Genomic DNA, 55,189 nt, shown 5'->3' with positions numbered 1-55,189 from the left:
CGACCCTGCCGGTCGCGCCGGCACGCCGTACGTCAGCGCCGTGCGTCCTCCGAGGCGTCCAGGAGTGGCAGGCCGGCCGCGTACCGGCGCAGGTATCCCGCGGTGGGAGTGTCCGCGCCGGCGACGGTGTCGGGGGTGCCCTGCGCAACCACTGCGCCTCCGTTGGGGCCGGCTCCCGGTCCGAGGTCGATCACCCAGTCCGCGGACGCGGCGACGGGGATGTCGTGTTCGGCCACGACGACGGTGTTGCCGGAGTCGAGCAGCATGTCGAGCGCGTCGACGACCCGCTGGATGTCGGACGGGTGCAGGCCTGAGACGGGTTCATCGAGGATGACGAGGCCGGCCTTGCGGCTCGCCGCGCCGCGCTGGATCGCGGACGCGAGTTTGAGACGCTGGGCCTCGCCGCCGGACAGCTCGGTGGCGCTCTGGCCGAGTCGGAGGTAGCCGAGCCCGACCCGGTTGAGCGCAGTGAGAATCTCCGCGAGCTGCCGGGGTTCGGTGAAGACCTCCCCGGCCTCGGCGACGGTCAGGTCCAGCACCTGGTCGACGGACAGCCCCCGGTAGGTGACCTCCAGGGCCTCGGGTCCGTAGCGCCGGCCGTCGCACGTGTCGCACACCACCCACATGTCGGGGAGGAAGTGCATGTCGACGAGCCTGCGGCCGTAGCCGGTGCAGGTCTCGCAGCGGCCACCGGTGGTGTTGAAGCTGAACCAGGAGGCGTCGACGCCGCGCGCGCGTGCCGTATCGGTGGCGGCGAACAGTTTGCGGACGATGTCGAACGCCTTGCTGTACGTGGCCGGGTTGGATCGCGGCGTGCGCCCGAGGGGTTCCTGGTCGACCACGGCGACCCAGCCGAATCCGTCGAGTCCGGTCACCTCGCGCACGGTGTCGGCGGCCGTGCCTTTGAGGGCGGCCGCCGCGCCCGCGGCGAGTGCGCCCAGGACGCTGCTCTTGCCGCTGCCGCTGACCCCGGTCAGGCAGGTGAGCCGCCCGGCAGGGAGGCGCAGCAGCTCCGCGGCCGTGTTGTGGGCGCGCAGGCCGTGCAGTTCCACCCAGTCGGCGTCATCGCGGACCGGGCGGGGGGTACGGCGCAGCCGCGGCCCGTTGCCGGCCAGGTAGCGGCCAGTGGCCGAGGTGGGGTTGGCGGCGGCCAGGGCGGGTGAGCCAGAGACCAGGACCTCGCCGCCGAGGCGGCCCGCGCCGGGGCCCATATCGACGATCCAGTCGGCGCGGGCGATCAGTTCGGGGTCGTGTTCGACGAGGAGGACGGTGTTGCCGGCTTCGCGCAACTCCAGGGCGATGCCAAGGAGGTGATTCTTGTCCGCCGGGTGCAGCCCGGCGCCGGGTTCGTCCAGGACGAAGATGACGTCGCTCAGCTCGGTGCCGAGCTGAGCGACGAGCCGGGTGCGCTGCAACTCACCGCCGGACAGTGTGGCGGCGCTGCGGGACAGCTGCAGGTGGGCCAGGCCGAGCCGGTCCAGGAGGCGGATCCGGCGTCCGAGGTCTTGCAGCAGGGGCTCGCCGACGGTGCGCTGCCGGGTGTCGAGGGAGTCGGCGACGTGCCCGGCCCAGCGGCGGACCTCGCGTACATCCACGTCCAGTAGCTCGGGGTAGGTCAGGCCGCCGAGACGTACGGACCGGGCGACTCGATCGAATCCGCTGCCGTGGCAGGTGCCGCAGGGCTGCTTGCGCATGTACGGGAGGTAGCGCTGCTTGGCGTCGGCCGTCTGGGCGTTGACGAACACCCGTTCCACCTCGGCGAGCGCGCCGCGCAGCGGTTGGCTGGAGGTGTAGGTCATACGAGCTGTCTCGTTCTTGTTCGGGATGTCGATGGTGGCCTCGACCGTCTCCTTGCCGGTGCCGTACAGGACCTGGTGTTGGAAAGCTGCGGGCAGCGACTGCCAGGGGCGGTCGAGGTCCACGCCGCGTTTGGCGGCGAGTGCGGGGACGAACATGTGCTCTCCGGACCGCCATTTGGCGTACCAGGGGGAGGCGCCTTCGAAGAGGGGGAGGTCCGGGCGGGTGATGACGAGGTCTTCCTGGGCCTGCCAGCGTCCGCCGACGCCGTGGCAGTCCGGGCAGCTGCCTTCGGGGGTGTGGCGGTCGAAGTGCGCAGTGGTCAGGGCGCCGGCGTCCGCGGCCGGGTCCGTGTCCGTGTCCGGGCCGATCCGCGGGAGGCGCGAGTAGAGCAGTCCGAGGTGCCCATCGATCCCGGTGATGGTGGCGATCGTGGAGCGGGGGTTGCGGTTCAGGCGGCGCTGGTCGACTGCGAGTGTGGCGCTGAGGCCGAGGATGCGGTCGACCTTGGGGCGGTTGCGCTGGGTGATGTACTGGCGTACGAACGGCGAAAGGCCCTCCAGATACCGCAGTTGGGCCTCGCTGTGCAGGGTGTCGATGGCGAGTGAGGTCTTGCCGCTGCCGCTGACGCCGGTGAAGGCGACGAGGCGGCCTTTGGGGATGCTGACGGACACGTCGCGCAGGTTGTTGGTGCGGGCGCCCACGACGTCGATGGTGTCGCGCGTCTTGCCGGCCCCGGCAGCGTGTGGGGCCGGCATGCGCGTGTCTGGTACGGGCGGGGTCACGCCTCGTCCGCCTTCCCGCCGAGCTTGGCGAGGTCGGGGGCGAACACGGCCATCCACTGCGGGTGCAGTCGGTAGAAGACCACGTCGTTGTCCCAGTCGAAGGCGTCGTCGCCATAGAAGTCCCGGAGGTGCGCGAGCAGGTCCGGCCAGTCGGCGGCCGGCTCGCCGTCTCGGGGGTTGAGGACCTCCGCGGTGCCGTGTGTGAACACGCCCAGGTCCTCCCCGCGCATGTGCGCGGCGCTGACGGCGGGCCGGGCGGCGAGGTGCCGTGCCTTGGCGGCGCCGCGCGCGGTGCCGAAGTGCCATTTGCCGTGCAAGAAGTGCCCGTCCACGCCGCTGACCCGCGGCTCGCCCTTTGCCGTCACGGTGGACAGCGCAAGCGTGCACATGCCAGTGAGCACACCGGTGAGCTGCTCGGCGGTGAGCGTGCGCTCGCTGCTGATGATCGACCGCAGGTGCGCCGTGGAGCGGGCGAGCGAGGCGTCGAGGAGGGCTTGGAGCCGGTGGAGATCGTCGGGTGTCTCACGCATGAGGGTCCTTGTCTGTCCGTCGTCCCGGCCCGCGCCACCACGACACCGACCGGCGCCCCCACTGTCTCCACAAAACTCGACATCTTCTGTCGTATTTCTTGCGGTGTCCTCTGCACCCTGCCATCGGGGTGTGGGCAGGCGTACGGCTGCGGACACCGCCCTGCGCCGCGCCCGCGGCTGGGCGGTGCTGGATTGTTCCCGACGGGTTGTGGGAGACCGCCAAGCTGTTGATCCCGCCGTCGAAGGTGCGGCCACAGGGCGGCGGGACGCAGGACACGCCTGATGAGACGCTGTTCGCGGCGATCATCTACGTGCTGGTCAGTGGCTGTGCCTGGCGGGGACCGTCTGGCGCCCGGACTCGCCAACTACTGAATTGCTGCCGTGATGTCGTCAGGGTGAGGCCGGTTTCGGCGAGGCATCCATCGATGAGGTTGCTGCGGTACTGGATCGCGCGGAGACCGTGCCGAAGTGCACGCATGAGGTGGTCGGGGTCGGTGAAGGCGGTGTTGGCCTGGCTACTGCGCCGCACCAGTGACCAGATGGCCTCGACGGGGTTGAGATCCGGCGCATAGGCCGGCAGGAAGTAGCAGGTGATCCAGTCGTGGGTGTCGATGAACTTCCTCAGCCGGCGGTCTCTGTGGACGTTCAGGTTGTCCCACACGAGCACGATCGGCGCGCCGAGCTGCTGGTGGGCGGTGATGAGCAGGTCGCGGTAGTCGGTCCAGGTGAAACTGCGTCTGCCGCCCCGCTTGTGGTCGGCGTGCCGTTTGGGCCGGTAGATCAGGCGGGAGCGTTCGCCCTGCTTGTAGCAGGCCAAAGCGGCGATGGAGATGCGCCGCTGGGAACGTCCGCGGACCCGGATGACGGGTGTGTGCCCGCGCCGGGACCAGGTGCGGGTGGTGGGCGGCGTCATCGAGAAGCCGGCCTCGTCTTCGAAGCAGAGCCAGGCCCCGAGCGCCGCCACGGCGTTTCCACCTGAGGCCAGGTCTCCTTCACCCAGCCGGTGACGGCTTCCTCGTTGCGCTCCACCGCGCGGCGGGCCGGGACCTGGTGACTGAAGCCATGCCGGTGCAGCATCTGCGCGATGGCCGACAGTGTCATGCTCTTGTGGAACCGGCGCCCGATCAGCGTCTTGATCCGCGCCAGCGTCCAGGTCTGGTCCGGCCAGCCGTGCGCTACCGGTCCCCTGGCCAGCTCCTGCTCGAGCACCACAAACAGGGCCTCACTCAGCTTGGGCGTGGACGCCGGCCCCTTCGACTCCAGGGCTGCCGTTCCGCCGTGCTCCCATGCCTGGTGCCACCGCTGTACCGACCGCACACTGACACGTAACCGCTTGGCGACCGCGGCATTGTCGCGTCCCAGAGCGAATAATTCGGCGGCCTGCATCCGGATGTGCTCGCGAAACGCCCGCCGCTCCGCGGTCAGCCCGCCCCCTTGTGGATACCTCATGTAACCGGCCTACCGCGACAACCACCGTTTGTCAGCCCGCGACATCACGCCAGCAAGGTCAGTAACGGCGGCGCCGGGGATTGCTGGACCCGCACACCCTCAGAAATGTGCGGGGGCCGAGCGCGCCGTCCAACTCACGCAACGCCCCGTGCTGATCGCTCCAACATGGAAGAGTGCCACTATGGCGATAGAAAGTCTCCGAGCCCTGTGCACGGCCATGGACACGGCAGCGATAGAGACCTGGGGACGCATCGAGTTCGGGCGTCTTCCCGGGCGCAGGTTCGACGAGACGGCTGTCACGGACAACCTGCTCTTTACGCTCCAGAACCAAGTCCCTGGGTTGCTGACTTACCAAAGCAACCAGGTGCAAGAGCGGAATTCGGGCGCTGACTGGGAGTGGTGGATTGGAGACGACCAGGCGGGGTGGATCTGCCTTCGCATCCAGGCCAAGCGCGTCTACGAGGACAACACCTACCGGATGCTGAAGCACCGTGGAGCAGGCGAAGACGCGTTCCAGTACGACACGTTGATCAAGGGATGTAACCCTGATCAGGCCCGCTACGCGTTTCACGTCTTTTATAACGGCTGGCCCGAGGGCACTTTCGAGGAAGGAACGTACTGGGCGCCGCCGGCCCAGTGGAACGCCTGCCCAGGGCTGAGTTCGTACAAGGACTGCAAGCACGCCGAGCCTCGCCACTACGGCTGCGCCATCATCTCTACCCTGGACGTCAAGAAGCTCAGCGACATCGCCGCACCCGCCGCTGCCAGATTCCGCGTACAGAGGTACCTGTCAGCGGCCGTCCCCTGGTCGTACGCCTTTGGGTTCCCGCCCTGGGACTCCAAGCGAGGGGAGGAGCGCTGGCACCCCAGGTTGGACCGCGGTGACTGGGTCGACCGTGTCCACGGCACGCTTGATGTGCTCACCCGGCGAGGTGGCGCCCGCGGGGCACGGGACGCCTCGGGGCACCTCGGAGAGATCCCGGTCGATCGAGACCAGCGGACCTTCGAGCTACCGCCGTACGTCGAGGCGATGCGCAGGAGCACCCCGGGTCGCTTTGAGCCGGCTTCTGAGGACGAGGCGCCTGCCGCGCCTCAGACGGTGATCATTGAGCGGAAGCCGAAGCGGGCACGGAAGCGGAAGTAAGAGCGCTGCCGCTGAAGCCACCGGAGCTCCGCTTTGCGAGGGCCGGCCAAACCCTCGGAAACGTCCCGCAGCTGACGCGTCCGGCTGCTTTCAACGACCTGGTTCGCGCTGGTGCACCTAACTGAGCGCCGTACCTGGCCAGTCTGGCCAGGTACGGCGCTCAGTCACAGTTCGGACTAACTGTCCGGGGCTTGGGCTGGCGGCGTGGGGTCTTGGGGCTCTTCGCAGCTGCGCCGATAGTAGGGGTGGTTGGTGTCGATCTGTCTTGCCAGCCGGAGGGGGGTGGGCTCGGTTTGCCGGCCGTCCCCGCTGACGCCCTGGTTGATGAGCACGACGCCCGCCTTTCCGATGAGGTCAGCATCGGCGTTCTCTGCGGTGGGGATCGTGGTGAGGCGCACGGCTGTGTGTGCGTAGCCGTTCTTCCCCTGCCGTTTGGCGGCTTCCGGAGCGAAGCGTGAGAAGTCGGAGCCGAATCGGCCGGGAGGTCCGGCGGCCCAGGGGCGGGGCACGGTGGTGAGGAGGAAGTCGGGTACGTAGCCTGCGCCGTCGTCGGACACCAGCTGGTATGGGCTTTCGGTGGTTTTGGTCCGGCACCATTGGTCATTCTTGTTCCGGACATAGGCGCCGGTTGGTCGTCCGATGCGTTCGAGGTCGGTGATGGTGCGGGAAGCCCTCGCCGGGGCGCAGGATCCGCAGGCCCGGCTCGCCGAACTCATCGCCGAGTCCGTGACCGGCGTGCCCCGCAACCTGTCCCCGGCACTCCCCGACATCAAGAAGCAACGGTCGGCCGCCTACCGCGACAGCTGCCACGTCAACTACGCCGCCACCACGTCGCCCGCCTGCGTCTACGGGGACCGCACCTCCGACAAGGTCGTCGTCCTGTACGGGGACTCCCACGCCGCGCAGTGGTCCCGGCGATGGAGCAGCTGAGCCGGCAGCAGGGGTGGAAGCTGGTGTCCCTGACGAAGGCGTCCTGCAAGACCGCCGACATCACGATCGTCAACAACCACCGGCCGTACAAGGCATGCGACACCTGGCGCGAACATGCACTGGAGCGGATCGCGCACCTGGAGCCGATGCTGGGTCGTGGTCTCCTCCTCCGAGGCGGGCGAGTCGGCGAAGGGGCTGAAGGACCCGCTGCGGGACTGGGCGGCGGGCTATGAACGCGTCTACCGGCGGCTGGTCGGTGCCGCGGACCATGTGGCCGTACTGCTCGACAACCCATGGCCGAAGGGCGACGCCGTTGAGTGCGCGTCCAGTTACCCCCTGCACCTCGAAGACTGCGAGCAGAACCAGCGCGAAGCGATCAGGGACCCCATCCGTCGGGAGGCCAACCGGCAGGGCGCCCGCGGGGCCGGTGCCGCCCTGATCGACCCGAAACCCTGGCTGTGCCCGCGGCCGGGCCGGTGCCCGGTGGTCGTCGGCGACACGTTCGTCTACCGCGACGAGAGCCATATCGCCGAGGCCTACGCCGAGGCGCTGACTCCCCTGCTGCGCCAGGAACTTCGGAGGCTCGGGATGCCCGGCAAGTAGTCCGCGGTGGCGGGCGAGGCGCGATGCGGTGCGGAGACCAGCTGCGGCAACCGCGCTCGGACGCGGCTCGGCCGTGGCCGTCGCCTGGCTGTGGTCGACGGATTGGCCTGCTGTTCCTCAGGGGACAGCCCGATGCCCATCATCGCCCGGTGCCGGTGAATCCGGGGGTCGCTCATGTTCTGTCGGCGCTGCTCCCGCGATCATGAAGCCCTCCTCCGGGGCTGGTTGTCATCCGCCCGCGGGCGGATTCACCGGTGAGTAGGCGTGGAACTCCCACCTCAGGGAGCTGGCGTGGGCGATCTGCACCACCTTGGCGATGTCGAACTCGACCATCCGTTGGGCCCGGGGATCACTATGGGTTCCGGTGGGGGGCCATACGGTCCGCGCCCACCCGGTCAGCTGCAGGGTGTGGCCGTTCTCCCAGTCCAGGAAGAGGAGACCGGCCGCCGGGTTGAGGTGCAGGTTGCCGAGGGTCATGTAGAACTGGTTGCCGGTGTAGTCCGGCCAGATGATCTTGCGTGGGTTGACGACCGTGACGAAGCCCGGCATGCCGCCGCGGTGGGAGGAGTCTGCTCCGTGCTCGGGTGAGAGGCTCGCGATGAAGAACGTGTCGGCGTCCTCGATCCACCGCCGCTGGTCTTCGCCGAGTGCCTCACCGGTTGCGACCGGTCCGGCGCCCGCTGGTGCGGTCTCCCTGATGGTGCGGGTCTGAAGGTACTTGGGGCAGTTGCCCAGCACCTGCTCGGTCCGCATGACGAGCCGTTCCCCGTCGCGCCTGGCGACTCCGTTCATCCGGATCCGGCGTCGCGTCTGCGGCTGGAGGGCGAGCACACCGATGTCCCGTTCGTTCAGTTCGGTACGGAAGGCCTCGCGCAGCGGATCACCGGACGTGGGCAACGCGTCGATGACGACGGTCCGTTCGCCCACCGGCCGGGCGAAGCCGGTCGGTCCGTCGACGATGCTCGACCAGACCGCGCCGTCGTCGTCGGCCCCGCCGAGGACGAGGAAGCGCTGGTCCCTGAGGAACGGCACGAATCCCCGGGGGATCTCCGGGCCGAACATCGGAGAGCCCCATCCGGAGCCGCCCTCACCCGCCTGCCGCTGGATCGCCTGCTCGCCCTCGTGCGTGCTGCTCTTGGCCATCATCGTTGTCCTTGTTGTCCTTCCGGGGCGACGCCCTCCGGTACGCGGGCGGGATTACTTCCAGGTGCGGTCGAGGAAGTCGGCGATCAGCGGGGCGATCTCCGGCAGGTGTGTCTCGAGGGCGAAGTGGCCGGTGTCGAAGAGGTGGAGTTCGGCGTTGGGCAGGTCGCGGAGGTAGGCGCGGGCCCCGGGTTCGGTGAAGAAGGGGTCGTTGCGTCCCCAGGTGATGAGGGTGGGCGGGGTGTGCCGGCGCAGCCATGCCTGCCAATGGTCGTAGCGCTCGACGTTGGAGTGGTAGTCGAAGATCAGTGCCTGCTGGGCCTCCTTGCGGCCGGGCAGGTCCAGGAAGTGCTGGTCGAGGGTCCAGCCGTCCGGGGCGACCAGGTCGGGGGCGGGGACACCGGTCTCGTACTGGCTGCGGGTGGCTTCGAGGGTGAGCACGGCCTGGACGGCGTCCTGCGCGCCGGGGGTGTCGGAGGTCAGGCCGAGGAGGCCGCGGGCGGTGTCGGAGAGCCCTTCGGCGTAGGCGTTGCCGTTCTGCACGACGAGCCCGGCGACCCGCTCGGGGTGGCGTTCGGCGATGCGGAAGCCGACGGGCGCGCCGAAGTCGAAGACGTACATCACGAACCGGTCGAGTCCGAGGCGCTGCACGAAGCCCTCGGTGATGTCGGCGAGCCGGTCGAACGAGTAGGTGAAGTCGTCCGGGGCCTGGGTGTGGCCGGAGCCGGGGTAGTCCGGGGCGATCAGTCGGTAGTGCGTGCCGAGGGCGTCGATGAGGCCGCGGAACTGGTGGGAGCCGGACGGAAAGCCGTGCAGGAGCAGCAGCACGGGCGCGTCGGCCCGCTCGGGGAGGGACTCCCGGTAGAAGACGCGGACACCGTCGACGTCCAGGAAGCGGTGGGTGGTACGGGCGGTCGAAGCAGGCATGACTAATCCCTGAGTTGGCATCTGATGCATTAGCCGCACAGACAGGTATACGCCGGGGATGGCTAACGCGTCAATTCGTAGACGTACCATTAGGCCTATGAGTGATCTCGTACCGTTGACCGGAGAACCCCTGGCGCTGGACCTGGTCAACACCCGGCCGACCGTCGGCGATCAGCTCGCCACGCCGGGTGACCTGCACGCCTGGTGGGTCCTGCAGGCCGACCGCCTCCCGGAGGCGGTGCCGCACGAGGTGAGTGCCGCGGATCTGGCCGCCGTGCAGGCTGTACGGGAGCACACGGCGCGCGCCCTTGATCAGGTTCGCCGAGGCGAGGAGCCCTCGGTGTCCGACCTGGAGGCGCTCAACCAGGCCCAGCGTGCCGCGTCGGCGATCAAGGAGCTGGCGTGGAGCGGGTCGGTCGTGACCGCGACTCGTCGGCGCGAGGGGTCCCCCGGGCGGCAACTGGCCGCATCCCTTGCCGAGGCCGCCGCCGAACTGCTGGCCGACCCTGAGGTCACCAGGATCCGGAAGTGCGAAGCCGATGACTGCGTAATGCTCTTCCTGCCCACTCATCCGCGCCGCCGCTGGTGCTCGGCCGCCCGCTGCGGCAACCGGATACGCGTCGCCCGCCACTACCAGCGCCACAAGGCCGGGTAGCCGCCGGGCACGACCGCGAAGTCGGGCACCGTCTCACGGTCCGTACACCGTTCCGGGCAGCCGGGAAAGCGCCGCCCGGTGCCGCCGGGCGGACCGCCGGGGGTTGCGCAGCACGTTGGCGGCGATGCCGAAGAGCCAGGCCCGCAGGCCGTCACCGGCGTCGCCGGAGACCTCCGCGTCGGGCAGCAGCCTCTCGCGCAGCCGCCACGCCTCAAGGAAGGTCAGCGAGACCACGTCTTCCGCGGTGCTGCGATCCTCGGTCAGCCGTACTGCGTGGCCGTACACGGCCTGGACATGATCCTCGAAGAGATAAGCGAAAGCCTGTGGGTCGCCGGCCCTTATTCGGGTACGAAGGGAGAGTTCCACGGCTCGACCTGTCCGCTCGACAGACGGCGTCCCTGTGCCATGGGTCACAGCCCATTGCCTCCGCGACCTCACGGGGAGGAGGAGTATCCGCTGGAAGCGACCCATTGTCGGGTGAGGTGGGTGAAAGCCCGGGCGGCAGCGCTTTGGTAGGAGCCCGGCGGGCATTCCGCCTGTGGCGCGATGACCGCCCTGGCGGACGACCACGACCTCGCCGCCCTGCTGGCCGTCGCCCACTGGCTGCGGCATGCGGAGGCCTCCCGGGTCCGTACGGCCTGTGCCGAGCCCGGCGAGGACAAGGTGAGCGTCCTGGTACGGAACAACGTGATCGCTCAGCTGGCGAACCTGGCAACGCACCCCTGCGTCGTCCGGGCACTGGCGGCGAAGACCGTCACGCTGCGCGGCTGGGTCTACGACATCCCCACCGGCGCGGTCGACCAACTCGACCCGGTCACGGGCTGCTCCGCCGCCCTCGCGGCCTGAGCTGCCCTGGCCCTTTCGTCCAGGCCGCCGTCCGGCGGCCTGATCCCCCGACCGTATGACTCCGCTGAGCTCTCTGTAGTGCGGGCCGGCATGTTGGAAAGGAACACCCTCATGGTGCACGCTCAGTTCGGCCCTGCCGCCCGGCAGCTCTGGCCGTTGTGGTTGTCGAGGCCAAGACGCGCAAGGACCTGACCTGGCAGGAGATCGCCGACGTCAGCGGCCTGTCGGTCGCATTCACCACCCCGCCGCGCTGTTGGGTCAGCATCCCCTGCCGGAGGCCGCCGCAAGGGCGGTCGCCGAACTGCTGGACCTGGAGGAGGAGGCGGCCGTACTGCTGCAGACCATCCCGGTCCGCGGCTCCATCCCCGGCGGCGTCCCGACCGACCCGACGATCTACCGCTTCTACGAGATCGTCCAGATCTACGGCACCACACTCAAGGCCCTGATCCACGGCAGTTCGGCGACGGCATCATCAGCGCGATCAACGTCAAACTCGACGTCAAGAAGGTCGCCGACCCCGAAGGCGGCGAGCGCGCGGTGATCACCCTGGACGGCAAGTACCTGCCCACCAAGCCCTTCTGACCCAGCCGTTCGCCGTGCCGGCGGCCGCTGCCGATGAGGCGCCCGGGCCGGCACGCCGATTCGCTTCGAGCGACCAGGGCCACCACTACGGGGCCCCCGCCGCTTCCCGCGCCCCCAGCACGACATGGGGTCGCGGTGAGGCGGCGGGCCTTGCGCTCACTCCGGCCACGGGATCAGGCAGGACGACGGCGGAGCGCCGAGCGTGTGCAGACTGGGCGGTGTCAGCGTGCCGTCAGCGTCTTCCGCGCCCCAATCAGGGCGTCACGCGAGCAGGCCGTGGCGCCGCGCTCGGAGCCTGGCGGCTGCCGCACAGCATCACCGGCCCCGTTCAAGCTGTCCTCGCTCTGTGTCCCAACGCCCCGAACCGAGCTGCAAAGGGCCGGGGTGCCCTTACGAACACCCGGGCTGTGAGTGAAGGCGACGGCGTGCTCAGGCAGCGGTGACCACGTCTGCGTGAGCGGCCCGCAGCAGCGTGCGGGCGGCGTCCTTGGCATGACGGGCGGCCTCTGGAGACCCGGAGATGGCCGCTGTGGTCATCGCGCCCTCGGCGAGGGGAACGAGCTGGTCGGTCAGCCACGTGGGCGCGTCCGCGGCGGCCACGAGATCAGCGAGATAGCGCCGGAAGGCATCCTTGTGGGCCTTCGCGATGTCGGCCACGGCCTGGGACGTCGCTCCCAGTTCCCCGAAGGAGTTGATGAAGCCGCAGCCGCGGTAGTCCGGCTCGCTGAACCAGCGGTACAGCCAGTCGAAGACCGCCAGAATCCGCTGCGCAGGTGAGTCGTGGGCATCCACGTACCGAGCCAGATCATGGAGCCACCTCGCGTCCCGCCGCTTCAGGTACGCCTCGACCAGGGTGTCCTTGGAAGGGAAGATCTGGTACAGGCGCTTGAGGGGCACGCCGAAGGCGGTGCGGATCGCATCCATTCCCACCGACTGAATGCCTCGGCCGTAGAACAGTTCCTCGACAGCGTCGAGGATCCGCTTACGGTACAGCGCGCCAGGTCGCAAGGCACATTCCCGGGCGCGGGCCGGACCGTCGCCGTAACGCGGCCTGCCCGGAGCGAGGCCGGGCAGGCCTGCCCCCTGCCCTCTCAAGCGAGCACAAGGCCCGCCCGGGAAGCCCCGGCCGGTGCGTGGCGACGCGCACACCGGCGCGGTCCCGTCGGCGATGCCGTTCCTCAAGCGTCTCGGTCCAGTCCGCCAGCAACTCGACGATGCCCACGCCACGGCCGTGCTCATCATGGGCACCGGTGCAGCGACGATGGGGCGAGGGCGCCGTGGCGCCGGAGTCCGCAACCTCGACACGCGCACGGCGCCGCCTTCGAACGTGAGGCTCACGATCATGTCGGCCCGTCCGTGCTGGGCCGCGTCCCCCGCAAGCTCGCCGACGATCAGCAGGACGGAGTCCTGATCCTCCGGGACGACGTCCCATCGGGCCAGCAGGGACGCGGCGAAGTGGCGGGCGGTGTGTACCCAGCGCTCCTCGGCGCGAAGGGCGATCATGCCGCGCCGGTGCATGCCCGTACGAGCATGGGCCAGCGCCGGGGTCACGGGGGCTGTCCGGGGCTGCTCACCGGACAAGGGCATCACCATCGGCGGGGGTTGCGTTGCGGTGTGCGAGAGGGTCATGGGAACGCCCATCCGAACTTTCCGAGCCCACATCAAGAGGCTCATGCTCTGCAGCTTCTTTACCCTCGGCCCTGGATTGGGTCGGCGTCAGGGCCGAGGCGGCGGTCCTGCGGCACTCGCGGCGGCCGAACCGGCAATCCGTCCGGCCAGCGGTGACAGTGTCGTGAGCCTCCAGTCGAGAACGATCGTTCTCAGCGCAAGAGGGATGCGTTGAACTGCCGAAATCTGGAGCAACGCCCCACGCTCACCGCAGGTGAGAGGGTCTTCAAGGCCTGCGAGGGAATCCTGAGCCCAAAGCCCTCCAGGTACGCGGCGGCCCCTGCCCCAGGTACAGCCTCACGCACGAACGGCCACGCCATGGATCCGGCATCGGGCCCGGATCCATGGCGCGGGGGCGGCCGGTCAGAGGCCGAGGTCGCCCAGGCCGGGGTGGTCGTCGGGGCGACGCCCGAGCGGCCAGTGGAACTTGCGCTCCGACTCTTTGATGGGGAGGTCGTTGATGCAGGCGTAGCGCAGTCGCATCAGGCCGTTGTCATCGAACTCCCAGTTCTCGTTGCCGTAGGAGCGGAACCAGTTGTGCGAGTCATCACGGCATTCGTAGGCGAAACGCACGGCGATGCGGTTGCCGTCGAAGGCCCACAACTCCTTGATGAGCCGGTACTCCAGCTCCCGGTTCCACTTGCGGGTGAGGAAGGAGATGATCTCGCCACGGCCGGTGGCGAACTCCGCGCGGTTCCTCCAGCGCGAGTCCACGGTGTACGCCAGGGCGACCTTCTCCGGGTCCCGGGTGTTCCAGCCGTCTTCCGCCAGGCGGACCTTCTCGATGGCGCTCTCCCGGGTGAACGGCGGGAACGGAGGGCGTGCTTCGTCAGCCATGTCGCTTCCTTTGGGTCTGTGCGGTATCACCGCCGGCGGGGTGTGGGTTCCGTTGGCGTGGGCGCACCGTCGCGAGAACGAACGTTCTCACCGTCAAGCACAACCGTACGAGAACGATGGTTCTCGCGCAAGACCGACACGACCACGACCTGCCAGCCCTCCCCCCTGCCGGGCCATCGCGCGCAGACACCTCGGCCGGCGGAGCAGTACCTCCGGGGCAAGCCACCGTGAACGGGCTCGCGCCGAGGGAGTCGGCCTCGTGCCTGGTTGAGACGGTGCGTTCCGGGTTGGCTGCGCGGTCGGCGTCGAGTAATTGTGGTGTTCGTCCGACTGGCCCTGCCTGCCCCGCAGACCCAGGCCGGGTCGGGCAGCACGACCTGGAGATCATCATGGCCGTGCGCCAGAGCTTCGAGGTGCGCCGCGAGCCGGTGGGCAAGCGAGTCAGGGCCGCCATCGTGCTGGCCGACGACCCCGACGGAGATCCGGCCGACCGCCTGCTGTGACACACCCTGGATCGGTTGTGCCTCCAGGCTCAGCATGTGGGGCCGTGTCGACGACCGCGCCGCCCCGCGCGCCTGGCACGATGATCCTCATGCAGCCGCTGCCGGCTCCCTGCCCCGCCGACCTCATTCCCGACGCGACGGGCATGGCGGCCTTCAAAGCGGCGTACCGGCAGCCAAGGAGCAGGACGCCGTCTTCGTCGCCATCGAGTCTCTGGGCGAGCACTGGACGGTGAAGGCCGACATGATCACCGCCCCGCAGCACGCCGTCGCCGACTCGGTGTACGACGCCGTCCGCGCCGCGGTCATCCAGCTGCTCCGCGCCGGCGAGATCCGCTCGGACTCCTCCGCGGGGCCGGTCTACTTCGTACTGCACGACGTGGCAGAGGAGGGCCGGGCCTGCGAACTCGCAGCCGCCCTGCACGCCGCCCTGTACGGAAACCTGGCGCCGCTCGCCCGCGCGATGCCTACCGCATCCTGACCAGCCGCCTTCAGGACTCCAAGATCATCTCGTGGCGGCTTTTGGGCTCACCTTGGCTGAACCCGATCCACTCCGGTCAGCAGGAAGGGCGTTCCGGCCAAGTTCACGAACCAAGGCATGTACGCCCCCACCACACCAGAGACTACTTCTTGCAATTGTCTGACTACTCAATGGTCACTGGAGGGGCGTTTTGTCGCGCAGGAACGACATCGTGGCGATCGTGATCGACGCGAAGAACGAGATGAAGAAGTCGGTCGACAACCTGGACAACCGCGTCAGCGAGCTGGACCGGGAACTGCGAACAGCGTTCGCCGACGAGATCGCCACACTGCGCGACACCAGCCTCGCCGACCTGAAGACATCACAGCAGGAGACGCAACGCAGCGCCTACAACGCGGGCAAGCGAACCAGCGAGACCGCCACCGCGGTGACTGAGCTACGGCGAGACGTCGACCAGGTGCGCCAGGACCTCGGGGAGGTGCTGGCACTGCTGCGTGCCACAGCGCCGGCCGCCACCGACGGCGCCGCGAAGACGCCTGACCTCACACAGCGGGGGTCCGGTGACGAGCTGGGCCACGTGCGGGCGATCCTGCCCGGACAGCCGCCCGCACCGGAGGAGGAACCAGCGCCGGCCACAGCCGACATTCCCGCCCCGGCCGACGCCCACACCGCCGTATCCCCCGCTGAGCCGGCCCCGGACGACGGCACACCCGCAGCCGAAACGGACACCGGGCAGCCCGCACCGGAAGCACAGGGGCAGACCGGAGGGGAGGCGATCCCCCAGGAGGAGCAAGAGGAACAGGCAGCGCTGGAGGCTGGGGCACAAATCTCGGACCAAGACCTGGCAAACGAGCCGGCCCCTATCAGCTGGAAAGGGCGGATCTGGGCGATCATGAGGGCCGGGAAGGTCTCGTCCGCGACGCTGGTCTGCCACCGCGACACCTGGGACTTCGTCGCCGCTCAGGTCGGAAATCACCCTCACTTCCGGACCCCGGCCCTGGAGGAACGCAACGAGGGCATGGTGGCCGCAGTGCTCTCCGGCCGATCTCTCGTCGCCATGCTCCTGTCGCTCTACCAAGTCGCAGAGGCCGCCCGGCAAGGGGAAGGCATGGACGAACTGGTTACTTACGCTGACTGGGCCATGGCCTCACAGGTCTACTACGAGACAGCGACGGTCCTGAGCCGAGCACACCACCCAGAAGGAGACCCGGTCGTGGTGACCATTGACAACCGGCTGCCTGCTCGCCCGTAAAGCAGCAGCGACCACCCCAGCGGCGTGCAGCGCGAAGGGCCACCCGGGATCCCTCCCGGGTGGCCCTTAGCCCGGGGCCGTTCGATGAGCGCTCTACCGCTCCACGGCCCAACGGAAGCGGCCGCTACTGGTCGGGGTGGACCGCCTGGACGCCTGTCCCTTCGTACAGGTCGGGCGTCAAGGTGAGCAGGAAGCGCCCGGCAGGGAAGTCGGCGGAGGGGCGGGCGGCATGGATGGCGTGGACGGCCGCCCAGGAGTACCCGGCATGCAGCAACCCAGCGGCGGTGAGCGCGGCCTCCGTGTCGAAGGGCGCGATCGTGATGAACCGCAGCCCGTGGATGTGGGCCAGGAGACCGGACTGCTCGCTGTCGCCGACAGTCAGGGAGAGCACCGGGGCGTAGAGCGTGCCCAGGCCCCCGGATGCCTGGACGTAGAACGCGGCCACGGCCTCGTTGTACGGATCTTTCGGGTCATGGAGAGCAGCGGCGGTCGTGTGGTCCAGGACGACCGCGATCGGCCCCACTACGCGGCTGCCGAACCATGGCCGGCGGCGAGACGCTCCAGAAGGCCACGGGCCTTCGCCTCCGCCTCCTCGCTGGGCACGCTGCCCAGGACGGAGGCAAGCTCGGCGCGGGCCTGCGCGGCGCGTTCCGCGTACTCGGCCCGGGTCGGCCGGCCCTCGGCGAGCTCCTCGACAAGCTGCCGGATCGTCGTGTTGCCCTCAGCCGCCAGAACGGCAAGCCGGTCACGCGCGGCCGAGCTCACCTTGATACTCGTTTCGTCTGCCATACCCCGACTCTACCGCGAGTAGAGGAAACATGCGGCAGCCTTCCAGTCACTTGTGACTAAGCGCTTCACCTGGCCCCGTGCGACCACACCGGCGCCGACTCGACAGCAGCAGTACGCCGTACGTCGTCGGTCCGGAGGCGGCTACTCGTCTGGATACGGGCTCGGGGTGGGGGCGGCGATGGACAGCGTTGTGGAAGGCATCTGAGGCCGAGGTGATCTGCCCGGTCCAGGATCTGGCGGGCTTTCCCGCGTCGGCTTCGGCGCCGGTACGTCGGTTCACCTGGCGGGCTCGGCAGAGGCACCGCCCCGGGTTGCAGTACCTGGTGGCTACGGGCCGGATGCATGGCTTCGAAAGCCTGGCCGAGCGCCGCCTGCTAGTGGCCTTGGATTTCACCGGCGAGGTCGATGAGGTGCTCTCCCAGCCCTTCAGGCTCCGGTTTGCCACCGTCGACGGCAGTGAGGATCACACGCCGGACTTCCCGATGCTGTTGCCGGGGACGGCGGTGCTGGTCGACGTGCGGCCCGGTCATTTGATCAAGGATGAGGATGTCGTGAAGTTCGCAGCGGCGCAGCGGGCGGCGGCCGCAGCTGGATGGCGCTATGTGGTGGTGACTGGCTGGCGCCGTCATGTCGCTGCCGGGCTGGATGCGCTGTCCGCCCGGCGTCGGCCGATGGCCGACCGCCTCGGTCTGCATACTGAGCTGCTGGATCTGGTTCGGGAGCGGCCTCGGCGGTTCGGGGAACTGGTGGATGCCACGTCGCTGCCGGCCGTTGCCCGCGCGCACGCCGTTCATCTCCTCTGGCACCGGCGGCTGGCGATGGATCTTGCCCAGCCGCTGGGGGATGCCGCGTGGATCTACCCGGCGAGGAGGCGGCGATGACCGACGGGCGCCAGCGGCCGCGGAGCGAGGATTTGCAGGCCCATGACCTGACACGGGCCGAGATCCGGCAGGCACATCTGCTCGAGGGCGCCGGCGTACGCGCACCGGTCGGAGACCGGCACCGCGGCGGCCCACCCCAGCACCCGGCCGCCGTCGAGCGCGACCAGGCGGTGGTCGGCCAGCTTGGCCTTGTCGAACGCCTCCCAGGTCGGGGCGGTGGTCTCGAAGGTGGCGTTTGCCCTCGTCGATGCCGAGCTGGTAGATCGCCAGGACCTGCTCGGCGTGCTCCGGCCGCAGGGGCGCGATGCGCGCGCCGGTGTCGGCGGCCGTCACGCTGCGGGCTCGATGCCGAGTTCGGCGAGCAGGCCGCGGATGCGCCGCTCGATCTCGTCGCGGATCGGCCGGACGGCCGCGACGCCCTGGCCGGCGGGGTCCGCCAGCTGCCAGTCCAGGTACCGCTTGCCGGGGAAGTAGGGGCAGGCCTCGCCGCAGCCCATGGTGATCACCACGTCCGAGGACTGCACCGCCTCGGTGGTGAGGACCTTGGGGGTCTCGGCCGAGATGTCGATGCCGACCTCGGCCAGGGCCTCCACGACGGCCGGGTTCACTGTGTCGGCCGGGGCGGAGCCAGCGGAGCGGACCTGGACGCGGGTACCGCCGAGGTGGGTGAGGAAGGCGGCAGCCATCTGAGAGCGGCCGGCGTTGTGCACGCAGACGAACAGCACGGACGGGGTGGCGGAGGTGCTCATCAGGCCAGAGCGCTTTCTTCGGTGGAACGGGCGGGGGCGACGGGCTGCTGCTCGGCGTGGGGGACGACGACCTCGTCCTGGTCCGCGGCGGCCGGGCGGCCGAAGCAGACGGCGACCAGGCCGAGACCGGAGGCAGCGCCGAGCAGTTGCGCGGCGAGGAACGGCAGCACGGAGGTGGGGGCGATGCCGGCGAAGGTGTCGGTGAACGCCCGGCCGACCGTGACGGCCGGGTTGGCGAAGGACGTGGAGGAGGTGAACCAGTACGCCGCGCCGATGTAGGAGGCGACCAGCAGCGGCGCCAGGTGCGCGCGGTCGGCGCGGGCCAAGCCGAAGATGAGCCAGATGAGCCCGGCGGTGGCCACGACCTCCGCGAGCCACAGGTGCCCGGCCCACCGCTCGTGCGTGGAGAAGGCGACCAGCGGCTTGCCGAACATGGCGTCGGCCAGCACCGCGCCGCCGATCGCCCCGGCGACCTGGACGGGCACGTACACGGCGACGTCGCGCAGGGCGGGGCCGTCGCCGGTGCGTCGGCCGGTGAACCAGGCGGCCAGGGTGACCGCGGGATTGAAGTGCGCTCCGGACACCGGGCCCAGGAAGGCGATGAGCACGCCGAGGCCGAAGACGGTGGCCAGGGAGTTGGCCAGCAGCTGCGTCCCGACATCGCCGGTCAGTTCGGTGGCCTGGATCCCGGAGCCGACCACCACCGCGACCAGCGCGGCCGTCCCCAGCCCCTCGACAGCGGCCCGCCGCAGCAGCGGCGCGGGCGCGCTCACGCGGGCGTCTTCGCGGACATCGCGGGGATCTCCAGCAGGGCGGACAGCTTCGCCAGGGCCTCGGGGAGCACCCAGTAGTACACCCAGGTCCCGCGCCGCTCGGAGCCCACCAGCCCGGCCTCGCGCAGCACCTTCAGGTGGTGGGAGATCGTCGGCTGGGAGACGTCGAAGGGGCCGATGAGGTCGCACACGCACGCCTCGCCGCCCTCGTGGGAGGCGATCAGGGACAGCAGGCGCAGCCGGATCGGGTCCGACAGTGCCTTGAACATCCGCGACAGCTCGGCTGCGGCCTCCTCGCCGAGCGGCTCGCGGACCATCGGCGCGCAGCACGCGGCGCCGTCCTGTCCGAGCACCGGCAGACCAGCTTGTTTCGACATTCCTCAATATTGACAGTCGTCGATCGCGGTGGCAAGGTCGGCTGTATCGACAGACGTCGAAGCAAGTGTTGGGAGACCGCCATGTCCCGTGTTCAGCTCGCCCTGCGCGTCGCCGACCTCGAAGCCTCGATCGCCTTCTACTCCAAGCTCTTCGGCACCGAGCCGGCCAAGCGCCGCGACGGCTACGCCAACTTCGCCATCACCGAGCCCCCGCTCAAGCTTGTCCTCATCGAGGGCGAGGTCGGCGAGGACACCCGTCTGGACCACCTCGGCGTCGAAGTCGCCTCCACCGAGGACGTCACCGCAGCCGCCACCCGGCTCAAGGACGCGGGCCTGGCCACCTTCGAGGAGAACGACACCTCCTGCTGCTACGCGCTCCAGGACAAGGTGTGGGTCACCGGCCCTGGGAAGGAGCCGTGGGAGGTCTACGTCGTCAAGGCCGACGCCGACACCCTGGGCAAGAGCGCCGAAGGTGCCCCGGATGCCTGCTGCGGCACCACCGCTTCTGCACCCCCGACGAGCAGGCCGTCGACCCGGCCCAGACGCCGGCCGAGGCCAAGGCCGTCGCGGGATGCGCCTGTGGCAGCTGACCAGGGCGCCCCGCACCTTTAGGGCCGGGAACTGGGCTCCGAACTGAGCGCGGTACTTGGCCAGTGGGGCCAAGTACCGCGCTCAGTCACATCACTTGTGACTAAGCGCTTCACCTGGCGGATGAGCGGTTGATTTGGCGGGGCTGAGCGTCTCCGTTGGCGGGGCAGCTGGTGGCCGCGCGTCGACGGCTGACGATGTGGATGAGAGCGCCGACCGCGACGGCCGAGACCGAGCAGACCATCAAGGCGATCTCGGACACGACGGCGAGCACGACGTCGATCCGGGCGGCACGCACCCGCCTGTCGAATTCCGGATCGACCAACCCCCCGGGATCCCGCACCACCTGTACGCGGTCGCCGACCCGGTCGTCTCCACTGCAGGTGATGGCGTCGGCGACCGGCTTGGCAGAACCGTCGTAGCGGACCGTACAACCATACGTGGTCGACTTCCCGTGGTGGACCTCGATCCGCGTGATGAGGGCCGGCCGCGATACACCCCGAGTCTGCAGGACCAGTGCCTGGGACGCCTGCATGGCGCACAGCGGCGCGGCGATCATCGGCGCGAACATCAGCGCCATGGCCACCCTTCGCAGTACGCGTGAAGGAGACAGCGACGTCACCGCCACCAGCAGCCAGACGGTGCCGACCAGACACAATACGATCGAGGGCACCAGCATCCAGCGCAGTGGCCCCAACACACCGCCGACGAGCGGCAGTAGCGCGGCGATTGGGACCGACAACGCGGTCAGCACCGGGCGGCGCGGGTATTCCAAAATGCCCGCGCGCTTCCTCCCGGCTCGCCCCGTACCCGTCGTCGACACACACCCCCTCCAACTGCCCTGACTGTGTCACGCTCATTGTCCGATGAGGTCGGAACGTGCCGTACAGCGGGGCGCTCACCAGTCACCGACCAACTCTCGGGGCTGCGGACGCAGCCGCCGTTGCCGAAGGCGAGTACTGAGCATTCCGCTCGGCGAAATCCGCCAACCGAAGTGCTCAGTCACATCACTTGTGACTGAGCACTAGACCTGTCCAATGAGCACTGGACTTGTCGTGCCGAGCACTCAAGTTGGCGGGGCAGGGTAGCGCCCACCGTGCTTCACCTGGGCGGTTTTGCCGTATCTGCCTCCTCGCCCCACCCAACATGTTGCGCTGGTCCTGTGGAGAGCTGGCTTCGCGTCGAACCTTCTGCACCTGGGCCGGTGTGGTCGCACCTGGTTGTGCTGGGCGACCTGGTTGCTCCCTGCGTCATCGCGCAGGAGATTGAGGACGAGGTCGCCGCTGCGTCGGTGCGGGGCTGGTCGACGCGCTGGTCGGCGGCCGGCGCAGAAGTCGTGATTCCGGTGTCGGCGCACGCCCCTGGTCCTCCGCCGCCGACGACGGGTCCGGTGAGGCAGTTCTCGTGGCGCCCTGGTCAGCGGCATCGGCCTGGGTTGGGTTACAGCACTCTGACCGGCCGACTGCACGGGTTTGAGAGCCTGGCCGAGCGGCGGCTGCTTCTGGTCCTCGACTTCGTGGCCGGTGCCGGAGAGATCTTGTCCCAGCCGTTCACGCTGCGGTTCACCGTGTCCGGGCGCCGAATGGAGCACGTGCCAGACTTCGCGGTGATCGACGACGGCGGGTCAGTGCTCGTGGTGGACGTGCGGCCCGGCGGTCGGGGACAGCGGGCGGACGCCGTGAAGTTCGCGGCGACAGCCCGGGCCACCACGGCAGCCGGCTGGGCCTATGTGCTGGTGGCCGGGGGTGGCGTCCACGCGCGGTGGAGACGGTCGAGGTACTGGCCGGGCGGCGCCGCGCGATGCAGGACCCTCTTGGTTGCCAGGAGCTCCTGCTGGCTGCAGTGGAGGCGGGACCGATGCGCCTGGCTCAGCTCGCAGCGACCACGGGGATGCCGGCGGTGGCCCGCGCCCACTTGCTTCACCTCCTCTGGCACCGGCGGCTGGCCGTCGACCTTGACGATGTGCTGGGCGACGCCTCCTGGGTCTATCCCGTCAGGGGCGGCCGATGACCGGGCAGCGGTTTGGGCTGGAGGAGCTTCCTGAGGGCGAGCGCGAGCGGCTTCGGTTGCGGCTGGAGCACCTGCTGGAGGTCGAGACCGGGTTCCGCAGCGGTAGTCGGTACTGGGCTCGGCCGGACGAGCCGAGGGCCGCCTACGATCCGGCGACGACGACCGTGACCGAGCGGCGCCGGGCGAAGGCAGTCGAGCTGAGCACCCTGAGCAGGGAGGAGGCTCGGCAGCTTGGCTGGCCGGGAGTGGGCGAGCGAACCCTGGGCCGGATGGCAGCGGCCTACCGCGAGCGGGGACCGGCCGGCTTGGTAGACGGCCGCCGGACCGGCGCGGCGCGGGGCCGGCGGTCGGTGGGCCCGGAGGTGGAGGAAGCGATCCGGGCGGTGCACGAGCAGTGTCTGCGCCGGTCGCGGATCAGCATGACCTCGCGGGAGCGGTTGATCCACCAGTACGTGCGGGAGGTGTTCGCGGACCGGGAGGTACGGGTGCCGCACCGCACGACGTTGGCGCGGGTGTGGCGGGAGTGGTTCGGGCCGGGCGGTGCCCGCCAGCGGTACGCACGGTCGGCGGCCGCCGTGCCCGCAACGGCCGGGGCTCCGATGGTCGCTACGCGGCCAGGGCAGGTGGTGGTGCTGGACTCGACGCCGCTGCCGGTGAAGGTCCTCGACGACGTCTTCGGTACGCCGATCACGGTGCACCTGACGATCGCGCTGGACGCCTACACGCACTCGATCGTGGCGTTCCGGCTGACGCCGGTGGCGGAGTCGTCGAGAGAGGTGGCGATGCTGCTGCGGGACGTGCTGTCGCCGCTGCCGATGCGCCCGGGCTGGGGCGAGGACATGGCCTGGCCCCAGCCAGGGGTGCCCGCAGCGCTGGTGGCGGACCTGGCAGGAGGGCCGGTGGCGGGGCTGCCGTTCTTCACCCCCGAGGCGATCACCGTCGACCACGGCGCCGCATTCAAGAACCACCACCTGGTCGAGGTCGCTCGCACGCTCGGGGTGGACGTGCTGCCCGCGCGGGCGATGCGTCCGACCGACAAGGCCGCGTGCGAGCGGGCGTTCGCTGCGATCCAGTCGCTGCTGCTGGAACTCGTGCCGGGCTGGCGCGGCATCGATGTCGCCGACCGCGGCGCCGACCCGGAGGCCGATGCTGCCTGGACGGTGGCAAAGATGGAGCACCTGCTCGTCTCCTGGATCGTCGCGGTGTGGCAGAACCGACGCCTGAACCAGCACGCCCCCGCCTGGGATCCCTCGGGCCGACACAGCCCGAACACCCTGTTCGCCGCGGCGGCCGCGCGGGACGGCATCAGCCTGGAGATCCCTCCACCCCAGCTGTACTACGAGCTGCTGCCAGTGCACTTCGTAAAGGTCGATCCCCGGCGCGGGGTGAAGGCCGGCGGCCTCTGGTACGGAGCAACCAGCCCAGCGCTGGACCCGTGTCGGGGCGTCCCAGCGCCTCGGGGCGGCCGGCATGCGGGGAAGTGGGTAGTGCGCCGGGACCCGCGGGACTGTCGGCAGGTGTACATCGAACTCGACGGCGCTTGGCACGCCCTGCCGTGGAACGCCCTGCCCGAGGGAGAGGCGGCGCCCGCCTTCGGGGACGCTCGGGTCAGCGAGATCCTAAAGGCGGCGGCACGGGCCGGACTGCGGCCGCGGACGGACACCGAACTGCTGCCCGTGCTGCTGGACCTGCTGGTGGCAGTCACTCCGGTCGAAGCCTGGCCGGGCCGGCCGGAGGCGCGGAAGAAGGCGGCCGCCCGGGCCCGGGAACTCGCTCGCGCCCGCGCCGCACTCGCGGACCGGCCCGACCAGCAACCCCCGCCGGCGCCGGCTCACCGCGCCGCACCGGGCACAGACGTGGCCGACGCGATCACTGCCGACCGTGCCCGGCGTCGCCGTGCGGCAGCGGGCGGCACACCTCCGGTGCCCGCGCAGGCGCTCGGTGACGACGTGCGCTCCCGCCCGCATGCTCTACCGACGGCCAGGCCCCGGCCCGACCACGACGACCACGACGGCTGCGGCACCGAGGACACCGGCGATAACCCGGCGGGAGGGGAAGGGACGACAGGATGAGGGGCGAGATTCCGGTTCGGGACACTCTGGCCGGGTGGGGAGCGTGGCGGCTCACTCGGCACGACTTCACGCCCACGCCGCGCATGTCCCTGGCCCGATGGCGGGCTCTGTCCCCAGCCAAGAAGGCGGCCCATGACCTGGCCCGGGCGGCCACGCACGCGAACCTTCCGCTGCTGGGCACGCCCATGAGCCGCCAGGTCGACCGGCTGCTGTCGGCGCGGATCAGGCAGAACGCTTTCAAGGCCAGGCCAGCGACCCGGGCCGGGGTGATGGTGTCCGGCGGCGGCTACCAGGGCAAGACCGAGACGGTGTGCGAGATCGCCGCCACGTTCGAGGACTCCTGGCGCGAGCTGCACCGGACGAACCCCGAGACGGTCCCCGGCACCCGGGACGCATGGGTGCCGGTCGCCTACGTACAGACCCCCGTCACTGCCAAACCCAAGAGCACCTGTAAGGCGATCCTCGACTTCTACGGCACCCCGACGAAGCGCATGGACCTGCCCGAGCTGGTCGTCCAGGTCGCCGCCTCGCTCACCGACCACGGCACGAAGGTGCTGATCCTCGACGACATCACCCGGCTGCGGATGCACCGCGCCGAGGACCAGGACACCTTGGACCTGATCCGCGCATTCATGAGCATGCACGTCACCCTCGTCCTGGTCGGCGTCGACATCCCCGGCTCCGGCCTCATGGACGAAGGCCGCCCCACCGCCAACAACGAGCGCCGCCGGCCGGTCAACGAGTGGGAGCCGACCCAGACCGAACGCCGCTTCGACCTCGTCGAACTTGACCGGTTCCGCTACGACACCCCCGAGCAGACCACCGCCTGGACCTGCCACCTCGCCGGTGTCGAGGCCCACCTGCGGCTGCTCAAGGCACGCCCCGGGATGCTCACCGACGGAACGATGCCTGAGTACCTCTACGCCCGGACCGACGGTGTCGTCGCACTTCTGGAACGGCTCATCGAGGACGGCTGCACCGAGGCGATCACCTGCGGCACCGAGCGTCTGACCGAACCCCTCCTCGACAACCTTCCGCTCACCCTCGCAGATGCCGCCGGCCGCGACACCCAAGCGGGCGAGATCCCAGCCGTTCCCGTCGGCCGGCCCGCGGCCCGGACCGCGCGACGCCGCAACACCGTCTTCGACGACCACGGACCGCAGGCGGGAACCGCATGACGACCACGCTGCCCCGGTCTTTGAAGCCCGCGCCGGGCGAGCTGCTGCCCGGCTACCTCCTCAGGCTCGCTCACCGGATCGGGGTCGCACCGCTCGACCTCGCCCACCGTTGCGGCCTCACCTCCGGCACCGAGCTGTCCACCCGCTTCCTTGTCCGCCTCACCGAGCGCGAAGCACAGCGGATCGGCACCGTCTGCCGGCTCGACCCGGCCGAAGCACACGCCCTCACCCTGGCGGTGCAATACCCCGGCTACGCTCCCGTCGGCGATGTCTACCTAGGCCGGCACCAGAGCCACACCACCATGGCCAACGACGACTGGGTGTTCACCACCTTCAGCCGCTACTGCCCCGACTGCCTCACCGACACCGCCCACCTGCCCGGCGGCCCCGTCTGGCACAGCGCCTGGCGGCTGCCCCACACCTTCCTGCGCCGGCGCCATGACCGGCTTCTCGCCTGGCGCTGCCCCGCCTGCCAAGCCCGGGCCTTCTCCAACGGCTACGCCTCCAACGACAGATGGCGCCGCGCCCAGCTCACTCCCGCCCCTGCCCAGCGGCTCCACCCGGCACAATGCCGCCACCGTGCCGGTACCGCCCGCACACCGGCCTGCGGCCACCGCCTGGACCACGAAGCACCGACGCCGCCGCTGCCCGCCCCGCTGATGGCCCGTGTGCACGAACGGCTTGCGGCCGCAGCCGCAAGCCGGCCCGAGAACCTCGTGGAGAGTCTCGGCCAGCCGGTGGCAGCCGAGGTGTTCTTCCACGACGTCCGGCTCATCGCCCTCGTCGTCAGTCGCACATGGCCGACCGCGTCTGACCTGCTCGCCGCCTGCGGCCCTGCGGAAGACACCGGCGCCCTCGACTCCGGCGCTCGTACGGATGGCTGGGTCGCCCGCTCCCACGACGCTCCGCCCGCCGACCCATGTGCGGCAGCCGCGTTGTTCAGCACCGTCGTCCGCCTGCTCGATCACCCCGGCGCCGAGACGATCCTGGCTCGTCTCCTCGGCCGGATGCCAGCCGTCGGCCCGGGCCGGCCGCGCCTGCGGCGTCTCACCCCGCACTGCTCACCCGCCCTACGCGCGATCCTCGCCGACGAGGCAGTCATCCGCCGAGGCGTCAGCTGGCCGCCCGAGCTCTTCCCGCAACCGGCCTCCCACCTGGGCCTGCTCGACCCCAGCAGCGTCTCGGCCGTCCTGCCCGCGCACTGGACTGCCCCGCTCGGCCAGCTCGACGCTCCGGTCCGAGCGCTGCGAAGGGACGCCGCGATCCGCCTTGTGCAGATGGTCAGCGGACGAGCTCGAGCCTCTGCCGCCCGCTTCCTCGGCATGGCGCCAGGAACCCTGCAGTCGACCACCCTGCTGATGCGCACGTGGCAGAAAGAGCCGGGCAATGCCGCGGCGTACCAGGCAGCACTCCAGCAGGTGATCGACATTGCATTGTCCGAGAGCCCTCGTGCCAGTTGATGGGGATATCTGAATCTCACCACCCCCTGCTCGGGGGGGGGTGACCCCGCACCTGCTCAGTGGATCTCCCCACGCATCAGGTACGCGGCGTGCTTCGGGGGCGGTACGGTCTCGGGCCGGGCGGTCCGCCAGCCGGCGGGGTGCTTGCCGTCGTCCGGCGTCACGGTGGAGAGGCCTCGGTGGGCCGGGTGGAGCCGGGGTGTACGGTGACGCACCCGCAGGCCCCGAGTAGCACGCAACGTCGCCGGTGGATACGCACGGACTCTTCCTCCTCGCAGGCGCTCACCGTTCGCGTTCCCAGCCTCGTCGTACTCATCCTCCGTGCGGTGTGGAGGCAGCGCCCACGGGAAGTGGAGGCATGTGACCCGTGGATGCGTCGTGCCGCGGGGGCGGCGGCGGTGATCGTCCTGACGCTCGACGCAGCTGTTGCCCTAGTCAGCCACCATCACGGAAAGCCCCAGCCCCCTGAGGATGAGATCCAACCCAAAGGAGAAGACCTCTTCGACAGGCACCGGAAACGCCTCCGCGATCGAGTGGACAGCGGGGAACTGTGCCGGATCCACGCCCCGCAGGGCAGCGACCGACTCCTCGTTGCGCCGTCCACCGGCATCGTTCTCATGGTTGAGCTGTATCGCCAGGCCGCATACGTAGCGAGCCAGCGTCACATACGCATGCGTGCACAGTAAGGCCTCGAATCCCGCCTCGAGCAGAACCGCGACACAGCGTTCCCGCAGCGCCATCGCGTTGGGGCCGACCGGAATCTGCTCGGCCAGCAGCCGGGCAGCGTTCCCGTGCCGACCCAAGGCGCGGAACATGGCGTGTGCCACCACCCTCAGAGACTGCTGCCAGCTCGCCGAGGCCAGTTCCCGGTCGTCCAGCTCGACGAGGCCGAACATGTGGTCCACGACCCGCGCCACGAGCTCTGCCCGGTTGCCGAAATGCCGGTACAGCGTCGCCGTACCCGAGCCCAGGCGCTCGGCCAGGGCCCTCATCGACAGCGCCTCCGCTCCCTCCTCGTCGACGATCCGCAGCGCCATGGCGACGATCCGGTCGGGTGGGACCGGCGGACGACCGGCAGCGCGGCGCACCAACTGATCCATCTCCTCGCTCAGGACCACCGTGGCCGTAACACGCGGGGACTTCCTCTTGACACGACCACCATATCGGTAACAGTGTAGCCATTATGAGTACCTGGTCTGAGCCCCAGCCCGATTCCCGGTTCGTCGAGGTGGACGGCCTGCGGATCCACTACAAGCGTGCTGGGCACGGCCCGGCACTCGTGCTGCTGCACGGCAGTGCCTCATCCCTGCAGCACTTCGACCGCGCGACGGATCTGCTGTCGGATTCGTTCGATGTCATCCGTCCCGACCTGCCGGCGTTCGGACTGACGGGCCCGCGCAAGGATCGCGACTACCGCGTTCCGGCGTACGCCGCGACGGTGGCGGGCTTCCTGGAGGCGCTGGGCGTGCCGCGCTACGCGTTGGCCGGCAATTCCCTGGGCGGCAACATCGCCTGGAACGTCGCGCTGGATCATCCGGAGCGGCTGACCGGCCTGGTACTGGTCAATGCCACCGGCTACCCGGAGAAGGCGGTGCCCGCGGGGATGCGCCTGACCCGCAACCCGCTGGTGCGGCCCCTGCTGAGGCGGGTGATGCCGCGCGGAGCCATCGAGCGCAACCTGCGCGAGAGCGTCGGGCCGTATTCGCAGATCGTGGACGACGCCATGGTGGACCGCGCCTATCAGCTCATGAGCCGCCCAGGTAACCGCTCGGCCTTCGTCGACTTCTGCAACACCGACCAGCCGGACCGCAGCGCGCAGATCCCCCGCATCATGGTGCCCACGCTGGTGCTGCGCAGCGCGAGCATCGACGGCCAGCACTTCGCCCGCGACATCCCCGGCGCCCAGGAGCTCGTCCACCCCCACGGCGGACATCTGCTGCCGGAGGAGGAACCGGAGTGGGTCGCGGACGCGATCGCGAAGTTCCTCGGCTCCTGCGCCGACACCCCCGCGAACTGAGGGCAAGGAGGCCCGTTCCATGAAGTACTTCGTCGCCTCGGGCGAGGACCGCAAGCTCACCGCCGACTCGCGCAAGGCGCTGCGCGGCAGTTTCATCGAGCTGTCCGACGGCGTCACCCACTACGAGTTGACGGGGCCCGAGGACGGAGCAGTGGTCCTGATGGCGGGCGGTCTGACCATCCCGCTGTTCTACTGGGACGGGCTCGTCAGCGAACTGCACGCCCGCGGGTTGCGCACGCTGACCTGCAGCGCCTACGGCCGCGGCTACTCCGACCGGGTACAGGCGCGATACGACGAGACGCTGTTCACGCGGCAGCTGGCCGAGCTGACGGACCGGCTCGGCCTGACGGCGCGGCCCCTGCACCTGGTCGGCACCTCCATGGGCGCGCTCGTCAGCATGACGTACGCCGCCCAGTACCCCGCGTCCGTCTCCACCCTCACCATCGTGGGCCCTGCCGGTCTTGCGAAACCCCGCCTGACCTCCCCCCACCGGCTGCTGCGCAACGACTGGCTGGCCGGCCTCATCGCCCGGCGGCGCGGCCGACAGATACTTCAAGGACACCTGGGACACAACGTCCGCGACCCCGAGCTCGGCGCGAAACTGACCGAGATGGTCCTCGACTCCCTCCGCTTCGAGGGCTCGCTGTACGCGGTCTTCGACACCCTGCAGCACCTGCCTTTCACCGGCCGTGACGACCTCTTCCGGCGGACGGGGGCACTGGGCATTCCGACGCTGCTGCTGTGGGGCGACGAGGACGACGTCACGCCGCTGGTGCACTTCGACACAGCGCGCGCTCTGCTGAAGCCTCACAAACATCATGTAATTACCAAATGCGGGCATATGGCCCCATTCGAACGGCCTCGCAACGTCGCCGATCAGCTCGTCTCGTTCGTGTCCGCACGCACCGAAAGGCTCGACTCATGAACAGGCCGCAGGCCATCGACGTACTGATCATCGGCGCCGGCCCATCTGGCTCCGCCTTGGCGATCGACCTCGTACGGCGCGGACTCGACGTCCGGATCGTCGACAGGTCCCCCCACGCTTTCGACGGCTCGCGCGCCAAGGGCATCCAACCCCGCAGCCTCGAAGTCCTCGAAGACCTCGGCGCTCTCGACGACGTGCTGGCCGGCGGCGACATCTATCCCAAGCTCGGGCTCCATGCAGGACCCATCGGTGTGCCGTGGAAGATGTTCCCCCACAAAGAGGCAACCCCGGACGTCCCGTACCCGAACACCTGGCTGATCCCACAGTTCCGCACGGACCGCGCCCTGCACACCCGGCTCAGTGAGCTCGGCCGCGAGGTCGAGTTCGGCAAGGAACTGACCGAGCTGACGCAGGACGAGGACACGGTGGTCGCCAAGGTGGTGGGCGCGGACGGGGTCGAGGAGATCGTCGCCCGCTATGCCGTGGGGGCCGACAGCGGCTCCAGCGCGGTGCGCAAGCAGCTCGACATCGGTTTCGTGGGGACGACGGACGAGTCCGACCGCGTGCTGATCGTGGATGCCTCCGTAAGTGGCCTGGCCCGCAACCGGTGGCACATGTGGCCCGGCCTCGGCGGCAAGCTCATCGGCGCCTGCCCGCTGCCCCACAGCGACATGTTCCAGTGGATGATCCGGCTCACGCCCGACGAGAAGCCGCCCCAGGAGATCGGCGCCATCATCGACCGGATCCACTCCCACACCCGCAACCGGCACATCCAGCTGCACGAGATCCACTGGAAGTCCGTGTTCCGGCCCAACATCCGTCTTGCGCAGCACTACGGCCGCGGACGTGTCTTCCTCGTCGGCGACGCCGCGCACGTCCACACCCCGGCCGGTGCCCAGGGCCTGAACACCGGTATGCAGGACGGCTACAACCTCGGCTGGAAGCTCGGCCAGGTCCTCGCCGGAGCCGACCCGGCCCTGCTGAGCACCTACGAGGCCGAGCGGCAGCCGATCGCCGCCGGGGTCCTGGGCCTGTCCACGGAGAAATGGGGCGGCATCGCCAAGCTCGACCCCTCCAGCATGAAGCGCGGCAAGGACGAGCAGCAGCTCTCCCTGACCTACTACGGCGGCCCGCTCGCCCCCGCCGACGGCGACAGTGGCGACACCAGCACGCTGCACGTGGGCGACCGCGCCCCGGACGCCCAACTGCTCGGCGCCGACAGCGCCGAGACCCGCCTGTTCAACCTCTTCCAGGGACCGCACTTCACCGCCATCGCCTACGGCCCCGGCGCCGCCCGGGACCTCGAACTCCTCGACTGGCCGACGACGGGCGCCCAACTGAAGCGGCTGACCGTCGGATCGGCCGCGGGCGACGGCCGCGCCTTCTCCGACCCCAAGAACACGCTGCAGAGTGCCTACGGCCTGACCGGCGACACGCTGCTGCTGATCCGTCCCGACGGCTACATCGGGCACATCGCCACTCGGGATTTCCTCACCACCACACAAGCGGCCGTGCGGGCAATGGCGCCGCAGGCAAGGACCCGCACCATGTCCCAGCCGAGCCACACCTCCCCCGGTTCGGGGGCCACTGAATGAGCCGCATACTGCTGCGCGGGGCGCAGGTCATCACGATGACGCCGGACCGGCCGGACGCCGAGCATGTCGACATCCTCGTCGACGGCGACACCATCGCGGCCGTTGGCGAACCCATCGAGGCGCCCGACGCCGAGGTCGTCGACTTCTCCGGCCGCATCGTCATCCCCGGCCTGGTCAACGCCCACCTGCACACCTGGCAGACCGCGCTGCGCTCCGCGGGCGCCGACTGGACGCTGATGGAGTACCTCACCCACCTGCACGGCGAGTGCGTCGGGCACTACACCCCGGCCGACATGCACATCAGCAATCTCGCCGGCGCCCTGAACCAGCTCAACTGCGGTACCACCACCCTCGGCGACTGGTGTCACAACGCCCTGTCGCCCGAACACGCCGACGCGGCCGTCGAGGGACTGCTCCAGGCCGGGATCCGCGCCGTCTTCCTGCACGGCACGCCCTACCGCTCGCCGGACACACCCCACCCGCTCGCCGAGATCGACCGGCTGCTCGACGGTCCCGTCCGCGACCACGCCCTCCTCACCCTGGGCATGGCACTCCAGGGGCCGCAGTACTCCTCCGCCGAGACCGCGGTGGCCGACTTCCAGGCCGGCGCGGAACGCGGACTCGTCGTCTCGATGCACCAGAGCGGCGGAGAACCCTCACCCGGCTGGGAGGCCCTGCGCGCCGCCGGGCTGTTCAGCTCCCTCACCAATATCGTGCACGGAGCCGACCTGCCCGACGACTGGATCAAGACGCTCGCCGAGACGGGCGTCACCTTCACCACCACCCCGGAGAACGAACTGGGCCAGGGTCACGGCACACCCATCACCGGATCCCTGCTGAGCCTGGGCGCGGCACCCTCCCTGGGCACGGACATCGATACCGCCGTACCCGGCACGGTCCTCACCGCCGCCCGGATCGCTCTGGCCCACCAGCGCAGCCTGGACCATGCCCAGCACCGGCAGACGACCGGCATGTACGCCAACACACCGTCCGTCACCAGCAAACAGGCGCTTGCCTGGGCCACGGTCGAAGGAGCGAAGGCACTGGGCCTGGCAGACACGGCGGGCCGGATCGAGGCGGGCCTGCAGGCCGACCTGGTCGCCGTCGACGCCCGGGCGCTCAACCTGTGGCCGGCGCACGACCCCGTCGCCACGGTCCTGCACGCCGACATCGCCAACATCGAAGCCGTGATGGTCGCCGGCACCTGGCGCAAACGCGATCACGTCCTGCTCGCATCCGGCCTCGATGAGGTCAAGGACCAACTCCGCGAGTCCGGAGAACGGCTGCTGCGCAGCATCCGGCCCGCGGGCTCTCCCGGCTGACACACCGCAACGGCCCCCACGCATGAAGCGCGCGCCGACGCGCATGACACCCCGTCCTCGTCGGCGCGATGGCCAGGCGCCCTCAGAGCCGTACACCGCGGCCTCGTTCCCACAGCAAGAAGGTGCCGTGAGCAGCCCCATCCCGACTACCGCGAGGATGCCCCGCGACGTTCTGCACCAGGAGCAGATCATCCAGGCGGCCATCGCCCTTCTGGACGAGGGCGGCATCGAGAGTCTGACCATGCGAAGACTCGGCAGCCGTCTCGGCATCACCGCGGCGGCACTCTACTGGCACATCAAAAGCCGACACGATCTGCACCTACTGGCCGCTGACACCGTCTGGGGGCAGACACCTCTCCCCGCTCTCGACGGCCTCGAATGGCGTCCGGCCCTCCTGGCCATGGCCGACAACCTGCGTTCGATGCTTCTCAGGCACCCCTGGCTGCTGGCCGCCATGACCGTCCAGCCTCTCGACGGCCCGGCCAGGCACCGCCATGACGAGCACCTCCTCGCGGTCTGCGAGGCGTCCGGCCTCACCAGGCGGGATGCCGAGCAAGCCGCGCAGAGCGTCGTCACGTTCGCGATCGGCGCCGCCCTCGCAGCCACCCCCCGCCCGTATGTGTCCTTCGGTCTGCAGTCGCTTCTCGACGGCGTCGAAGCCAGGCTTGCCGCCCGTACCTGACCCGACACAGCAGAAGAGGCAGACGCCCAGCTCGACCGCCTTCCTCTGAACGGACAGGGCGACGGGCGGGAGACCTGACCTCTCCTCAACCTCACGCCTCCGCAGGCTGTGTCGTACCAGGAGTTCGGAAACAGCTGCTGGTCGGTGTGCAACACCGCTCTCGAACAGCGGGGCGAGGGCTCGCCCGACGTCGGCTGAAGATCGCCTCTCACCGGCTCAGGAGGCCGCGGACCGCACGATGGCGCGGGCCGCAGCACGCCCCTCGGGAGCGGGGACGAGCGGGTAGGCATGGACCGCCCCGTCGCACACGATGACATTCACGGCCGCCCCTTCCGCAGCAGCCCGTTCTTCCAGGCGCCGGACGTCCGGGTAGAACAAATCGCGAGTGCCGATGTAGATGTCGATGGGCGCCAGGGGGACAAGCGGGCCATTGACGGGACTGAGCCGGGGTTGGGCGGGGTCGTCCCCGCCTGCCCAGCCACGTCCGGCCGCGAGCAGGCGGCTGGTGGTGAGAAACGGATCTCGGGCTTCGACCTCGGGAATCGCGGGGTTGGTCAGAGTCAGATCCAGCCAGGGGGAGATCAGTACTACTCGGGTCGGCTGGGGCAGACCCGACCCGACGAGGCTCTGCGCCACGCCCAGAGCCAAGCCCGCGCCGGCGGAGTCGCCCATGATCGTGACCTGGCCGGCGTCCAGGTCACTGAGCAGGTCGCGGTAGACGGCAGTGACGAAGGGATAGGCGTCACGGTAGGTGTACTTCGGCGCCAGCCCGTACTGCGCCACCTCGACTCGTACACCGGCATCCGCGAGCCGCGAGATCAACTGCCAGTGCTGGGGCACCATGTGGCTGATGTAGGCGCCGCCGTGCAGATAGACGACCGCTCGCTCCGCCCGGCGCCCGCGCGGACTGACGGTGCGGCATTCGAAACCGTCGATGCTGCGCGATCTCACGTCGTGCCGCCGTACCAGTTTGGCGGGCGGACGAGGCGGCTCCTTCGATGCAGCCACGGGGTCAGGGGCCGTCCTGCGGTTACGGGTCAACCGCAGGTACGCGGCGACTACGTTCATCTGGGGACTGCTCATGTACGGCTCTCCTTCTTGGCACCGCGATGTCGTCCGTTTCGCGGAGGTTGTCACATGTGCAGGACCGGTCTGACGAGCCCTACGTCGTAGGCGAAAGCCACCGCCTGGACGCGGGTCCGGGCGCCGATCTTGGCGAGGATGCTGCTGACGTGTGACTTGATCGTGGTTTCGGCCCGATGCAGGTCCTCGGCGATCTCTCCGTTGCTCCGACCCGATGCGACGCGGGCGAGAACCTCACGCTCGCGTCCGGTGAGGTGGTGGAGCGGCCGCTGTCGTCGTGGTCCTGGTCTGGGCGAGCGTCTTTGCGGAGGAAGCCACTGGCTCCGGCGCGCAGCGCCTTGTAGACGCATTCCTCGAGATGGAACCTGGTCAGGACCAAGACCCGTGAACGACTGCCGGAATCAACAATGCGCCGTGTGGCCTCCGTGCCGTCCATGCCGGGCATGTGCACGTCCATCAGAACGATGTCGGGCTGGAGTGCAGAGGCCATACGGACCGCCTCGGAGCCGTTGTCGGCCTCGCCGACGACGGTTAGTCCAGGTTGTCGTTCGAGGATCATGCGCACGGCAAGGCGTTGCGGGGACTCGTCGTCGACGATCAGCAGGGTGGTCATGGTGCTGGTTCTTTCGTGGGGGGATGGACCGGCGGTACGGGCGTGTACGGCGCTCCCCGAGTAGGCCCTACTCGTGTGCGATGTGCGCGCGGTGTTCGGCGAGTACGTCCAGTCCGAAGTCGGAGGTCAGGTCACGCCACACCGAGTGGGCGTGGTTGGCGTACCGCTGTGTGTTGTCGTACTCGATGAGGACGCGAGGGTCCTGCACCCGGTAGTAGTGCGGTTCCCCGGCGTCCGTGCTGCCCGCCCAGCCGAAATGCACCGCGTCGAGGACGGTGTCAGAGGCGTAGTGGGTGTCGTAGGCGTCTGCGAGGAACTCGGGTGCCCGTCCGGTGTAAAGGGTGACGAGCCGGCGCAACAGGTGTCGCTGCTCGTTGTTCAGGTCGCGACCGCTGATGCCTTTGGGGGGAATCGTGATGGCCACGCGCGCGTGATCGTTCTCGGTGTATCCGCTGCCCGCTTCCGCCCGGCGGTCGATGTCGTCGACAAGCCGGTCCAGCTCAGGGTCGGCGAACCGGCCGCGCCACAGGTCCTGCATGTGCATCATCGTGTCGCCGTGTTCGACGCGTGGGCGGTTGCCGGAGACGATGTCCGAGACTGCGGACGGGTGGAGCAGGGCGCTTTGGAGTTGGCCCGTGTCCAGACTGCGGACCAGTTGACGGGCCGTCTCCTCAGGGCCTTGCAAGGGCCGCAGGGTGCCTCCGATCAGCTCGGTCGTGGCCGGGTCGGCACCAATGAAGCAGGGGGTCGTGGAGACGAGCCGACCGGCGACGACGAGGTTGTTCAGGGAGATGTGGTGGCCGCCGAACCGCCATGCCCAGACACGGTCGCCAGGGCGGCCGAAGATCCTCAGCCAGTACAGGCCGGGGTCCCGTCCGCGCTGCCGGCCCCAGTGGACCCGCCACCCTTCCAGCTGGTCCAGGACGTTCTCCAGTCCCATCACGGTGGTGACCGTGGCGTAGCCCGGGATGGACAGTCCTGTGGCCACCAGCCGCATGGCCAGGCTCTGTTGGCGGGCGTTCTGGTCTCGGATGGCGAGCCCGCCGTGTTCGGTGGGGGTGTAGAACCAGCGCAGCCGCTCGGCCTCCGCATCCGGGTGGAGCGGGGAGTCGTAGGCGGCGAGCGGGAGTTGGTCCTCGCTCAGGCTGTTCAGCCAGGCGGTGGCAGCATCGGCCATGGCGGCCGCTGCCTTCTCCCGCCCGGCTGCCAGGGCGTCGGGCACGGTGCCCTCTCGGTCACCGGTCACCGGTGGACTCCGGGTCCTCGGAGATGTCAAGCATGACCTTGATGGCATTGCCCCGGCGCTCGGCGTAGGTGTCGAACGCCTCGGCGACGTCGGGCAGCCCGAAATGGTGGGTGGCCAGTTCCGCGGTGCGCAGCCGACCCCGCGCAGCCAGGCCCACGGCGCGGGCCACCGAACCGGTGCCCTCGCCGCGGACCGTCTGGATCGAGATGCCGTTCATCACGGCGTGGTTGAGGTCAGCCTGTACGGGCTTTTCGAAGAAGCCGACGAGGACGACCGTCCCGGATCGCTTGGCCATGCGCAGCGCGTCGTCCACCGCACTCGGGGCGCCGGAGCACTCCAGGACGATGTCGGCGCCGATCCCGTCGGTCGCCTCCCGAACCGCCGCTACCGCGTCCTCCTCCCGGGAGTTGACGACCAGGTCCGCGCCGAAGGACTTGCCGATGGCGAGCCTGGCTTCCCGCGTGCCGGCCAGGGCTACGGTCCTGGCCCCGAGTTCACGGGCGACCTGTACCGCGAGCAGACCAATCGGTCCGGGGCCGATCACAGCGACCGTAGATCCGACGAGCAAGGTGTCGAGCACGTCGAAGGCGTGCATCACGGTGCCCACGGTGGTCAGGACGACCGCGGCGTCGAAGTCCACGGTGTCCGGCAGCCGGTGGAGGGTCGCCACGTGGTTGAGCGCGTACTCCGCGAAGCCCCCGTTGACGGTCATCCCCTGCACGCGGTGCCCGGTGTGCCGCAGGCCGTAGTTGAGGCAGTCCGTGTAGGCCCCGGCCAGGCAGTTGGCGCAGCGCATGCAGCCGCGGTGGGCTTCCGTCACCACCCGGTCGCCAACCCGGAGCTCGTCCACGGCGCTGCCCACCGCGGCGACGACGCCGGCGTACTCGTGGCCGGGTACGAACTCGCCCGCGGCCGGGCCGCCGTCCTTGAAGAAGTGCCGACTGCGGATCTTCAAGTCCGTTCCGCACAGGGACGCCCTCCGGACGTGTACCAGAACGTCTTCCGGTCCCACCTGCGGCACGGGCAGCGTCGTGACGGCGAGGGAGCCGGGCTCGCCCAGCACCGCGGCCTGCATGGTTTCCGGCAAGGGCATAGGGGCCTCCAGTTACGGCCATGAACATGCGTCGGGAATCGACGGGCCGAAACGGCCCTGTTCCCCACCTCATCTTGCACGCCGGCAACGCCTATTCCCTATTCGCGGCGCATAGGCATCCCTTATGCATGTCGCGAGAGATTCCTATTGGAGACCCACCACAACCTCGTGGCAGTGTCGGTTGGAAACGACGAACGGGGCCACCGCCCAAGGAGCAAAGCTGTGGATCTGGGAATTTCGGGCAAGACCGCGCTCGTACTGGGCGGAGGTGGGGGTCTCGGCGGCGCGATCGCCCAGGCCCTCGCCGCGGAAGGCACCGCTGTCGCCGTCGCGGACATCAGCCCACAGGCCGCAGAGAGCACCGCCGAGGCGGTGGCCGACGCGGGCGGGAAAGCCGTGCCCCTGGAATGGGACCTCGCGGACCTGGACGCGATCGACCAGCACATCGCGGCAGTCGAAGGGGCGCTCGGTCCCGTGGACATCCTGGTCAACAACACGGGAGGGCCGCCGCCCTCGCCGGTTGCGGGACAGGACCCTGAACTCTGGCAGAAGCACTTCCAGTCCATGGTGCTGTCCGTCATCGCGATCACGGACAGGGTCGCGCCGCTGATGCGGAGCCGCGGCTGGGGCAGGATCATCACCAGCACCAGCTCGGGGGTGATCGCCCCCATCCCCAACCTGGGGCTGTCGAACGCCTTGCGGGGCAGCCTGCTCGGCTGGTCCAAGACGCTGGCCCGGGAAGTCGGGGCCGAGGGTGTCACCTGCAACGTAGTCGTTCCGGGACAGATCGGCACCCAGCGGACCAAGTTCCTCGACCAGGCCAAGGCCGATCGGGAGGGCAAGTCCGTCGCGGAGACGTCCGCCGAGAGCGTCGCGTCGATCCCTGTGGGCCGCTACGGCGAACCGCGGGAATACGCCGCCGCCGTCGCCTTCCTCGCAAGCGTCCAGGCCTCTTACATCACAGGCTCGGTCATTCGCGTCGACGGCGGACTCATCGCCAGCCTCTGAAAAAGACATCGGAATTCTGAGGAGGCAAAACAATGGCACCCCCGGACCGCAACACCAATGGTGTTTTCGCCATCGCACCAACGCCCTTCGACGAGGAAGGCGCAATCGATTTCGACTCACTCAGCCGACTCGTCGACTTCTACGAAGACGCCGGCGTCACCGGACTGACCCTCCTGGGCCAGATGGGCGAAGCACCCAAGCTGTCCCACGAGGAAAGCGTGCGCGTCGTCCAGCACGTCCTCAAGCGCACCGATCTGCCGATCATCGTGGGCGTCTCCGCACCCGGCTACGCCGCCATACGGGCTCTCGCGGTCGACGTCATGTCGGCCGGTGCCGGCGGCGTCATGATCGCCCCGTCGAACACGCTGCGTAGCGACGACCAGATCGTGAGTTACTACGAGGGAGCGGCGGGCGCCATCGGCGCGGACGTGCCGTTCGTGATCCAGGACTATCCGCTGTCGTTCTCCGTCGTCATGTCCCCTGCCGTCATCGCCCGCATCGCGAACGCCGCGCCAGAATGCGTGATGCTCAAGCACGAGGACTGGCCGGGCTTGGAGAAGATCAGCGCACTCCGGCAACTCGAAGCTGATGGAGCGATGCCCCGCCTGTCGATCCTGTGCGGAAACGGCGGCCTCTTCCTGGACTTCGAGACCGAACGCGGAGCCGACGGAGCGATGACGGGCTACTGCGTTCCCGAACTCCTCGTCGACGTGGTGCGCCACACCGCCGCCGGCGATCGTGACGCCGCCCATGACGTCTTCGACGCCCACCTGCCCCTGCTGCGCTACGAACAGCAGCCGGGCATCGGCCTGGCCGTGCGCAAGTACGTCATGAAGCGCCGCGGAATCCTGGCCTCCGACACCCAGCGCAAGCCCGGGGCCGTGCTCTCGGCGCGTGCCCGCACCGAGGTCGACTACCTGCTGTCCCGGCTCACCCGCAAGGACAGCAGGGTCGCACTCACGGCATGACGCGCAGATACCACCCCTCAGCAGCACAGCCGTACGGCACCACGTCACCTGACCCCGCCCCACCAGCAGACCAGGACTCTGCCGATTCAGGAACTCCCGTCTCCTGTCTCCGACACGCGCTGCCCTCACACATCCCCGCCAACGCGAGCTGCGTGCCATGCCGACTGATCCTGAACGACACCGGATGTGTGGTCACAGCACGAGTACTGGGCAACGCTCGGCCGGGTAACTTGATCACATGCAGCTACGTCAGCTGGAGTACTTCCTCGCGGTCTGGGAGGCGGGCTCCTTCAGCGGAGCGGCTGCGCGGCTCTATGTCACGCAGCCTTCGCTGTCCCAGCAGATCGGGGCCCTGGAGAAGGAGCTGGGCGCGGTCCTGCTGGAGCGCGGCCGGCAGGGGGTGACGCTGACTCCCGCGGGCCGTGTCTTTCTGCCCCGAGCACAGAACGTCGTCCGTGCGGTTCAGGACGCGCAGGACTCGGTGCGCGAGGTGGTGGAGGGCCGCCAGGGTGACGTCCACGTCCTGACCGTACGGTCCGTCGCCTCGGGGATCCTGCCGCCGTCCGCGGCGCGCTGGCACTCGACGTACCCCTCCACCGTGCTGAGACTGCACGACTACTCCCACCGTCGGGACCTCGAAGAGGCCATGCGCAGTGGCCAGGGCGACATCGCGGTCGGTCCACGGCCCGACCCGTGGGAGGGGCCCGTCATCTCCCTGGGATATGAGGAGATGGTGGTGACCGGCTCGGCCGAATACCTGCCGGGGACAGCGGCTGATCCGGCCGAACTGGCCGCTGCCGACTGGGTGCTCTACGAGCAGGAACAGGGCATGAGCGAAGTGGTGGACCGCCTGGCAGGGCACCTCGGGTTCACGCCGCGCGCCGTCGCACGCACGGGCCAGGTCTCTGCGGCGCTCCTGTTCGCGGTCGAGGGGATCGGTGTGACGGTGACACCGGAGAACGCGGTGCCGCTGCGCTGGTCGAGGCACGCCCGGCGGATCGGGCCCGGCTATTTCCGGGAGCTGGTGGTGTTCAGCAGGAAGCTCCCCTCCCAGCTGGCGGAGCGGTACCGGGACATGCTCACCACTTTGGAGTTGCCGCTGACCGCGGAGCGGGATCTACCCGAAGGAGCACTCCGCTTTTAAGGGGTCGCAACATCGTAACGGTTACACTGTTTCCGTTATTGCGCTAGGCTGAGCCGCTGCATCGATCGACCAAATCGCCCGTCTGGGCGCCGAGCAATGCAATGCACCCGGCCGGCAACTCGACCGCGCCCGACACATTCCATAACGGTCTCGTGACGACCCGCCCGCCATCAGGCCATCACCCTTGACGCCCACGCCGTCACGACGCCTGCACCCTGGAGATACCTCATGATCCTCACCATCACCCTCGCCTGCGCCATCGCCCTGATCTTCGGGGCGATCGGAGTGCTCAATACACTCGCATTGCCGAAGGCACGCGAGCTGGCCGCCGAGACCGGCTTCTCCGTCGCCGCCTACCGCCGCATCGGCGTGCTGCAACTGGCAGGAGCCGCCGGCGTGGCGCTCGGCCCCGCCATGCCGCCGCTCGGCGGCCTCGCGGGAGCCGGGCTTCTCCTACTGCTCGCCGGAGCTGCGGTCGTACACCTGCGCAAGGGCGACCCGGTTGCCAAATTCGCGCCCGCCGCCGTGTGCGCGGTGCTTGTCGCCTCATACCTCGCGGCCTTGTTCGCCTGAAGCGCTGCGGATCGAGTCCACGCCAAGGATGGGCAGCTCCGGCAGTTTCGCCCTGAAAGCAATGCCGCCCCGAGCTGTGACTTCACCTCGAAGAGCTGGCCGACGGGAATGGCTTCGGACCGCCACGCTCCCGAAGGGCAGATCCGGGGCTGACCAGCATCCGAATACACCACTGGACCAAAACCAGCCAAACGGCTACACTGTATCCAATATTAAGGTGGCAGGAAACGCAGCCACCTGGGCTCGAGGGCGCTCAAGCCGCGACCGCACGGTCCGCCTGCCTTCGCCGGCACCTCCGTCCACAGTGCCGACCCCCGAGGGGTAGACGATGCCCGTCCTGATCGCGATAGCGATCTACGCTATCCGGATCGCCCGCGCCCCCTTGGACGCGCGGCTGAAGAAGCGCCACGTCGGACCCCTGTCGGTCACGACCGGAGCGGTCATGCTCTATCTGGCCTGGGACTGGCTCAGGCCAGAGGGCCTCAGTGCTGTCTATTTCGTAGGCGAGTTCGCCGGCGTCCTGTCCGCTTACCTGATGCCAGCACAAGCTGTACGCCGTATGGTCCATACTCCTGCTCACCCCCCACCTGCTCCTCCACTTTTTCTCCGGTTTCGACGGGAGCCAGTACGGCTACGCCCACCGGACCGCATCGGTAGGGATGGGCCATCTCCTCGGTGCCGTCTCCGCCATCGGCCTGCTGCTGCTCGTCCTCATCTCACTCGGCCAGGTCGGCCGCATCCTCCGACTGCCCTACGAGCGCTGGCTGTTCCTGCATCGCCTCACCGGCCTGCTGCTCCTGTCGGCGCTGTTGCACGGCTGGTTCCTCGATCTCATCATCAACGGATCCACGCCCCTCCTGGCGATCTACGTCACGATGGCCACCATCGGCATGACCGCCTACACCTACGACGAACTGGTGCTACGGCACAGGGAACCCCGGGCGGACTACACCATCCACCGTGTCGAGCGGCCGACACCCGACATCCTCGACCTCACCCTCACGCCCACCGGCGAGACGACGCTTCCCGTGACAGGGGGCCAGTTCGTCTACCTGCGGGTCGGCGGCTGGCACGAACACCCCTTCAGCGTCGCAGGAACGCAGGCCGACGGCTCGGTACGCCTCACAATCCGTGCCCTGGGCCGCGGTACACGCCGCCTCTACACGGACATAAGTGAAGGACACCCCGCAACCCTCAAGGGTCCTTACGGCATGTTCGACCACACCCTCGGCGGACCCCGGCAGATATGGATCGCGGGGGGCATCGGTATCGCGCCCTTCCTCGGCTGGCTCACCCGCCCCGGTGCAGCGCCGCCCCGCACCGATCTCTTCTACTGCGCCCCCACCGCCGAAGACGCACCGTTCCTCCCGGAACTCACCGCAGCGGCAGCACACCGCCCCGAGCTCCGGCTCCACCCGACGTTCAGCCGCAGCCACGGCCGTCTGACCGCCGAAAGAATCCAGGCCGAGGCCGGACCGATCACTCCCGACACGCACGTCTTCCTCTGCGGCCCCGCCTCCATGATCGAAAACCTCACTCGCGCCCTCCATCGCCAGGGCGTCCCCCGCCAGCATCTCCACGCCGAGCACTTCGCCTTCCGCTGACGAGCCGCCGACCACACGAGATCACCCGCTCGCACCAGCAGCTGTGGCGACGCTCCATGCCGACCGAGATGACTCCGTAGGCGGGCGGCCTCAGGTTCGCATCGTCCGGGCTGGTCAGGCGTCGTCGCGCAGGTGGGCAAGCCCGCTGAGAAGAAGTTCGAGTCCGAAGGAGAACTCGTCCTCGATCGGAACGGGCATCGACCCGGCGACGGTGACCGTTGCCGGGAACAAGGCTGGATCGACGCTCTGAAAGACGGCGGACACTTGTGCGTCGTCGAGTCGTCCGCCGCCGCCATGACCGTTGACCTGTATGGCGAATCCGAGGACGTAGCGGGAGAGGGTGGCAAAGGCGTGCGCGGCCAGTCGCGGCGGGAAGCCGCTGTCGAGCAGCGCCGCGACACAGTGCTCCCGCAGCGCCATGGCGTTCGGCCCCAGGGGAATCTCTTCGACCATCAGGCGCGCCGCGTTCCGGTGCCGGGCCAGGGCCTCGAACATGGTGTGCGCGACCGTCCGCAGCGCCTGCTGCCAGCCCATCGCGAGGAGCTCGTCGCCATTCAGTTCCACAGCGCCGAACATGCGGTCCACGACATGGGCGACCAGCGCTGCCCGGTTGTCGAAATGCCGGTACAGCGTCGCCGTGCCCGAGCCCAGGCGCTGGGCCAGCGTCCGCATCGAGAGAGCGTCGGCCCCTTCATCGTCCACGATCTGCAGTGCGGTGGAGACGATGCGCTCCAGCGGCACGGGCGGACGCCCCGGGCGCCGAGCCGATGCCGTGGTCGCTCGCACAGGACCAGTTGCTGCCACTGAACGTCCACCTCCTCGGCCAGCACCATAACAGCAACACCGTATCCAGTATGGATGATCGCCATTGGGCATGGAACGGCGGCGCCCCCTTCGATCAGCACGCCGCGTCCAACCACCGCCGTAACAGCACCGCCGCACCCTTCCCTCAACCCCACCAGCCCAACGCACCCTCCCACCCACCACAGGCCCCACCAGCCACTACGCCCGCTCCGTGATCCGAACAGACCACCCGAGAATCCGATCGAGCGCCCCGCGACGGAACCACGCCTGGCTGCGGCACCAGCGGGTATCCGAGGTCGGCGGTGACGAAGGTGAGGGGCAACGGTGCCCAGGGCGGACGACGGCTTTACTGCCCTGGCCCGCCTGACCCTCGACTTCCCGGCTGATCACCGCCCGCGGCGGAGCCCCCTGGCGGCGCTCCCGGGACCGCGCCAACTCCTCCAGCGCGGCTCGCCCTCAGGGAACTGAGCATCGAAGTTGTCCAGCCGAGCCATCTATCGCTCTCAGTCACAGTTACGACTTCGACAAGCACCGTCGACTTCTGCGCAGTCGGGGAATCATCCCAAAGATCGCCCGACGTGGTGCCCCGCATCTGGTCTGGGCAAGACCCGGTGGGTGGTCGAGCGTACTTTTGCCCGCATCGTTCGTTTGAGGCGCCTCCGCGCGGTCAGGTCCGCACAACCCGGTACATCAGGTGGGTGACGCCGGGCGAGTGGATCGCGCGGATGGGTTCGAGAGCAAGGTCGGGCGAGACATCGTCGAAGAGACGGACGTCCTTGCCCAACACGATGGGCGCCAGGTGGATCTGGAGTTCCTCGACCAGGACGGCGTCGAGGTACTGGCGCACGGTGTGGGCGCCACCCGAGATGTGCACGTCCTTGCCGGCTGCGGCCTCGCGGGCCCGGGCCAGGGCGGATTCGCGAAGGTGAAGGTGGTGCCGCCCTGGCGGACCCAGGGTTCCCGGGCGTGCTGGTCAGGGCGATCCGGTCCTCAACGGAGAAACCCCAGGACCGTCCCTGCCTGCTTCCCCGCGCCGCAGCACGGGCACCAGCTTGCGAAACTGGCGCGGGCTGAGCCCCTGAATGGGGTCATCCAGGACGGATCCGACGCCGTGATCACACCAGCCACCGCGAGATCATCTCACTCGCGACCAGCAGTTACGTGCCAACTCTCAACCGATCCCGGTAGCCGTCGAGACCAAGGACAGGACCAGGGCACCGAGCGCACCCACGGCGCCGTAGAGGCGCATCTTGCGCCGATCACCGCGTTGGCGGACATACAGCGCGGTGGCCACCGCGAAGGCCAGACCACCCATGATGAACCACGGCCCCCACAAGTAGAGGTACCAGCCGGTCAGCCCAGCCAGATCTGGCTCAACAGAGACGGCCCCAGCCTCGATCAGTACACCGTGGACGACGAAGAGGCCGCCATGCCACGTGAGCAGGGTCGCCGCGCCACCGCCGCAGAACACATGAGCCGGCTGATGCGGGAGCCCCGCGGTCGCGTCAGGCCGATGCCGATCAGTGCCCGAGGAGCTTCAGGATGCCGGTCACCACCAGGACGGTCAGGAACCATGGCACTCCGTCACGAGCGAGCTTCAGCAACGACGGGGACACCGTCGACTGCGCGCCGAAGGTATCGCCCGTTGCCCAGACGAAACTGGGTACCGCGAACAAAAATCCCCATGCTGCAACGACGTATCCAGGCCATTTGCTCAGATGGAGGCGGCCTGCCTGGCGCGGGACGGGGCGCGCTGTGCCGTCCAAGGGACGCATGATCGACTGACTTGATCATGGTCCGAACCACGACGACGCGCTTCATCCGCACGGAGGATCCGCCTCCCCCGCCAGAGCTACCTCTCGGCGCCGAGCTGCGAGCGGTCCGACGGAGGCCCGGAACTGACAACCTCGAAGATCAGTTACGGGGCAGCCCTTAGCTCGGGCAGATTGCGGTCTCGATGTGGGCGAGTTGGGCGGCGAGGATCTCCTCGAAGGCGGCGCGGCGGTCCGCCCCGAGGGGGCGGACGTCGCGGGCGAAGTGGGCCAGGGCGGGGAAGCGTTCGGGATCGGCCCCCAGTACCGCCACGCGGAACAGCTCCCTGCCCTGTTCGTACTCTTCGGGAGTGAGAGTGCTGACCCCGGCCTCGGAGGCGATCGGATGCCGGGCCTGTTCGCCGAGGTGCGAGACGGCGACCAGATCTGGCGCGGCGCCGCCGGGGTCGCCGATGTCACCACCAGCCGACCCGTCACCGCCGGCATGCGGCACCGCGTCGGCAGCATCACCAAGACCTTCACCGCCGCAGCGGTTCTGCAGCAGGTCGAGAGCGGTCAGATCGGGCTCGACACACCGATCGGCCGGTACCTTCCGAAGCTGGTTCCCGGAGAACGCGGTGACACGATCACGGTCCGGATGCTGATCAACCACACCAGCGGACTCGCCGAGTACCTCCCGTACGCCTACCCCTCCCTCAAGGCGTTCCCCGCCCTCGCCGACACCGGGCCCCAGAGCCTGGACGACCACCGGTTCACGCGGTTCGACCCCACTGAACTGATCGAGATGGGGGTCACCGCACCCGCCGTCGGAGCCCCGGGCGGCACGCCGGGGGTGTACTCCAACACCAACTACCTGCTCCTCATCCAACTCCTGGAACAGGTGACCAGCACCCCGGCCGAGCAGTACATCACCCGGAACGTCATCGAGCGCGCCGGGCTCCGGGACACCGAACTCCCCGCCGGACCGTACGTCGACGGGCCGCACTCGCAGCTCCACGAGGCATGGTTCGGCATGATCGACCCGCCACACGACTACAGCGTCTACGACATGTCGTGGGTGGGCCCGTCGGCCTCGCTGATATCGACCGTCGCTGACCTCAACCGCTTCTACGCCATGCTGCTGGCCGGGCAGATCGTCAGCCCGTCGTCGCTGGCGCAGATGCAGCGCACCGTCCCGGTCATCTCCCAGGAGGGAAAGACGATCGACTACGGCCTCGGCCTGCACCCAATGGAGGGACCCGGCCAGGGCACCTTCTGGGGCCATGGCGGCACGGTCTGGGGTGGTGGGACGCTGGCCATGATCCGTGCCGACGGCAAGCGGCAGATGGCGGTCGCGGTGAACATGCAGAGGTGGAACAGGCTCGACTCCTCCGGCAAGCCGCAGCCCCACCCCATCGACGACGCACTTGCGACTCTGTACCGCGTGGCGATGTACGGCGCCTTGTGAAACTCCGGGCAAGTGGCGGCCCTTGCCGGTGCACCGGCACCGACGTGGACAGCATGCGGCACCTGGTGGCGCATGCCCGCAACCACCTCGGCAAGCGCCGACCGCGCTACCACGCCACACGGCGGCAACGAGAAGAGCTGGCCCAGAGCCTCGTCGCCGCCGCGCACAAGGGCGATCTGCCTGCGCTGGAGGCGCTCTTGACTCAGGAAGCGGCGCTGCACAGCGACGGCGGCGGCACGGTGCCGGCACTCGGCCGACCGGTGGGCGGCCGAGAACGCGTGGCACAAACCGCGCTGCGCGGGTTCTCCGTCTACGCACACCACGGCGTACGCATCCGTCTCACCGTAGTCAACGGCCAGCCTGGCGCCTTGGCGTACGACGCGCAGGACCGGCTGGTCGGCGTCATGGGACTCGACATCGCCGAAGGCCGGATCCAGACGATCCACCCCATCAACAACCCCCGACAAGCTGCACCACCGGCACCAGGTCAGCGACCTCGGCATCCGGATGCACCCGGGCCGCCGATCCGGCGACAACGGCTGAACGGGCCTCTGCCGGGGAAGGACCGATTCCCGTAATGGAAAAGAAAGGTGACTGCCGTACTCTCGCCGCAAGACCGGGACTTCGTTGATCGGCATCTCGTCGCGAGCGGGGCCAGCCGATGACCCTGACGCAGGCTCGCTGCTGGTACGAGCTGGAATAACGGGACGACGGCCTCATACGCATCACCGAGCCGCACGCCGACAAGCTGGTGCGCGCCAACCTGTGGTGGCTGCGCGGCACGGACCGCGACCTCGTCGTGGACGCGGGCCTGGGCGTCGCCAGTCTGCGCCGGCACACATCCCCCGCATGTTCGAGCGGGATCCGTTGGTCGTCCTCACCCACGCGCACCTGGATCACGTCGGCGGAGCACACGAGTTCTCAGAACGGGCGGCCCACAAAGCCGCCGAAGAGGCCCTGGCACAGGGCGTGCCCGCCAGCCTCCACGGCCCCGAGCTCTAACAAAGAACTCGGTATGGAGCCAGACGCACAAGGCCTGCCCGGATTGCTGATCGACGCGCTGCCCCACACCGGCTACGCCCCTCGCACCTACCGCGTGGAGCCGCTCACGGTGCACCGCACCCTCCAGGACGGGGACGTGATCGACCTGGGCGGACGCGCGCTGACCGTCCTGCGCCTGCCCGGACACACCCCCGGCTGCATCGCCCTCCTCGAAGAGCGCACCGGGGCACTGTTCACCGGCGACGTCATCTACAACGGCCACCGCATCGACGACTTCCCCGAATCCGACCCGCGGGCCTACCGGCGCAGCCTGGCACTCCTGGCCGACCTGGACATATCCACCGCCCATCCGGGCCAAGGCCGCAGCTTCGACGGACACCGCCTGCGGGAACTCGCCCACAACTACCTCAGCACGCCCTACGCGTAGACCCGCCGCGGTGGTTCCTCGGCGCCACACCATTCCGTCGAGGAGGGACTCAGTCGGAACTCCGCCGGGCCGCCACGTCCGCCGCTCGGCGGCCGAACGGTGAAAATGCTGGCCATGCTCGGCGCTGGGCCCAGGCGAGCCACACCACGAAGGAAGCGCCACCGCTGTGGCCCCTCAGGCGACGCTGAACAGGGGCTACAGCGGGAGCGGGCGGCATCTCTCTGCGGCGGGATACCGACCTTGGGTCAGCGGGGGCCTGGCGGGACCAGGCCCGCCTCGTACGCGGAGATGGCCGCCTCCACCCGGTTGCGTGCGCCCAGCTTTGCGAATACCGCGCTGACGTGTGCCTTCACCGTGCCCTCGACGAGGTGGAGCCGGTTGGCGATCTCCGCGTTGGACAGCCCCGTCCCGAGTCCGGCCAGCACCTCGCGTTCCCGTTCCGTGAGCCGCTCCAGTGAGCGGTGGGGGTGTGCCGCCCGGTGCGCGCGCAGCCCGGCGATGACACGGCCGGCTACCCGCGGGGACAGATAGGCGCCGCCGCCTCCCACCGCCAGTACCCCGTTGAGGAGTTCCCGCGGGTCGTCCGCCTTGAGCAGGAAGCCGTCGGCGCCCCCTTCCAGGGCGCGGGTGATGTACTCGTCCTGCCCAAAGGTCGTCAGCATGATCACACCGATCGCCGGCGACTCCCGGTGGAGACGCGCCGCTGCCGTCAACCCGTCCAGGCCGGGCATCTGGATGTCCAGCAGGACCACGTCCGGTCGGTGCCTGCGGGTGAGCGCGACGGCCTCGTGCCCGTCGCTTGCCTCGGCGACCACCTCGAGGTGCGGGTCCCGGGCGAGGATGGCCCGCACCCCCGCCCGGATCATCGCCTCGTCGTCGGCTATCAGGACCCGGACCGGCCGGCTGTCCGGTGTTGTCTCTTCCACGCGGCGAGCCTACGGCCGTCGCACCGCCGTGCGCGCGGCGGGCCGCACGGATCAGCCCGGGTCGGGGCACACCCCTGACGAACGGCAGGACACCGCTGCCGTTCGACCAATGGGCGCCGGCCCCACGGACTTCTAGCGTCGCTTTCGTACAGGAAACGCGGTGGCCGCCCCAGGGCTGAGCACCATGCGTCGGTCGGTGCGCGCCTCCGTCGACTTCCGCGTTCCGCGACTGACGCAAAGGAGCTCCGTGATCACCCTTCGAGAACTGACCAAACGTTACGGCGACACCGTTGCCGTGGACGGTTTGACCCTGGACATCAAGGCTGGTCAAGTGACCGGCTTTCTGGGACCCAACGGTGCCGGCAAGTCGACCACGATGCGCATGATTCTCGGCCTGGACCATCCGTCCGAGGGCGAGGCGCTCATCGATGGCAGGCCCTACTCCTCGATGCGCCACCCGATCCGCGAGGTTGGCGCACTCCTGGACGCCAAGGCGCTGCACCCGGCTCGTTCCGCACGCAGCCACCTGGTGGCGCAGGCGCGCAGCAACCGCATTCCGCTGCGCCGGGTGGACGAGGCACTGGAGACGGTTGGCCTGGCGAAGGTGGCTCGGCGCTCCGCCGGGGCGTTCTCCCTCGGTATGTACCAGAGACTGGGTGTGGCGAGCGCGCTGCTCGGCGACCCGCAGGTCCTCATCTTCGACGAACCGGTCAACGGTCTCGACCCCGACGGTGTCCGATGGGTGCGTGAGCTCGTGCGATCCCTGGCCGCGGAGGGCCGGACGGTCTTCCTGTCCAGTCACCTGATGAGCGAAATGCAGCTGACCGCCGACCATCTGGTCATCATCGGGCGGGGGAAGCTCCTGGCAGACACCCCGATGGCCGACCTGTTGGCCAACAGCTCGCTGTCGTCGGTGCGGGTGCGCACCCCGGACGTGGCGGACCTGCGCACGCTGATCGACCGTCTCCTGAAGGACGACGATGTGACCGTGGAGTCGCCCGCGGCCGACGAGGTCGTCGTAAAGGGCCGCAGCGCCGAGCAGGTGGGCGACCTGGCCCACCGGCTGGGGCTGAGGCTGCACGAACTGCGGACTGTCTCCGCGTCGCTGGAACAGGCATACATGGAACTGACCGCCCAGAGCGTGGAGTACGGAACGGGCGACACCGTGTTCGGTGGCACGGGTTCCAAGGAGACCCAGGGAGCGGGAGCATGAGCGCCGTATCGACTGACGTGAGCGATGGCCTCCGTGGCCGCACGGCCTCGGGCCACACCGGTGGCGGACTCGTCGGCGCGTTCGCCTCGGAGTGGACCAAACTGTGGACCATCCGCACGCCATACGTCTGCCTGCTGGCTGGCCTGATCGTGACGGCGATCTTCACCTTCTACTACGGGTCGATCGCCCGGATCAACGACAAGCCGATCCAGCCGGTCGGCAACGCCTCGGTGTCGTCGGTCATCCTCACGCAGTTCGCCCTGGTGATTCTGGCGATGACGATGGTGACGAGCGAATACTCGACGAGCAGCGTGCGCACCTCGCTGCTGTGGGTGCCGGTCAGGCACCACGTGCAGATGGCCAAGGCGCTACTGAGTGCCCTGGTGGGCTTCGTCACCGGAGCAGTGTGGGCTGTGCTGGGCACCGCCCTGGCCTGGGGGCCCTTCCAGGGGCACGCCAGTTTCGAGCTGTACAAGGTGGTGTACCAAACCCTTGCCATGGGCGTCTATTCCGCTCTCGTCTGCGTGATGACGGTGGGGGTGTCGTTCGCTCTGCGGACGGCGGCGGGCGCGGGTGCCGTGATCTTCTTCATGGTCTCCGCCCTGCCCAGCATGCTGGTCGGACTGGGGGGCCCGGTGCTGCTGGCCATCAACGAGTACATGCCGCAAACCGTGGGCGGTTATTTCATGCTGGGCAACGGCAAAGCCCCGTTCCCAGACGTAGTGAGCCTGCTGATCTTGCTGGGTTGGGCCGTCGCCGCTCATGTGGCCGGTCTCTTCGTGCTGCGACGGCGGGACGCCTGACCTCGCGCCGAAACCAGCCCTGACGCCCTCGCCATGTCTACCCCCTCGTCAGGCGTCCCGGCCCGACCCACAGAATCGACCCGGACAGGTGAGGACATCCAGAGGACATCCATCGGAAGGACGGCCGACGCGCCATGCTGCACACGCGCATACCCTCAACCAGGTCTGTGTACGGCGACGTGGCCCTGTGGGCTTCGCTCGCCACTGCCACCGGCTACCGGTTTTGGGACGCTGGTACAGCCTCTCTGGTTCTGGACCTCTTCCTCCCATTGGCCGTCCTGGCGGTGGCCGTGCCGTGGTCCCGCCGCCGGCCCGGGGCCGCCGTCGCGCTCGTCAACGGGCTGTGCGCGCTGGGCCTGGCCGACTCCGCGACTCCCGGCAACGCCCACGTCCTGTCGCTGGCCGCCCTGAGCTGTCTGCTTGGCGCCCGGGTCGCCGCGGCACGGCGCCCGCTCCTGGTGCTCGCCGGGTGCGCAGCGGTCGATCTCGCGACGTGCGCGGTGCTGCGAACGCAGCCCGTGTGGTGGTTCTACGCGCTGACCGTGCTGCCCGCCGCCCTTCTGCTGCCCTGGCTGGCCGGACGGCACTGGCGTGGCCGACGCGAACTCGTGCGAGAAGGCTGGCGGCTGGCCCGGAGCCTGGAAGAGCGCCAGCATCTGGTCGCGGAGCGGGCGCGGCTGACCGAACGCGCTGACATCGCGGCCGACATGCACGACTCCCTCGGCCACGCCCTGAGCCTGGTCGCCCTGCGCGCCGGGGCCCTGGAACTCTCGCCCGACCTCACCGACCGCGACCGCGCCGATCTCGCCGAATTGCGCGGGACGATCGCGGACGCGGTAGAGCAACTGCGGGAGACCGTCGCCGTCCTGCACGACCCGCCCGGCACGGACACGGGGGCAGGCCTGCCCGTCAACGACACCGTCGAGGACCTCCTCGGACGGGCGGTCGCTTCCGGGGTGCCTGTCCGTTGGGAGCGGCGCGGGGCAATGCCCCCGATGTCTCCCCTGGTCGAACGCGGGATGTACCGGGTGGTGCAGGAGGCCCTCACCAATGCAGTGAAGCACGCGCCGGACTGTGCGATCAGGGTACGGATCACCCACGAGGCCGACCGTACCCGCGTGAGCATTGTGAATGCCGCCCCGTCGGTCGGCGAACCGGCGCACGCGGGCGAAGGCCCGGTAAACGCCGTCGGCGGCCGGGGGCTGACAGGGCTTCGGGAGCGGGTGACGGTCCTGGGCGGCTCCTTGCGGACCGTGCTCGACGAAGGCGGGTTCCACGTCACCGCTGTCCTCCCGCACCAGGCCACCGCCCGTCCCGGGGCGCCGACGCCAGGACCAGTAACTGCGCCCGGAAGGCCGGTTGGAACCCGTGGGTCCGCGCTGCCGTCCGAGACCGCTCCCCACCCGGATACGGCCACGGACCCGGGCCCCGTCGTACCAGAGTCCGCCAAGCGGCTCGCCTCCGTACGGAGCGACGCCCGTCGCCGCTCCGCCGTCGCCTTCGTGGCACCCGTCGTCGCAGCCGTCTTCTTCGTGCCATCCGCCTTCTACCTGGCCTGGCAACTGACGACGAGCGTGCTGCCGCCCTCCCGGTTCGACGAGTTGACCATCGGCCGGCCGCGCGCCGAACTCGCCCCTCTGCTGCCGGCCCGCGCCTACCCCTACCCGTCCGACTACGCCCGTTCCGCATCCCGGCCGCCCGGCACCCGTTGCGAGTTCTACCGTTCCGGCCGCGATCTGTTGGACCAAGTCGACCTCTACCGGCTCTGCTGGTCCGGTAACACGCTGCTGACGAAGGACACCGTGCCCGCAAGCCGCCCCTGACAGAGTGAGGGCCACGAAGTGCGGCATGCGCCGGAGCACGGCGGTCCACCGCCTCGGGGCAGTCTTGCTCGCCGCTGAGCTGGGCGGTGCTGGCGATCAGGGCTGGCTCGACGTGCGCGACGGGGACGGAGACATCGGTCAGGGCCGGTAGCGTGAAGGACTCGTCCTCTACGGCGAAGTCCCAGCCGAGCGCCGCGCGACGGCGCCGGCCTCGGAGTCCGCCCGCCGCAGCTGCAGCGGATGGTAGAGAGACCCCCCATGCCGTGGAGAGCCCGGTTGTCTCCCGGCAGTCGGTCTACACCTGGAAGGCGAAGTACGCCGCAGGCGGCTTCGAAGGCTTGCGGGAGGCATCGCGTCGACGCGGACGAGTCCGACCAGGTTGCCGGCCGAGGTGGAGGCCCTGGTCTGCGAGATGCGCCGGCCCCATCCACGCTGGGGCGCTCGACGGATCGCCTACGAGATCGAGCGGGCCGGTACTGAGTCCGCTCCGTCGAGGGCAACGGTCCACAGGGTCCTGGCACGCAACGGTCTCGTGCGCCCCGCAAGAACAGCAGCATCGGCGCAAGTACAAGCGGTGGCAGCGTGAGACGCCGACGCACCTGTGGCAGCTCGACCTGCTCCAACTCCCCTGCAGCATCATCTGCTTCAGGAGACTCCAGACCTCATTTTGAAATGATCAGCTAGAGGTCGTTCTCCTCTGTAGTGCGGTGCTATCCACGGGTTTGCGCCTGCCGATGGTCCGGTGCTGGTGAGTCTGCAGTGCGGGCCGCGGCTCGCGAGGCGGATGGTGTGACGTCTGGGGAGAGAGCCGACTTACACCTGTCTCATTCCAGGACGCCCAGATCTGTCCCGTGCCCCCGCAAGCCAGAAAACACGCCTGGGCGCACGCCCCCAAACGGCGGTATGCCCAGGCCATGACCGACCGTCGTGCGTATCCGAGTGATCTGTCCAATGCCCGCTGGGAGTTGATCGAGCCGGTGCTGTCCGCCTGGCGCTTCGAACGCCGGGGCCGGGCCCTGGACTTCGGTCGGCCACCACGGCACGACCTGCGCGAGATCATGAACGCGATCCTGTACGTGGACCGCACTGGCTGCCAGTGGGCCTACCTCCCGCACGACTTCCCGCCCCACCAGACGGTCTACGGCTACTTCGCCCAATGGCAGATCGACGGCATATTCACCCAGCTCAACGGCCTGTTAAGGGAGTTGGTGCGCCAGCAGGAAGGCAAGCACCGCCACCCGTCGGCCTGCGTGATCGACGCCCAGAGCATCAAGACCTCCACCTCCGTGCCCACCAGGACGCAGGGCATCGACGCAGGCAAGAAGATCGTGGGCCGCAAGCGCAGCATCATCACCGACACCCTCGGCTGCTGCTGGCGCCGCTGGTCACCGCGGCCGGCATTCAGGACTCCACCGTCGGCCGCACCCTCCTGGAGCAGGCCGCCACCGACCACCCCACCCTGCGCAAGGTCCGGGTCGACGGCGGCTACCGCAAGCACTTCGTCGAGCACGCCGCCGCCCTCGGCATCGACCTCGAAATTGTCCAACGCAGCCCTGGGACCAGGGGATTCACCCCGATCCCGAAACGCTGGGCGGTGGAGCGGACCTACGGCCGGCTCATGCTGCACCGGCGCCTGGCGCGCGACTACGAAACCCACCCGCACCGCTCCGAAGCCATGATCCATCTCGCCATGACCCACCTGATGGCCCGCCGCCTCACCGGCGAGACCACCGTCTCCTGGCGCGACCCGACACCACCGGATCAAATTCGCATACCTGGATGAAACAACGGGAGAAAACGACCTCTAACGCGGCGTCGGGCGTGTCCGCCTTCCGTAGCGTCTCGTCGCGATGGGCTGCGCCGTGATCTCCGCGCCGAAGACGCGGAGATCACGTGTCTCGGCTGTGTGCTGGGGCGAGGTTCATCCGTGCGGGTGAAGCGTTTGGAATCTCAGCCTCTACGAGCTGCCGGGCACGACCTCCCCCATTTCGGGCCGCACCGCGATTGATCTTGGGGCGTGCTGGCCCGGTGATTCGACGGGCTGGTGGTTCAGCATTTCGCTGGTCGGCCCGTTACTCGTACCGGTACTTCAG

General features: G+C 69.2%; 55 protein-coding genes and 10 pseudogenes. 37 read left to right on the top strand and 28 right to left on the bottom strand.

Annotation, left to right across the window (positions count from 1 at the left end; all coding sequences use genetic code 11):
- Positions 1–32: 32 nt before the first annotated feature.
- Positions 33–2,555: an excinuclease ABC subunit UvrA gene (locus tag ACFZDL_RS44015; protein ID WP_353597131.1), complete on the bottom strand. Its 2,523-nt coding sequence runs from the start codon at positions 2,553–2,555 to the stop codon at positions 33–35.
- A gap of 23 nt (positions 2,556–2,578) precedes the next feature.
- Positions 2,579–3,112, bottom strand: coding sequence for a pyridoxamine 5'-phosphate oxidase family protein (locus ACFZDL_RS44010; RefSeq protein WP_353597130.1), 534 nt, complete (start codon positions 3,110–3,112; stop codon positions 2,579–2,581).
- A 146-nt stretch (positions 3,113–3,258) separates the two neighbouring features.
- Here ACFZDL_RS44010 and ACFZDL_RS44005 point away from each other — a divergent pair.
- Positions 3,259–3,450 (top strand): annotated as a pseudogene (locus ACFZDL_RS44005) (transposase); the annotation flags it as partial.
- Here the strand turns inward: ACFZDL_RS44005 and ACFZDL_RS44000 are convergent.
- Positions 3,420–4,025: a transposase gene (locus tag ACFZDL_RS44000; RefSeq protein ID WP_353597146.1), complete on the bottom strand. Its 606-nt coding sequence runs from the start codon at positions 4,023–4,025 to the stop codon at positions 3,420–3,422. The pseudogene ACFZDL_RS44005 and the gene ACFZDL_RS44000 overlap by 31 nt on opposite strands.
- Entirely contained in the window at positions 4,022–4,561 is a 540-nt protein-coding gene (locus ACFZDL_RS43995; RefSeq protein ID WP_353597129.1) for a winged helix-turn-helix domain-containing protein, read from the bottom strand. The genes ACFZDL_RS44000 and ACFZDL_RS43995 overlap by 4 nt, the downstream gene beginning before the upstream one ends.
- A gap of 217 nt (positions 4,562–4,778) precedes the next feature.
- On the opposite strand from ACFZDL_RS43995, the gene ACFZDL_RS43990 reads away from it, so the two are divergent.
- Positions 4,779–5,705, top strand: coding sequence for a DUF6615 family protein (locus tag ACFZDL_RS43990; RefSeq protein WP_353596576.1), 927 nt, complete (start codon positions 4,779–4,781; stop codon positions 5,703–5,705).
- Between the two features lie 176 nt (positions 5,706–5,881).
- Here the strand turns inward: ACFZDL_RS43990 and ACFZDL_RS43985 are convergent, their stop codons facing one another.
- Positions 5,882–6,421 carry an RNaseH domain-containing protein gene (locus ACFZDL_RS43985; protein WP_353596575.1) on the bottom strand — a complete coding sequence of 180 codons (540 nt, stop codon included), beginning with the start codon at positions 6,419–6,421 and terminating at the stop codon, positions 5,882–5,884.
- Between ACFZDL_RS43985 and ACFZDL_RS43980 the strand changes: the two genes are divergently transcribed.
- Together ACFZDL_RS43980 and ACFZDL_RS43975 are read left to right on the top strand one after the other, a co-directional pair.
- Positions 6,345–6,635 (top strand): hypothetical protein, encoded by a 291-nt coding sequence (locus tag ACFZDL_RS43980; RefSeq protein WP_353596579.1) that lies wholly within the window; start codon positions 6,345–6,347, stop codon positions 6,633–6,635. The two genes, ACFZDL_RS43985 and ACFZDL_RS43980, sit on opposite strands and share 77 nt — an antisense overlap.
- 114 nt (positions 6,636–6,749) lie before the next feature.
- Complete coding sequence (locus tag ACFZDL_RS43975) at positions 6,750–7,238, top strand: SGNH hydrolase domain-containing protein (protein WP_353596574.1); 489 nt, start codon at positions 6,750–6,752, stop codon at positions 7,236–7,238.
- Between the two features lie 228 nt (positions 7,239–7,466).
- On the opposite strand, the gene ACFZDL_RS43970 is transcribed toward ACFZDL_RS43975, so the two are convergent.
- Positions 7,467–8,381: a pyridoxamine 5'-phosphate oxidase family protein gene (locus ACFZDL_RS43970; protein ID WP_353596573.1), complete on the bottom strand. Its 915-nt coding sequence runs from the start codon at positions 8,379–8,381 to the stop codon at positions 7,467–7,469.
- Between the two features lie 54 nt (positions 8,382–8,435).
- Positions 8,436–9,308: an alpha/beta hydrolase gene (locus ACFZDL_RS43965; protein WP_353596572.1), complete on the bottom strand. Its 873-nt coding sequence runs from the start codon at positions 9,306–9,308 to the stop codon at positions 8,436–8,438.
- A 97-nt stretch (positions 9,309–9,405) separates the two neighbouring features.
- On the opposite strand from ACFZDL_RS43965, the gene ACFZDL_RS43960 reads away from it, so the two are divergent.
- Positions 9,406–9,963 (top strand): CGNR zinc finger domain-containing protein, encoded by a 558-nt coding sequence (locus ACFZDL_RS43960; protein ID WP_353596571.1) that lies wholly within the window; start codon positions 9,406–9,408, stop codon positions 9,961–9,963.
- A gap of 33 nt (positions 9,964–9,996) precedes the next feature.
- Here the strand turns inward: ACFZDL_RS43960 and ACFZDL_RS43955 are convergent, their stop codons facing one another.
- Entirely contained in the window at positions 9,997–10,248 is a 252-nt protein-coding gene (locus tag ACFZDL_RS43955) for a sigma factor (RefSeq protein WP_391194215.1), read from the bottom strand.
- A 240-nt stretch (positions 10,249–10,488) separates the two neighbouring features.
- Between ACFZDL_RS43955 and ACFZDL_RS43950 the strand changes: the two are divergent.
- Both ACFZDL_RS43950 and cynS read left to right on the top strand, forming a co-directional pair.
- Positions 10,489–10,809, top strand: a pseudogene (locus ACFZDL_RS43950) (carbonic anhydrase); the annotation flags it as partial.
- 111 nt (positions 10,810–10,920) lie between these two features.
- Positions 10,921–11,391, top strand: a pseudogene (gene cynS, locus ACFZDL_RS43945) (cyanase).
- Between the two features lie 429 nt (positions 11,392–11,820).
- Here cynS and ACFZDL_RS43940 read toward each other — a convergent pair.
- Positions 11,821–12,399: a TetR/AcrR family transcriptional regulator gene (locus tag ACFZDL_RS43940; RefSeq protein ID WP_353596578.1), complete on the bottom strand. Its 579-nt coding sequence runs from the start codon at positions 12,397–12,399 to the stop codon at positions 11,821–11,823.
- Positions 12,400–13,422: 1,023 nt separating this feature from the next.
- On the bottom strand, positions 13,423–13,896 hold the full coding sequence (locus ACFZDL_RS43935; RefSeq protein ID WP_353596569.1) for a nuclear transport factor 2 family protein: 474 nt from the start codon (positions 13,894–13,896) through the stop codon (positions 13,423–13,425).
- Positions 13,897–14,240: 344 nt separating this feature from the next.
- On the opposite strand from ACFZDL_RS43935, the pseudogene ACFZDL_RS43930 reads away from it, so the two are divergent.
- From ACFZDL_RS43930 to ACFZDL_RS43920, 3 genes and pseudogenes are all read left to right on the top strand, one after another.
- Positions 14,241–14,399, top strand: a pseudogene (locus ACFZDL_RS43930) (ATP-binding protein); the annotation flags it as partial.
- Positions 14,400–14,640: 241 nt separating this feature from the next.
- Entirely contained in the window at positions 14,641–14,877 is a 237-nt protein-coding gene (locus ACFZDL_RS43925; protein WP_391194211.1) for a hypothetical protein, read from the top strand.
- 211 nt (positions 14,878–15,088) lie between these two features.
- On the top strand, positions 15,089–16,129 hold the full coding sequence (locus tag ACFZDL_RS43920) for a hypothetical protein (protein WP_353596567.1): 1,041 nt from the start codon (positions 15,089–15,091) through the stop codon (positions 16,127–16,129).
- Between the two features lie 124 nt (positions 16,130–16,253).
- Here ACFZDL_RS43920 and ACFZDL_RS43915 read toward each other — a convergent pair whose 3' ends face one another.
- Positions 16,254–16,652, bottom strand: a complete 399-nt coding sequence (locus ACFZDL_RS43915) for a hypothetical protein (RefSeq protein WP_353596566.1) — start codon at positions 16,650–16,652, stop codon at positions 16,254–16,256.
- Positions 16,652–16,918 carry a hypothetical protein gene (locus ACFZDL_RS43910; RefSeq protein WP_353596565.1) on the bottom strand — a complete coding sequence of 89 codons (267 nt, stop codon included), beginning with the start codon at positions 16,916–16,918 and terminating at the stop codon, positions 16,652–16,654. The genes ACFZDL_RS43915 and ACFZDL_RS43910 overlap by 1 nt, the downstream gene beginning before the upstream one ends.
- 77 nt (positions 16,919–16,995) lie before the next feature.
- Here ACFZDL_RS43910 and ACFZDL_RS43905 point away from each other — a divergent pair, with 77 nt between their 5' ends.
- The gene (locus tag ACFZDL_RS43905) at positions 16,996–17,799 is read left to right on the top strand and encodes a TnsA-like heteromeric transposase endonuclease subunit (protein ID WP_353596564.1); all 804 of its coding nucleotides are present in this window, start codon (positions 16,996–16,998) and stop codon (positions 17,797–17,799) included.
- Between the two features lie 80 nt (positions 17,800–17,879).
- Here ACFZDL_RS43905 and ACFZDL_RS43900 read toward each other — a convergent pair.
- From ACFZDL_RS43900 to ACFZDL_RS43885, 4 genes and pseudogenes are all read right to left on the bottom strand, one after another.
- Positions 17,880–18,132 (bottom strand): annotated as a pseudogene (locus ACFZDL_RS43900) (GNAT family N-acetyltransferase); the annotation flags it as partial.
- A complete protein-coding gene (locus ACFZDL_RS43895) occupies positions 18,129–18,548 on the bottom strand; it encodes an arsenate reductase ArsC (RefSeq protein ID WP_353596563.1) in 420 nt (139 codons plus the stop codon). The pseudogene ACFZDL_RS43900 and the gene ACFZDL_RS43895, both read right to left, overlap by 4 nt.
- Positions 18,548–19,321, bottom strand: a complete 774-nt coding sequence (locus tag ACFZDL_RS43890) for an MIP/aquaporin family protein (RefSeq protein WP_353596562.1) — start codon at positions 19,319–19,321, stop codon at positions 18,548–18,550. The genes ACFZDL_RS43895 and ACFZDL_RS43890 overlap by 1 nt, the downstream gene beginning before the upstream one ends.
- Entirely contained in the window at positions 19,318–19,698 is a 381-nt protein-coding gene (locus tag ACFZDL_RS43885; protein ID WP_353596561.1) for a metalloregulator ArsR/SmtB family transcription factor, read from the bottom strand. Before ACFZDL_RS43885 ends, ACFZDL_RS43890 begins: the two co-directional genes overlap by 4 nt.
- An 81-nt stretch (positions 19,699–19,779) precedes the next feature.
- Between ACFZDL_RS43885 and ACFZDL_RS43880 the strand changes: the two genes are divergently transcribed.
- Complete coding sequence (locus ACFZDL_RS43880) at positions 19,780–20,310, top strand: ArsI/CadI family heavy metal resistance metalloenzyme (protein ID WP_353596560.1); 531 nt, start codon at positions 19,780–19,782, stop codon at positions 20,308–20,310.
- Between the two features lie 88 nt (positions 20,311–20,398).
- Here ACFZDL_RS43880 and ACFZDL_RS43875 read toward each other — a convergent pair whose 3' ends face one another.
- Positions 20,399–21,109, bottom strand: a complete 711-nt coding sequence (locus ACFZDL_RS43875; RefSeq protein ID WP_353596559.1) for a hypothetical protein — start codon at positions 21,107–21,109, stop codon at positions 20,399–20,401.
- Between the two features lie 1,034 nt (positions 21,110–22,143).
- On the opposite strand from ACFZDL_RS43875, the gene ACFZDL_RS43870 reads away from it, so the two are divergent.
- The 4 genes from ACFZDL_RS43870 to ACFZDL_RS43855 are packed head-to-tail and all read left to right on the top strand — an operon-like array spanning position 22,144 to position 27,006.
- Positions 22,144–22,296 carry a hypothetical protein gene (locus ACFZDL_RS43870; RefSeq protein ID WP_353596558.1) on the top strand — a complete coding sequence of 51 codons (153 nt, stop codon included), beginning with the start codon at positions 22,144–22,146 and terminating at the stop codon, positions 22,294–22,296.
- On the top strand, positions 22,293–24,368 hold the full coding sequence (locus ACFZDL_RS43865) for a transposase (protein WP_353596557.1): 2,076 nt from the start codon (positions 22,293–22,295) through the stop codon (positions 24,366–24,368). The genes ACFZDL_RS43870 and ACFZDL_RS43865 overlap by 4 nt, the downstream gene beginning before the upstream one ends.
- Positions 24,365–25,546 (top strand): TniB family NTP-binding protein, encoded by a 1,182-nt coding sequence (locus tag ACFZDL_RS43860; RefSeq protein WP_391194203.1) that lies wholly within the window; start codon positions 24,365–24,367, stop codon positions 25,544–25,546. The genes ACFZDL_RS43865 and ACFZDL_RS43860 overlap by 4 nt, the downstream gene beginning before the upstream one ends.
- A complete protein-coding gene (locus ACFZDL_RS43855) occupies positions 25,543–27,006 on the top strand; it encodes a TniQ family protein (RefSeq protein WP_353596555.1) in 1,464 nt (487 codons plus the stop codon). The genes ACFZDL_RS43860 and ACFZDL_RS43855 overlap by 4 nt, the downstream gene beginning before the upstream one ends.
- A gap of 431 nt (positions 27,007–27,437) precedes the next feature.
- On the opposite strand, the gene ACFZDL_RS43850 is transcribed toward ACFZDL_RS43855, so the two are convergent.
- Positions 27,438–28,106 carry a TetR/AcrR family transcriptional regulator gene (locus ACFZDL_RS43850; protein ID WP_353596554.1) on the bottom strand — a complete coding sequence of 223 codons (669 nt, stop codon included), beginning with the start codon at positions 28,104–28,106 and terminating at the stop codon, positions 27,438–27,440.
- A gap of 83 nt (positions 28,107–28,189) precedes the next feature.
- On the opposite strand from ACFZDL_RS43850, the gene ACFZDL_RS43845 reads away from it, so the two are divergent.
- From ACFZDL_RS43845 to ACFZDL_RS43825, 5 genes are all read left to right on the top strand, one after another.
- Positions 28,190–29,023 carry an alpha/beta hydrolase gene (locus tag ACFZDL_RS43845; protein ID WP_353596553.1) on the top strand — a complete coding sequence of 278 codons (834 nt, stop codon included), beginning with the start codon at positions 28,190–28,192 and terminating at the stop codon, positions 29,021–29,023.
- A gap of 19 nt (positions 29,024–29,042) precedes the next feature.
- The gene (locus ACFZDL_RS43840) at positions 29,043–29,948 is read left to right on the top strand and encodes an alpha/beta hydrolase (RefSeq protein WP_353596552.1); all 906 of its coding nucleotides are present in this window, start codon (positions 29,043–29,045) and stop codon (positions 29,946–29,948) included.
- Positions 29,945–31,543, top strand: a complete 1,599-nt coding sequence (locus tag ACFZDL_RS43835) for an FAD-dependent oxidoreductase (protein WP_353596551.1) — start codon at positions 29,945–29,947, stop codon at positions 31,541–31,543. Before ACFZDL_RS43840 ends, ACFZDL_RS43835 begins: the two co-directional genes overlap by 4 nt.
- The gene (locus ACFZDL_RS43830; RefSeq protein ID WP_353596550.1) at positions 31,540–32,865 is read left to right on the top strand and encodes an amidohydrolase family protein; all 1,326 of its coding nucleotides are present in this window, start codon (positions 31,540–31,542) and stop codon (positions 32,863–32,865) included. The genes ACFZDL_RS43835 and ACFZDL_RS43830 overlap by 4 nt, the downstream gene beginning before the upstream one ends.
- Positions 32,866–32,992: 127 nt before the next feature.
- A complete protein-coding gene (locus ACFZDL_RS43825) occupies positions 32,993–33,547 on the top strand; it encodes a TetR/AcrR family transcriptional regulator C-terminal domain-containing protein (protein WP_353596549.1) in 555 nt (184 codons plus the stop codon).
- Between the two features lie 216 nt (positions 33,548–33,763).
- On the opposite strand, the gene ACFZDL_RS43820 is transcribed toward ACFZDL_RS43825, so the two are convergent.
- The 4 genes and pseudogenes from ACFZDL_RS43820 to ACFZDL_RS43805 form a co-directional block, all read right to left on the bottom strand.
- Positions 33,764–34,630, bottom strand: a complete 867-nt coding sequence (locus ACFZDL_RS43820) for an alpha/beta hydrolase (protein WP_353596548.1) — start codon at positions 34,628–34,630, stop codon at positions 33,764–33,766.
- A 50-nt stretch (positions 34,631–34,680) separates the two neighbouring features.
- Positions 34,681–35,243 (bottom strand): annotated as a pseudogene (locus ACFZDL_RS43815) (response regulator).
- Between the two features lie 67 nt (positions 35,244–35,310).
- Positions 35,311–36,489, bottom strand: coding sequence for a DUF3500 domain-containing protein (locus ACFZDL_RS43810; RefSeq protein WP_353596547.1), 1,179 nt, complete (start codon positions 36,487–36,489; stop codon positions 35,311–35,313).
- On the bottom strand, positions 36,479–37,582 hold the full coding sequence (locus ACFZDL_RS43805) for a zinc-binding dehydrogenase (protein ID WP_353596546.1): 1,104 nt from the start codon (positions 37,580–37,582) through the stop codon (positions 36,479–36,481). The genes ACFZDL_RS43810 and ACFZDL_RS43805 overlap by 11 nt, the downstream gene beginning before the upstream one ends.
- Positions 37,583–37,804: 222 nt before the next feature.
- Here ACFZDL_RS43805 and ACFZDL_RS43800 point away from each other — a divergent pair, with 222 nt between their 5' ends.
- The 5 genes from ACFZDL_RS43800 to ACFZDL_RS43780 all read left to right on the top strand — a co-directional run bounded on the left by ACFZDL_RS43800 (position 37,805) and on the right by ACFZDL_RS43780 (position 42,879).
- Complete coding sequence (locus ACFZDL_RS43800) at positions 37,805–38,590, top strand: SDR family oxidoreductase (RefSeq protein ID WP_353596545.1); 786 nt, start codon at positions 37,805–37,807, stop codon at positions 38,588–38,590.
- 32 nt (positions 38,591–38,622) lie between these two features.
- Positions 38,623–39,558, top strand: coding sequence for a dihydrodipicolinate synthase family protein (locus ACFZDL_RS43795; protein ID WP_353596544.1), 936 nt, complete (start codon positions 38,623–38,625; stop codon positions 39,556–39,558).
- Between the two features lie 238 nt (positions 39,559–39,796).
- Positions 39,797–40,702 (top strand): LysR family transcriptional regulator, encoded by a 906-nt coding sequence (locus ACFZDL_RS43790; protein ID WP_353596543.1) that lies wholly within the window; start codon positions 39,797–39,799, stop codon positions 40,700–40,702.
- Positions 40,703–40,930: 228 nt separating this feature from the next.
- The gene (locus ACFZDL_RS43785) at positions 40,931–41,275 is read left to right on the top strand and encodes a DoxX family protein (protein WP_353596542.1); all 345 of its coding nucleotides are present in this window, start codon (positions 40,931–40,933) and stop codon (positions 41,273–41,275) included.
- Between the two features lie 548 nt (positions 41,276–41,823).
- Positions 41,824–42,879, top strand: a complete 1,056-nt coding sequence (locus tag ACFZDL_RS43780) for a hypothetical protein (protein ID WP_353596577.1) — start codon at positions 41,824–41,826, stop codon at positions 42,877–42,879.
- 114 nt (positions 42,880–42,993) lie between these two features.
- Here ACFZDL_RS43780 and ACFZDL_RS43775 read toward each other — a convergent pair whose 3' ends face one another.
- A complete protein-coding gene (locus tag ACFZDL_RS43775; RefSeq protein WP_353596541.1) occupies positions 42,994–43,620 on the bottom strand; it encodes a TetR/AcrR family transcriptional regulator in 627 nt (208 codons plus the stop codon).
- Positions 43,621–44,197: 577 nt separating this feature from the next.
- Here ACFZDL_RS43775 and ACFZDL_RS43770 point away from each other — a divergent pair.
- Positions 44,198–44,346, top strand: a pseudogene (locus ACFZDL_RS43770) (IS5/IS1182 family transposase); the annotation flags it as partial.
- A 4-nt stretch (positions 44,347–44,350) separates the two neighbouring features.
- Here ACFZDL_RS43770 and ACFZDL_RS43765 read toward each other — a convergent pair.
- The 4 genes and pseudogenes from ACFZDL_RS43765 to ACFZDL_RS43750 all read right to left on the bottom strand — a co-directional run.
- Positions 44,351–44,557, bottom strand: coding sequence for a dihydrofolate reductase family protein (locus tag ACFZDL_RS43765; protein WP_353596540.1), 207 nt, complete (start codon positions 44,555–44,557; stop codon positions 44,351–44,353).
- 297 nt (positions 44,558–44,854) lie between these two features.
- A complete protein-coding gene (locus tag ACFZDL_RS43760; RefSeq protein WP_353596539.1) occupies positions 44,855–45,154 on the bottom strand; it encodes a hypothetical protein in 300 nt (99 codons plus the stop codon).
- A 49-nt stretch (positions 45,155–45,203) separates the two neighbouring features.
- Positions 45,204–45,449, bottom strand: coding sequence for a hypothetical protein (locus ACFZDL_RS43755; protein ID WP_353596538.1), 246 nt, complete (start codon positions 45,447–45,449; stop codon positions 45,204–45,206).
- 166 nt (positions 45,450–45,615) lie between these two features.
- A pseudogene (locus tag ACFZDL_RS43750) lies at positions 45,616–45,837 on the bottom strand (TetR/AcrR family transcriptional regulator); the annotation flags it as partial.
- 3 nt (positions 45,838–45,840) lie between these two features.
- Here ACFZDL_RS43750 and ACFZDL_RS43745 point away from each other — a divergent pair.
- From ACFZDL_RS43745 to ACFZDL_RS43730, 4 genes are all read left to right on the top strand, one after another.
- Positions 45,841–46,902: a serine hydrolase domain-containing protein gene (locus ACFZDL_RS43745; RefSeq protein WP_353596537.1), complete on the top strand. Its 1,062-nt coding sequence runs from the start codon at positions 45,841–45,843 to the stop codon at positions 46,900–46,902.
- A gap of 44 nt (positions 46,903–46,946) precedes the next feature.
- A complete protein-coding gene (locus tag ACFZDL_RS43740; protein WP_353596536.1) occupies positions 46,947–47,480 on the top strand; it encodes a hypothetical protein in 534 nt (177 codons plus the stop codon).
- Positions 47,481–47,751: 271 nt separating this feature from the next.
- Complete coding sequence (locus ACFZDL_RS43735; protein WP_353596535.1) at positions 47,752–47,904, top strand: MBL fold metallo-hydrolase; 153 nt, start codon at positions 47,752–47,754, stop codon at positions 47,902–47,904.
- Positions 47,905–47,917: 13 nt separating this feature from the next.
- The gene (locus ACFZDL_RS43730; RefSeq protein ID WP_353596534.1) at positions 47,918–48,331 is read left to right on the top strand and encodes an MBL fold metallo-hydrolase; all 414 of its coding nucleotides are present in this window, start codon (positions 47,918–47,920) and stop codon (positions 48,329–48,331) included.
- A gap of 245 nt (positions 48,332–48,576) precedes the next feature.
- On the opposite strand, the gene ACFZDL_RS43725 is transcribed toward ACFZDL_RS43730, so the two are convergent.
- Positions 48,577–49,257 carry a response regulator transcription factor gene (locus ACFZDL_RS43725; RefSeq protein ID WP_353596533.1) on the bottom strand — a complete coding sequence of 227 codons (681 nt, stop codon included), beginning with the start codon at positions 49,255–49,257 and terminating at the stop codon, positions 48,577–48,579.
- A gap of 247 nt (positions 49,258–49,504) precedes the next feature.
- Between ACFZDL_RS43725 and ACFZDL_RS43720 the strand changes: the two genes are divergently transcribed.
- The 6 genes and pseudogenes from ACFZDL_RS43720 (at position 49,505) to ACFZDL_RS43695 (ending at position 54,879) form a co-directional block, all read left to right on the top strand.
- The gene (locus ACFZDL_RS43720) at positions 49,505–50,470 is read left to right on the top strand and encodes an ABC transporter ATP-binding protein (RefSeq protein ID WP_353596532.1); all 966 of its coding nucleotides are present in this window, start codon (positions 49,505–49,507) and stop codon (positions 50,468–50,470) included.
- The gene (locus ACFZDL_RS43715) at positions 50,467–51,273 is read left to right on the top strand and encodes an ABC transporter permease (RefSeq protein ID WP_353596531.1); all 807 of its coding nucleotides are present in this window, start codon (positions 50,467–50,469) and stop codon (positions 51,271–51,273) included. Before ACFZDL_RS43720 ends, ACFZDL_RS43715 begins: the two co-directional genes overlap by 4 nt.
- Before the next feature lie 134 nt (positions 51,274–51,407).
- Positions 51,408–53,096: a histidine kinase gene (locus ACFZDL_RS43710; RefSeq protein WP_353596530.1), complete on the top strand. Its 1,689-nt coding sequence runs from the start codon at positions 51,408–51,410 to the stop codon at positions 53,094–53,096.
- An 86-nt stretch (positions 53,097–53,182) separates the two neighbouring features.
- Positions 53,183–53,446, top strand: a pseudogene (locus ACFZDL_RS43705) (hypothetical protein); the annotation flags it as partial.
- A gap of 29 nt (positions 53,447–53,475) precedes the next feature.
- A complete protein-coding gene (locus ACFZDL_RS43700) occupies positions 53,476–53,682 on the top strand; it encodes a helix-turn-helix domain-containing protein (RefSeq protein ID WP_353596529.1) in 207 nt (68 codons plus the stop codon).
- Between the two features lie 328 nt (positions 53,683–54,010).
- Positions 54,011–54,879, top strand: a pseudogene (locus ACFZDL_RS43695) (IS5 family transposase).
- Positions 54,880–55,189 lie beyond the last annotated feature (310 nt).

The sequence above is a fragment of the Streptomyces sp. NPDC007917 genome (genome assembly GCF_042959105.1).
Taxonomy (GTDB): Bacteria; Actinomycetota; Actinomycetes; order Streptomycetales; family Streptomycetaceae; genus Streptomyces.
The sequence above is the reverse complement of the archived record's forward strand: the minus strand, read 5'-3'. Positions and strand labels throughout refer to the sequence as shown.

Coding starts and splice junctions, on each gene's coding strand:
- ACFZDL_RS44015 (WP_353597131.1), bottom strand. CDS start 2,555: ATGCCGGCCCCACACGCTGCCGGGGCCGGCAAGACGCGCGACACCATC.
- ACFZDL_RS44010 (WP_353597130.1), bottom strand. CDS start 3,112: ATGCGTGAGACACCCGACGATCTCCACCGGCTCCAAGCCCTCCTCGAC.
- ACFZDL_RS44000 (WP_353597146.1), bottom strand. CDS start 4,025: ATGACGCCGCCCACCACCCGCACCTGGTCCCGGCGCGGGCACACACCC.
- ACFZDL_RS43995 (WP_353597129.1), bottom strand. CDS start 4,561: ATGAGGTATCCACAAGGGGGCGGGCTGACCGCGGAGCGGCGGGCGTTT.
- ACFZDL_RS43990 (WP_353596576.1), top strand. CDS start 4,779: ATGGACACGGCAGCGATAGAGACCTGGGGACGCATCGAGTTCGGGCGT.
- ACFZDL_RS43980 (WP_353596579.1), top strand. CDS start 6,345: ATGCGTTCGAGGTCGGTGATGGTGCGGGAAGCCCTCGCCGGGGCGCAG.
- ACFZDL_RS43985 (WP_353596575.1), bottom strand. CDS start 6,421: ATGAGTTCGGCGAGCCGGGCCTGCGGATCCTGCGCCCCGGCGAGGGCT.
- ACFZDL_RS43975 (WP_353596574.1), top strand. CDS start 6,750: ATGCACTGGAGCGGATCGCGCACCTGGAGCCGATGCTGGGTCGTGGTC.
- ACFZDL_RS43970 (WP_353596573.1), bottom strand. CDS start 8,381: ATGGCCAAGAGCAGCACGCACGAGGGCGAGCAGGCGATCCAGCGGCAG.
- ACFZDL_RS43965 (WP_353596572.1), bottom strand. CDS start 9,308: ATGCCTGCTTCGACCGCCCGTACCACCCACCGCTTCCTGGACGTCGAC.
- ACFZDL_RS43960 (WP_353596571.1), top strand. CDS start 9,406: ATGAGTGATCTCGTACCGTTGACCGGAGAACCCCTGGCGCTGGACCTG.
- ACFZDL_RS43935 (WP_353596569.1), bottom strand. CDS start 13,896: ATGGCTGACGAAGCACGCCCTCCGTTCCCGCCGTTCACCCGGGAGAGC.
- ACFZDL_RS43925 (WP_391194211.1), top strand. CDS start 14,641: ATGATCACCGCCCCGCAGCACGCCGTCGCCGACTCGGTGTACGACGCC.
- ACFZDL_RS43910 (WP_353596565.1), bottom strand. CDS start 16,918: ATGGCAGACGAAACGAGTATCAAGGTGAGCTCGGCCGCGCGTGACCGG.
- ACFZDL_RS43895 (WP_353596563.1), bottom strand. CDS start 18,548: ATGAGCACCTCCGCCACCCCGTCCGTGCTGTTCGTCTGCGTGCACAAC.
- ACFZDL_RS43885 (WP_353596561.1), bottom strand. CDS start 19,698: ATGTCGAAACAAGCTGGTCTGCCGGTGCTCGGACAGGACGGCGCCGCG.
- ACFZDL_RS43880 (WP_353596560.1), top strand. CDS start 19,780: ATGTCCCGTGTTCAGCTCGCCCTGCGCGTCGCCGACCTCGAAGCCTCG.
- ACFZDL_RS43870 (WP_353596558.1), top strand. CDS start 22,144: ATGCGCCTGGCTCAGCTCGCAGCGACCACGGGGATGCCGGCGGTGGCC.
- ACFZDL_RS43865 (WP_353596557.1), top strand. CDS start 22,293: ATGACCGGGCAGCGGTTTGGGCTGGAGGAGCTTCCTGAGGGCGAGCGC.
- ACFZDL_RS43860 (WP_391194203.1), top strand. CDS start 24,365: ATGAGGGGCGAGATTCCGGTTCGGGACACTCTGGCCGGGTGGGGAGCG.
- ACFZDL_RS43855 (WP_353596555.1), top strand. CDS start 25,543: ATGACGACCACGCTGCCCCGGTCTTTGAAGCCCGCGCCGGGCGAGCTG.
- ACFZDL_RS43850 (WP_353596554.1), bottom strand. CDS start 28,106: ATGGATCAGTTGGTGCGCCGCGCTGCCGGTCGTCCGCCGGTCCCACCC.
- ACFZDL_RS43845 (WP_353596553.1), top strand. CDS start 28,190: ATGAGTACCTGGTCTGAGCCCCAGCCCGATTCCCGGTTCGTCGAGGTG.
- ACFZDL_RS43840 (WP_353596552.1), top strand. CDS start 29,043: ATGAAGTACTTCGTCGCCTCGGGCGAGGACCGCAAGCTCACCGCCGAC.
- ACFZDL_RS43835 (WP_353596551.1), top strand. CDS start 29,945: ATGAACAGGCCGCAGGCCATCGACGTACTGATCATCGGCGCCGGCCCA.
- ACFZDL_RS43830 (WP_353596550.1), top strand. CDS start 31,540: ATGAGCCGCATACTGCTGCGCGGGGCGCAGGTCATCACGATGACGCCG.
- ACFZDL_RS43820 (WP_353596548.1), bottom strand. CDS start 34,630: ATGAGCAGTCCCCAGATGAACGTAGTCGCCGCGTACCTGCGGTTGACC.
- ACFZDL_RS43805 (WP_353596546.1), bottom strand. CDS start 37,582: ATGCCCTTGCCGGAAACCATGCAGGCCGCGGTGCTGGGCGAGCCCGGC.
- ACFZDL_RS43795 (WP_353596544.1), top strand. CDS start 38,623: ATGGCACCCCCGGACCGCAACACCAATGGTGTTTTCGCCATCGCACCA.
- ACFZDL_RS43790 (WP_353596543.1), top strand. CDS start 39,797: ATGCAGCTACGTCAGCTGGAGTACTTCCTCGCGGTCTGGGAGGCGGGC.
- ACFZDL_RS43785 (WP_353596542.1), top strand. CDS start 40,931: ATGATCCTCACCATCACCCTCGCCTGCGCCATCGCCCTGATCTTCGGG.
- ACFZDL_RS43745 (WP_353596537.1), top strand. CDS start 45,841: ATGCCGGGCCTGTTCGCCGAGGTGCGAGACGGCGACCAGATCTGGCGC.
- ACFZDL_RS43735 (WP_353596535.1), top strand. CDS start 47,752: ATGTTCGAGCGGGATCCGTTGGTCGTCCTCACCCACGCGCACCTGGAT.
- ACFZDL_RS43730 (WP_353596534.1), top strand. CDS start 47,918: ATGGAGCCAGACGCACAAGGCCTGCCCGGATTGCTGATCGACGCGCTG.
- ACFZDL_RS43715 (WP_353596531.1), top strand. CDS start 50,467: ATGAGCGCCGTATCGACTGACGTGAGCGATGGCCTCCGTGGCCGCACG.
- ACFZDL_RS43710 (WP_353596530.1), top strand. CDS start 51,408: ATGCTGCACACGCGCATACCCTCAACCAGGTCTGTGTACGGCGACGTG.